The organism is Streptomyces sp. NPDC019937, assembly GCF_040631655.1.
Taxonomy (GTDB): domain Bacteria; phylum Actinomycetota; class Actinomycetes; order Streptomycetales; family Streptomycetaceae; genus Streptomyces.
Map to the genome: position 1 here is coordinate 1 of NZ_JBEYAL010000045.1, position 57,212 is coordinate 57,212.

The following is a 57,212-nucleotide window of genomic DNA, read 5'->3' on the forward strand; positions in this document are numbered from 1 at the left end:
GCCCGCTCCCCCCGGGGGGAGCGGGCCGCCGTCGTAGGTCCGGGCCGTGTCAGCCGGTGTTGCGCAGACCCGCCGCCACGCCGTTGACGGTGAGCAGCAGGGCCCGGGCCAGCACCGGGTCGGGCTCTTCGCCGCGCTCGCGTGCGGTGCGCTGCCGGTGGAGCAGGCTCACCTGGAGGTAGGAGATCGGGTCGAGGTAGGCGTCGCGGACGTGGAAGGTCTGCTTCAGCACGGGGTCGTGGTCCAGGAGTTCGGTCTCGCCGGTGATCCGCAGCACCTCCCGCACGGTCAGCTCGTGCTCGGCCCGGATGACGTCGAAGACGTGCTTCAGCTCGTCCGGGACCAGGGTGTCGACGTAGTGGCGGGCGATCCGCAGGTCCGTCTTGGCGAGGGTCATCTCGACGTTGGACAGGAAGTTGCGGAAGAAGTGCCAGTGCTGGTGCATCTCGTCCAGCACGCCGTCGAGCCCGGCCTCGCGGGCGGCCTTGAGGCCGGAGCCGACGCCGAACCAGCCGGGGACGATCTGCCGGGACTGGGTCCAGCCGAAGACCCACGGGATGGCCCGCAGCCCGTCGAGGCCCGCGCCGGAGTCGGGGCGGCGGGACGGACGGGAGCCGAGGTGGAGCTCGGCGAGCTGGTCGACGGGGGTGGAGGCGAAGAAGTAGGCGGGCAGGTCAGGGTCGTCCACCAGGGCGCGGTAGGCGCCGTGCGCGGCGTCGGAGACCGTGTCCATCGCCGCGTCCCAGCGGGCGAGCGCTTCGTCCGACTGGCGCGGGGCGGTGTGCAGGGCCGACGCCTGGAGGGTGGCGGCCACCGTCAGCTCCAGGTTCTCGCGGGCGAGCGAGGGGACGAGGTACTTGTCGGAGATGACCTCGCCCTGCTCGGTGACCTTGATCTCGCCTTCGAGGGTGCCCCACGGCTGGGCGAGGATCGCGTCGTGGGTGGGGCCGCCGCCGCGGCCGACGGTGCCGCCGCGGCCGTGGAAGAGGCGCAGCCGTACGCCGTGCCGGTGGGCGACGTCGCGCAGCAGCCGCTGGGCGCGGTGGATCTCCCACTGGGAGGTGGTGATGCCGCCGAACTTGGAGGAGTCGGAGTAGCCGAGCATGACCTCCTGGACGTCGCCGCGCAGCGAGACCAGGCGCCGGTAGGAGGGGTCGGAGAGCATCTCGTCGAGGAGCTGGTCGGCGATCTTCAGCTCGTCGGTGGTCTCCAGCAGCGGCACGATGCCGATCTTGGCCCAGCCTGCGTGCAGGTCGATGAGCCCGGCCTCGCGCGCCAGGACGGCGGCGGCGAAGACGTCGTCGGAGCCGGCGCACATGGAGATGATGTAGGACTCGACGATCTCGGGCCCGAACCGCTCGAAGGACTCGCGGATGGTCTGGAAGACGCCGAGGGTCTTGGCCCCGGCGGCGTCGAGCGGCGCCGGGGAGGGCGCGAGCGGGCGGCGGGAGCGCAGTTCCTTGGCGAGGAGCTTGCGCCGGTAGTCGCGCGGCATGTCCGCGTACCGCCAGGATTCCTCGCCGAGGCGGTCGAAGAGCTGGCCGAGGGCGTGGTGGTGGGCGTCGGCGTGCTCGCGTACGTCCATGGTGGCGAGCTGGAGGCCGAAGGCGGCGAGGGTGCGGATGGCGCGTTCGAGACGGCCGTCGGCGATCAGGGCGCCGCGGTGGGCGCGCAGCGAGTCCTGGATGAGCTTCAGGTCGGCCAGCATCTCGGTGGTGCCGAGGTAGTCGCGGCCGGGGGTGTGCGGGGCGTCCTTGGCGAGCCGCTCGCGGGTGTTGACCAGCTTCTGCCGCATGCAGGTGGCCTTGAGCCGGTAGGGCTCCTCGGCGTTCAGCCGCTTGTAGCGCGGGCTGATCTCGGGCAGCAGCTCCAGGTCGCGCTGGAGGGAGGTGAGCAGTTCCTCGGAGGCGTCGGAGTTGCGGATGGAGCTGGAGAGGGCGGCCCGCAGGTCGTCGATGATCTCCAGGGCGTCGGTGATGCCGTGCTCATGCTGGAGGATCAGCACCTCCCAGGTCACCTGGGGGGTGACGTTGGGGTTGCCGTCGCGGTCGCCGCCGATCCAGGTGCCGAAGGTGAGCGGGCGGGTGGTGGCGGGCAGCTCGATGCCGACGCGCTCCAGCTCGGCGGTCAGGTCCTCCAGGACGTCGCCGACGGCGTGGGCGTGCAGTTCGTCGAGGTAGTAGATGGCGTTGCGGGCCTCGTCGGCGGGCTCGGGGCGGGCGACCCGCAGCTCGTCGGTCTGCCACAGCAGGTCGATGTTCTCGGCGAGCCGCAGGTCCGCGCGGCGGCTCTCGCCGCCGGCGGCGAGGGTGTCCAGCAGCTCGGCGATGCGGCGCAGCTTGTTGAGGACCGTGCGGCGGGCGGCCTCGGTGGGGTGGGCGGTGAAGACGGGGCGGACGCCCAGGTTCTCCACGGTCTGCCGCAGATGGCCGGGGTCGGCGTCCTTGAGCTGGCCGACGGTGCGGGCGAGGATGCCGCCCTCCGCGGCGCGCCGGGTGCTCAGCTCGCGGCTGCGGTGGACCTGCTCGGTGACGTTGGCCAGGTGGAAGTAGGTGGAGAAGGCGCGCACCAGCTTGGCGGCGGTGGGCAGGTCGGTGGCACCGAGGAGCTCGGCGGCGGCCTCGCCGTCACTGCGGGTGAGGGCGCGGACGCGCTCGACGAGATCGAGGAGGTCCGGGCCCTCCTGCCGGACCAGGGTCTCGCCGAGGAGGTCGCCCAGACGGCGGATATCGGCGCGCAGGGCGGCGTTGGTGTGGTCGGCACTGCTCACAGGTGCGGGCTCCTTGCAGTGAACGGGGGTTCCTAGCGGGGTGGAGCCCCGCGCGGCTGGCGCCGCAGGGCCCGCACCCGGTGCTTTCGGCCATGTGCGGACCGCGCTGTCCGACGCCCCCAGGATAGGCGGCGCCCCCTCGGGGGATGCCAGAGCCCTCTTGCCCCGGTTCGCGGTCCTGCCATACTTACGTCGCCGTAGGTTACGGATCCGTAGCCCAGCCCCCGAGCCCCACGAGGGATCCCATGACTGCAAGCCCCGACGTGGCCCACGACGCGCCGAAGGCCCAGGAGACCCCGCCTCCCTCCGCCACGCTGGGCGGGGACAGCAAGCGTTCCGTCGAACAGATCACCCTGCTGCTGTTCATCACCGTCCCGTTCGTCGCGCTGCTCGCGGCGATCCCCCTGGCCTGGGGCTGGGGGGTGAGCTGGCTGGACCTGGGGCTGATGGTGGTCATGTACTACATCGGCTGCCACGGCATCACGATCGGCTTCCACCGCTATTTCACCCATGGCTCGTTCAAGGCGAAGCGGCCGCTGCGGATCGCGCTGGCGATCGCGGGTTCGCTGGCGGTCGAGGGGCCGCTGGTGCGCTGGGTGGCCGATCACCGCAAGCACCACAAGTTCTCCGACGCGGAGGGGGACCCGCATTCGCCGTGGCGGTACGGGGAGACGGTCCCGGCCCTGATGAAGGGGTTGTGGTGGGCACATATCGCCTGGATGTTCGATGAGGAGCAGACGCCGCAGCAGAAGTACGCGCCGGACCTGATCAAGGACGGCGCGGTCCGCACCATCTCCCGCCAGTTCGTGGTGTGGACGGTCGTCTCGCTGCTGCTGCCCGCGGTGATCGGCGGTCTGGTGACCTGGTCCTGGCAGGGGGCCGCGACCGCGTTCTTCTGGGCGTCCCTCGTCCGGGTGGCGCTGCTCCACCATGTGACCTGGTCGATCAACTCGATCTGCCACGCGGTGGGCAAGCGGCCGTTCAAGTCGCGGGACCGGTCCGGGAACGTGTGGTGGCTCGCGGTGCTCTCGTGCGGCGAGTCCTGGCACAACCTGCACCACGCCGATCCGACCTGCGCCCGGCACGGGGTGATGAAGGGCCAGCTGGACTCCAGCGCCCGCATCATCCGCTGGTTCGAGAAGCTGGGCTGGGCATACGACGTCCGGTGGCCGAGCCCGGACCGTATCGACTCCCGCCGTAAAGAGGCCCCCGCCGAAGCGGCATGATAGAGGGCGTGGAGACCGACAGTAATACCAGCGGCAGCAAGGACCGGACGGCCCGGGCCGTCCGGTCCTCCGGATCCGGCCCCCGGCGGCCCCGCAGGGTGCGGATGACCGGCAAGGAGCGCCGGGAGCAGCTGCTGGACATCGGTCGGGCGCTCTTCGCCGAACGGGGCTTCGAGGGCACCTCGGTGGAGGAGATCGCGGCGAAGGCCGGGGTGTCCAAGCCGGTGGTGTACGAGCACTTCGGCGGCAAGGAGGGGCTGTACGCGGTCGTGGTCGACCGGGAGATGCGGCGGATGCTGGACATGGTGACCACGTCGCTGACCGCGGGGCATCCGCGCGAGCTGTGCGAGCAGGCCACGTTCGCCCTCCTGGACTACATCGAGGAGTACACGGACGGCTTCCGGATCCTGGTCCGCGACTCCCCCGTCGCCCAGTCGACGGGCACCTTCGCCTCGCTGATCAGCGATATCGCCACCCAGGTGGAGGACATCCTGGGCCTGGAGTTCAAGGCCCGCGGCTTCGACGCCAAGCTCGCCCCGCTGTACGCCCAGGCCCTGGTGGGGATGGTGGCGCTGACCGGCCAGTGGTGGCTGGACGTCCGCAAGCCGAAGAAGTCCGAGGTGGCGGCGCATCTGGTGAACCTGGCCTGGCACGGTCTGGACGGTCTGGAGCAGAAGCCGCGGCTGATAGGCCACCGCAAGGCGTGAGCGCGCTTCACGCCTTCTTCGTCGCCACGGCGAAGACGCGGCGGAACGGGAAGGCCGTGCCGTACGGGGCCGCCGGGTAGGCCTCACGGAGCAGGGCGGCGTATTCGCCGAGGAAGCGGTCGCGGGCGTCCGGGTCGTCGGCGAGGGCGGTGAGGACCGGGCGCAGGGCGGTGCCCTTGGTCCAGTCGAGGACGGGGTCGGGGCCGGTGAGGATCTGCAGGTAGGTGGTCTCCCAGGCGTCGACCTCGCAGCCCAGGGCGGTGAGCCGGTCGAGGTAGTCGAGGGGTTCGAGGGCGGAGGCGGGGCTGCGCGGGGTGTCGGCGAGGCGGTCGCGCCAGTGCGGGGCGGCGCACAGGTCGCGCAGCAGGGTGTGGCTGGGGGCGCCGAAGTTGCCGGGGAGCTGGAAGGCGAGGGTGCCGCCGGAACGCAGGGCGGAGAGCCAGGCGGGGAAGGCGTCGGCGTGGCCCGGCATCCACTGGAGCGCGGCGTTGGACACGATCAGGTCGTACGGCTCGTCCGGCTCCCAGCGCAGCGCGTCGAGGGTGCGGAAGTCCAGGCGGCCGCCGTCGGCGGTGGGCCCGGCGAGGGGCTGGGCCTGGCCGAGCATCTCGGCGGAGCTGTCGAGGCCGGTGATGTGGGCGTCGGGCCAGCGGTCGAAGAGCAGGACGGTGACGTTGCCGGGGCCGCAGCCGAGGTCGGCGATGCGGGGCGGGCGGCCGGGTTCGGCGGGGAGCGCCGGGATCCGGGCGATGAGATCGCGGAACGGGCGGGCGCGGTGGCCCGAGTGGCGGAGGTACTGGTCCGGGTCCCAGTTGGGTGACGTACGCATGGCGGAGTCCCTTGAGCGGGTACGGTCGGTGCGAGCAGGCCTTACCGTCCTCCAGAGCGTCTCTTGATGTCAAGAGACTTCATGTCGACAGACCTACTACACTGATCGCCATGGAGGACGAGGTCGATCGGCTGGTGGCGGCGTGGCGTCGAGAACGCCCCGACCTCGATGTGGAACCACTCGAAGTGCTCAGCCGGGTCAGCAGGCTCGCGCGCCATCTGGACCGGGCGCGGCGGATCGCCTTCAGCGAGCACCAGCTGGAGTCCTGGGAGTTCGACGTGCTGACCTCGCTGCGGCGGGCCGGGACCCCGTACCAGCTCTCCCCCGGGCAGCTGCTGACCCAGACGCTGGTCACCTCGGGCACCATGACCAACCGCATCGACCGGCTGGCGAAGAAGGGCCTGGTCGAGCGGCTGCCCGACCCCAGTGACCGGCGCGGGGTGCTGGTCCGGCTCACCGCGGAGGGGCGCGACCGCGCCGACCAGGCGCTGGCCGGACTGCTGGATCACGAGCGGGCCATTCTGGCCGAGCTGTCCCAGGCGCAGCGCGCCGAACTGGCGGCGCTGCTACGCCAGCTGACCGCCCCGTTCGACAATTTCCCCGGCTAGGTCGACCGGGCCGACGCCCGCCCGCCGGGCCAGCGCCACGGCGGCCAGCGTGGAGTGCACGCCCAGCTTGCCCAGCACGTTCTGCATGTGGGTGCGGACGGTGTGCGGGGACAGGAACAGTCGCTCGGCCACCGCCTTGCGGCCCAGCCCGGCCACCATGCAGCGCAGCACCTCCCGCTCACGCGGCGTCAGCGATTCGACCAGCCGCTCGCTCTCGGTGCGGTGCTTACGGGCCGCCGTCAGCTCCCGCAGCACGCCGGTGAGCAGCGCGGGCGGCAGATGCGTCTCGTCGCGCAGCACGCCCCGGATCACGGCGAGCAGCCGGACCAGCGAACAGTCCTTGGCCACCCAGCCGGACGCCCCGGCCTGCAGGGCCGCCGCGGCCCGGCGCGGATCGTCGCGCTCGGCCAGCACCACGGTGCGCACCCCCGGCTGGGCGGTGCGCACGCCACCGACCAGGGCTATGCCGTCCGCCGACCGCCCGTTGACGGCGCGCGGCGGGCCCGCGCCCAAGGCCCCGCCATGGGTCGCCTCGACCGGCGCGGGCTGCGGGGCGTGGATCGGCTCCCCGGCCAGCGAGCCCAGATCGGCGTCGATCAGCAGAACGTCGAAGCGGCGCCCCTCGGCCACTCCGCGCTCCAGACAGCGCAGCGCCGCCTGGCCGCTTCCGGCCGCCGCCACGTCCACGTCCTGTTCCGCCGCGAGGGCGGCGGCCAGTGACTCGGCGAAGATGCGATGGTCGTCGACCACCAGAACCCGAATACGTGCCACGGAACCCCCCACGTCGCCGGATACACCCGGATACCCCGAGAACCAGTACGGGTACGGCGCCCGGGAAGGGATCACCGCAACCGCACGGCCGCCGCCGTGCTGAGATCGCTACCCCACCCCGGGCGTCGTACCTGACTGTCTCGCCCCCTGATGCACGTCGGCCCCCACCGACGCTGTGCTCAGCGTACGACCGGGCTCCGACATCCGGAGCGAATGAGCGAAACTGCCCGGCCTCGCCTGATTACGGTGGTCTTTGTGTTCGGTCTTGGGGAGTAAGTGGGCTAAGAACGGCGAAAACTGATCGGTCAACGGCCGAAGGCAGCGAGGCCCCGAGCGGGCGGGGAGGGGAGAAGCCCCCGGCCTCCTACAGCCGCCGGGCGCCCGCGCTCGGGACCGCCGGGAAGATCCGCGGGGCCCGGTGTCCGGCCGCGGCGAAGGCCTCGGTGACCGCCTTGGCCACCGCGTCCGCGTCCGCCACCTCGACCAGCACGATCGCCGAACCGCCGAAGCCACCGCCGGTCATCCGCGCACCGAGCGCGCCCGCCGTGTTCGCCGACTCCACCACGAGGTCCAGCTCGGCACAGGAGATCTCGAAGTCGTCGCGGCACGAGGCGTGGCCGGCGGTCAGGATCGGCCCGATGGCCCGGGTGTCGCCCGCGTCCAGCCGCTCGATGACCTCCCGCACCCGCTGGTTCTCGGTCACCACATGGCGCACCCGGCGGCGCACGATGTCGTCCTCGCCGAGGTCGGCGAGGGTGGTGAGGGTCGCGTCCAGGGTCTCGAACGACACCTCGCGCAGCGCGGGCACGCCGAGCGCCCGCGCGGCCGACTCGCACGCGGCGCGCCGGTTGGCGTACGCGCCGTCGCCCAGCTCGTGCTTGACCCGGGTGTCCACGACCAGCAGCCGCAGCCCCTCCGCCGCGAGGTCGAACGGCACCTGCCGCTGGGTGAGGTCGCGGGCGTCGAGGAAGAGCGCATGCCCCTCGGTGCAGCACGCGGAGGCCATCTGGTCCATGATCCCGCAGGGCACGCCGACGAACTGGTTCTCCGCGCGCTGGCACAGCTGGGCGACGCGCCGCGGGGTGAGGCCCAGCCCGTACAGCTCGCTGAGCGCGGTGGCGGTCACCACCTCCAGCGCGGCGGACGAGGACAGCCCGGCGCCGGTGGGCACCGTGGACGCGTAGTGCAGGTCCGCCCCGCCGGCCGCCGCGCCGGAGAGCAGCCCCTCCTCGCGCAGCGCCCACACCACGCCCGCCGGGTAGGCCGCCCAGCCGCCGCGGTCGCCGCCGGTGCCGCCCGCGGCGACCGGGGCCAGCTCCTCGACGCGCAGCTCGACGACCCCGCCCGGGGCGTCCCCGGAGTGGACGCGCAGCACCCCGTCGGTGCGCGGCGAGGCGGCCGCCAGGCAGGTGTGCGGCAGGGCGAGCGGCATCACGAAGCCATCGTTGTAGTCGGTGTGCTCACCGATCAGGTTGACCCTGCCCGGCGCCGCCCACACACCCATCGGATCGGCCCCGTAGACCTCCCGGAACCCCGCCGTCACGTCGCTCACTCGCTGTCCCCTGTCCTTGTGTTTCGTCCGCGGCCGGGTGGCCGCGCGTTTCCGCTCCGCCGTCCAGTGCCGCGTCAGTCAAGGTGTGCCCGGTAGCGAGGCGCCCTGGTGCGGTCAGATGCAAGGCACCGGATCGGCCTCGCGGGGGCACCTCCCGGACGGAGTCCGGGGGCGGGCCTACTCGGTCGATCCGGCAACGCCGCAGATGGCCGTGCCAGGGCGGCGGGCGGGGTGAACCTTGGCTGACGCGGCACTAGCGCGCCCGCTGCGCGAACGTCCACGCGTCCGCGACGATGCCCTTCAGGTCCGCGCGGCTCGGCCGCCAGCCCAGGCGCTCCTTGGCGCGCTCGGCCGAGGCCACCAGCACCGCCGGGTCGCCGCCCCGGCGGTCGGCGACGACCTCGGGGATCGGGTGGCCGGTGACCTGGCGCACGGTCTCGATGACCTCGCGGACGGAGAAGCCGTTGCCGTTGCCGAGGTTGCAGATCAGGTGCTCGCCCGCAGAGGCGGCCCCCAGCGCCAGCAGATGGGCGTCGGCGAGGTCCGCGACGTGGATGTAGTCGCGGACGCAGGTGCCGTCGGGGGTCGGGTAGTCGTCGCCGAAGACCGAGATCGCCTCGCGGCGGCCCTGCGCGACCTGGAGCACCAGCGGGATCAGGTGCGACTCGGGGTCGTGGCGCTCGCCGTACGCCCCGTAGGCGCCCGCGACGTTGAAGTACCGCAGGGAGACCGCGGCCAGGCCGTGCGCGGCGCACTCCCCGCTGATCATGTGGTCGACGGCGAGCTTGGTGGCGCCGTACGGATTGGTCGGCGCGGTCGCGGCGTCCTCGGTGATCGGGACCTCGTCCGGTTCGCCGTAGGTGGCGGCCGTGGAGGAGAAGACGAGGGTGCGGACTCCGGCGTCCCGCATCGCCGCGAGCAGTGCGGTGGTCCCGCCGACGTTGTTGACCCAGTACTTCTCCGGGTTGACGACGGACTCGCCGACCTGCGAGGACGCCGCGAAGTGCAGCACGCCGTCGTACGAGGCGTCGAGCCACTTGGCCGCGTCCTGAATACGGCCCTCGATGAACTCCGCGCCCTCGGGAACGCCCTCGCGGTGCCCGGTGGACAGGTCGTCCAGGACCGTCACCCGGTGCCCGGCCTCCAGCAGATGCGCGGCGACCACGCTGCCGACATAACCGGCACCGCCCGTGACCAGGTACTTCTTCTGCTGCGCATTGCTCACTTGCTCGCTACCTCTCGCAGTCGCTCGGCCGCGGCCTCCGGCGGCACATCATTGATGAACACATTCATGCCGGATTCGGAACCCGCGAGAAACTTCAGCTTGCCGGAAGTGCGGCGGATGGTGAAAAGCTCGAGGTGAAGCGCGAAGTCGTCGCGGTCGTCCGCCGTGAACGGCGCCTGGTGCCAGGCGGCGATGTACGGCGTGGGCGGCTCCCCTTCCCCGAAGATCCGGTCGAAGCGCTTCAAGAGTTCCAGATACAGCTGTGGGAACTCTGTGCGCGCGCCATCGTCCAGCGCGGTCAGGTCCGGGACCCGGCGCTTGGGGTAGAGGTGCACCTCATACGGCCAGTGCGCGGCGTACGGGACGAAGGCGGTCCAGTGCTCGCCGTCGAGAACGATGCGCCGTCCGTCGGACCGCTCATCGGCGACCACATCATCGAACAGATTCCGACCGGTGCGCTCACGGTGCTCGGCGAGGGAGCGGAGCATCAGCCGGGTACGCGGCGTCGGGAAGGGATACCCGTAGATCTGGCCGTGCGGATGGCCGAGGGTGACGCCGATCTCCCTGCCCCGGTTCTCGAAACAGAACACCTGCTCGACGGAGGGGAGTTGCGCCAGCTCGGCGGTCCGGTCGGTCCAGGCCTCGAGCACCAGGGCGGCCTGTTCGGCGGTGAGATCGGCGAAGGAGGCGTCGTGGTCGGAGGTGAAGCACACGACCTCGCACCGCCCCGCGTCACCGGCCAGCGAGGGGAAGCGGTTCTCGAAGACGGCGACGTCGTAGTCGGAGGCGGGGATCTCGCTGAGCCGCCCGTCGCGCGAGGGGCACAGCGGGCATTCGTCGGCCGGCGGGAGGTAGGTGCGCCCCTGGCGGTGGGAGGCGACGGCCACGTCGTCGCCGAGGAGGCGGTCGTGACGGATCTCGGAGCGGGTCGATATGGGGTCCAGCGGCCGCTGGTCGACGGCGTCGCGCACCGCGTCGTCGCGCGCGTCGTAGTAGATCAGCTCGCGTCCGTCCGCGAGCCGCGTCGCCGTCTTCTTCACGTCCGCCAGCTCCTGTCCACTCCACCCAACACAACTAAACATAATGAATCACAAGTCAACAGTGACGTCAATGCGCCAGGAAGGCGTCCGAATAGAGCAGGATTGTGATTTATGCACCTTCTGGCAGCAGGTCTACGGCTCCCCACCAACGCGCTCGACTACACGATCCTGATCCTGTATTTCGCCGTCGTGCTCGGCGTCGGATTCGCCGCCAGACGCAGCGTGAAGACCAGTCTGGACTTCTTCCTCTCCGGCCGGTCACTGCCCGCGTGGGTCACCGGTCTCGCCTTCGTCGCCGCCAATCTGGGCGCCCTGGAGATCCTGGGAATGGCGGCCAACGGCGCCCAGTACGGCGTCTACACCGTGCACTGGTACTGGGTCGGCGCCATTCCGGCCATGGTCTTCCTCGGCCTGGTGATGATGCCGTTCTACTACGGCTCCAAGGTCAGGTCGGTGCCGGAATTCCTGCTGCACCGCTACGGGCCGTCCTCGCACCTGCTCAGCTCGATCATCTTCTCCGTGGCGTCCGTGCTGATCGCGGGCGTCAACCTCTACGCGATGGCCATCGTCGTCGAGGCGCTGCTCGGCTGGCCGCAGTGGGTGGCCATCGTCGTCGCCGGGCTGTTCGTGCTCGCGTACATCACCCTCGGCGGGCTCTCCTCGGCGATCTACAACGAGGTGCTGCAGTTCTTCGTCATCCTCGCCGCGCTCATCCCGCTCACCGTCGTCGGCCTCAGGCGGGTCGGCGGCTTCGGCGGGCTCAAGGACTCCCTCGAAGCGTCCCACGGCCCGAACTTCACCTCCGCCTGGGGCGGCACCGGCATCGGCTCGGACAACCCGCTGGGCGCCAACTGGCTGACCATCGTGCTCGGCCTCGGCTTCTGCCTGAGCTTCGGCTACTGGACGACCAACTTCGCCGAGGTGCAGCGCGCGCTGTCCGCCAAGAACCTCTCGGCCGCCCAGCGCACCCCGCTGATCGCCGCCTTCCCCAAGATGTTCATCCCGCTGATCGTGGTGGTCCCGGGGCTGATCGCCCTGGTCATCGCGCCGAAGATCGGCTCCACCAAGAGCGGTCTGCAGTACAACGACGCGATCCCGCTGCTGATGAGCGAACTGCTGCCCAACGGCGTGCTGGGCGTGGCGGTGACCGGGCTGCTCGCCGCCTTCATGGCGGGCATGGCGGCCAACGTCTCGTCCTTCAACACCGTCTTCACCAACGACATCTGGCGGGCGTACGTCAGGAAGGGCCGCGCGGACGAGTACTACCTGCTGACGGGGCGGGTGGTGACCGCGATCGGCGTCCTTGCGGGCATGGGGACGGCGTTCATCGCGTCCTCGTTCAGCAACATCATGAACTATCTGCAGACCCTGTTCTCGTTCTTCAACGTGCCGCTGTTCTGCGTCTTCATCATCGGCATGTTCTGGCGGCGGGCCACCGCCCCGGCCGGGTTCTGGGGACTGCTCTCCGGCACCGTCGCCGCGATGATCAACTACTTCTGGTTCTACAAGCAGGGCGTCATCTCCATCCCCAGCGACCAGGGCGCCAACTTCGTCTCCGCCATCGTGGCGTTCGTGGTCGGCGGGGTGGTGATGGTCGCGATCACCCCGTTCACCAAGCCCAAGCCGGAGCAGGCGCTGGCCGGTCTGGTCTACGGAACCACCGCCCCCGGCCTGGCCGAACCCGCGGCGCCGGGCGACGAGGCCTGGTACCGGCGGCCCGCGCTGCTGGGCTGGAGCGCGATCGTCCTCGCGGCCCTGTGCTACATCCCGTTCTCCCTGTGACCCTCCTGCGGATAAGGAACCCGCGCCATGAGTGACGACTACGAGTACCAGCACGAGGTCGAGGAACTGGAGGGGAAGTCGGCGACCGCGGCCCGGCTCTTCGACGTGCGGCGCATCATCGGCGGGCTGTTCGTGATCTACGGGATCATCGTCACGATCGCCGGTGTCACCGCCTCCGACGCGGACCTGAAGAAGGCCGAGAACATCAACATCAACCTGTGGACGGGCGTGTGCATGCTCGTCCTCGGCCTGCTCTTCCTGCTCTGGATGAAACTCAGGCCGCTGCCCGCCCCGCACCCCGCCCCCGAGCAGGGCCCCGCCCGGCCCGGGGGCGGGGAGGAGTGATCTAGGGGGTGCGGCGCGTCGCCGCCCGGTCCAGCAGGCCGGTGCGCGCCGCCAGCGCCGCCGCCTCCAGCCGCGACCCCACCCCCAGCTTCATCAGCACCCGCTGCACATGGGTGCGCGCCGTGCTGGGCGCGATCCCCATCCCCGCGGCGATCAGCCGGGTGTCCTCGCCCTCCGCGACCCGCATGAGGACCTCGACCTCGCGCGGGGTCAGCATGCGCAGCAGCCGGGCCCCCTCGTCGTCCGGCTGGGCCGCGGGGTTCAGCAGCTCCGCGAACGCCCCCTGCAACAGCTGCGGGGCCACCGCCGCCTCGCCCGCGCGCGCCTTCATCATGGCGCGCTCGACGCCCTCGATCCGCTCGTCGTGCCGGACGTAACCGGAGGCGCCCGCGGCGAACGCCGCGGCGATGCCGCGCGGGTTCGGCACCGGGCCGAGCACCACCACCGCGACCTGCGGCCGCTCCTTCTTGATCCGCACGACCGGTTCGAACACGCCCGGATCGGCGGGTGTCGCCGTCCCCAGCAGACACACCTCCGGTGCCCGGCTCACCACCAGCTCCGCCGCTCCCGCGCTCGGCGCGGCCGCGGCGAGCACCCGGTGCCCGCGCAGCTTCAACGCCGAGGCGAGGGCCTCCGCGAGCAAGCGGTGGTCATCGACCACCATGAGTCGCACACCCATGAGTTTCCCCCCTTTGCCCCGGGAAGCTACACGCTTGTTCGACGTCGCGCGCCCCTTACCCGTGAGAAGCCCCCCGGAATGCCGAAATCCCGCCCATCTACGCCTACTTGACATCGGATTGGCGTCCGAAACAGACCGATGTGGCCTGCCTCTGGGGCGGATTCGATCATGGAGAAAAACGGCGGCGGCCCCGCCCGTACGGTGGGTACGGGCGGGGCCGCCGGGCGTTGCGGGGTGCTGTCAGCTGCCGCCGAAGACGAGGGCCAGCGGGTCGTCCTTGTCGTACGAGCCCGAGGGCTTGTCGGCGTAGACGGTGCTCATGTACAGCCGCTGGTTTGCGTAGATGATCTCCGAGTAGGCGGGGCTGAACTTCGACTCCATCTCCCCGCTGTCGCCCGGGTTCTGGAGCAGCTTCGCCTTCTCGTACGACTTGGGGTCGATGCGCCACACGGCGCCGCCCTGGTCGTAGGTGCTCTCCTGGTAGGCCAGCACGAAGCCGTCCTCGTCGACCCCGAGCGGGGCCATCGCGGCCTTCTTGTCCCCGTCCGTCTTGCCGACCGGCTTGCCGGTCGCCAGGCTGAACGCCACGATCTCGTTGGCGGTGGTGGTGCTGTCGTAGCCCTTGCGGTCCTCCGACGCCAGGAAAAGGGCGTCGGCCGACTTGCTGATGGCGACCTGGCGGCAGCCCTCGACGCTGGTCGAGGGGCACTTGGCCTGGTACTTGCCGTTCTCGGTACTGATCTTCGCGCGCACCGTACCGGCCTTGGCGCTGTCGTCGATGGACAGGTAGTCCGAGACCCCGGAGCCGGTCGAGTCGCCCGCGTCGACCGCGATCACCAGCGGGTCGGTGGACGCGATGTGCACGTAGTCGATGCCCTGCGACACCTTGTACGCGGACTTCACCGCGCCCGTCTTCGGGTTCAGCGTCTGGACCTGGATCTGCGGGTTGTCGTACTCACCGCACTGGCGCACCGCGACCAGCTTGGCGTCACCGCCGGCGTACCCGCGGTCCTCGCAGTCGTCCTCGGACTTCGGCTTCCACAGTTCCTTGCCCGCCGTCGACCAGGCCGCGCCGCCGCTGGTGCCGCCCGCGGCGACCGTACCGCCGCCGTAGGTCACCTCGTCGAAGGAGACCTTCTCGTCCCCCTCGGTGATGTCCCGGTGCCAGCGCATCTTGCCGTTCTTCAGGTCCAGCAGCGCGACCTGGTTGCAGCTGGGGTACTTGTCCTCCTTGGAGGGCTTGGCCTCCTGGTAGAGGACCGCCGTCAGACCGTCCTTCGAAAGGTGCTCCGAGGACCAGCAGACCGCGCCGGCCAGCGGGATCGACCACTTCGCCGCACCGCCGTCCAGCGGATAGCCGTCGATCTTGTTGACGCCGGCCTTCACGAACGTGTCGTCGGTGGTCCACATGCCCTCGACCGTGACCTGGTCGTCGACCTTCGGCATGGGCAGCTTGTTGATCAGCCGGGCGTTGACCGTCTCGGGGGCGGGCTTGTTCTTGGTGCCGCCGGTGCCGCCGCTGGTGCTTCCCTGGCTGGTCTGCTTGTCCTTGGCCTGGTCGTCGGTGTCGTCGCCGCCGCTGGTGGCGAACCATATGCCGCCGCCGATGACCAGCGCGACCGCGACCACCGCGCTGACGATGACCGTCATCCGCTGCTTGGACCGGCCGCCGCCGGGGCCGCCGCCCTGGCCCGGGCCGCCCGGGTACTGCGGCTGGGGCGGGTAGCCGTAGCCCTGCTGGCCGTACTGCTGCTGACCGTAGGGCTGCTGGCCGAATTGCTGCCCGTACTGCTGCTGGCTGTACTGCTGCTGGTACGGGTTCGGGGTGCCCACCTGCGTGGGCTCCGCGTGCACCGACTGCCCCGGGTAGCCGTAACCGCCCGCGCCCTGCGGGGGCGTCTGCGGCGGCGGGCCGGGGGGCGGCGGAGGGGCGACGGGCGGCTGCTGCGGATAGCCGTAACTCGGCTCCTGCGGCGCGCCGAAGCCGCCCTGCGGCGGCTGATTCGGCGGCGGAGGCGGCTGTGACATGGGTATTCCTCTGTGCGCGAGCCCATGGACCGACTCGGCCTCCCCCGCTATCCCGGCGGCGTTGGTGGCCAAGGCCCGCCAGGATGGAGTGAATCGGACATGCGACCCGCCGGTGAGCAGCAGGGCAAGGCGGGAGGTTCTTTTTATCACCCGGTCATGACAAGCCGCGGGCCGGTCGCCCACTCATCGAGCAGCTGAGACCGGCCCGTGACGCGACCGTTGCTCACGCGTCGTCGGCGAGTTCCAGCCAGCGCGTCTCCAGTTCGTCGCGCTCCCCCGCCAGTTCCCGCAGCTGGGTGTCCAGCTCGGCGACCCGGGCGAAGTCCGTGGCGTCCTCGGCGATCCGGGCGTGCAGCGTGGACTCCTGCTCGCTGATGCGGTTCAGCCGCCGCTCGATCTTCTGGAGTTCCTTGCTCGCGGCCCGCTGCTCGGCCGCCGACCGCTGTCCGCCGGACTGCGCCTCCGCGGCCTTCTGCTTGCCGGAGTTGCCGGAGCCGGTCTGGGGCGCCGCCGCGGCCAGCGCCCGCTGCCGCCGCTCCAGGTACTCGTCCACCCCGCGCGGCAGCATGCGCAGCGTGGCGTCGCCCAGCAGGGCCTGCACCCGGTCGGTGGTGCGCTCCAGGAAGTACCGGTCGTGGCTGATGACCACGAGCGAGCCCGGCCAGCTGTCGAGGACGTCCTCCAGCTGGGTCAGGGTCTCGATGTCCAGGTCGTTGGTCGGCTCGTCCAGGAACAGCACGTTGGGCTCGTCCATCAGCAGCCGCAGGATCTGCAGCCGGCGCCGCTCACCGCCGGACAGATCGCCGACCGGCGTCCACTGCTTCTCCTTGGTGAAGCCGAACTTCTCGCACAGCTGCGAGGCGGTCATCTCCCGGCCCTTGCCCAGGTCGACGCGCTGCTTCACCTCCTCGACGGCCTCCAGGACGCGCAGGCCCTTGTCGAGTTCGGCGACCTCCTGCGACAGATACGCGAGCTTGACGGTCTTGCCGACCGTGATCCGGCCGCCCGCGGGCTGCTGTTCGCCCTCGCTGCGCGCGGCCTCGGCGAGGGCGCGCAGCAGCGATGTCTTGCCCGCGCCGTTCACGCCCACCAGGCCGATCCGGTCGCCGGGGCCCAGCTGCCAGGTCAGATGCTTGAGCAGCAGCTTCGGCCCGGCGGTGACGGTCACGTCCTCCAGCTCGAAGACGGTCTTGCCCAGGCGGGAGTTGGCGAACTTCATCAGCTCGGCGCTGTCGCGCGGCGGCGGGACGTCCGCGATCAGCGCGTTCGCCGCCTCGATGCGGAAGCGCGGCTTGCTGGTGCGGGCCGGGGCGCCGCGGCGCAGCCAGGCCAGCTCCTTGCGCATCAGGTTCTGCCGCTTGGCCTCCTCGCTGGCGGCGATGCGCTCGCGCTCGGCGCGGGCGAAGACGTAGTCGCTGTAGCCGCCCTCGTACTCGTGCACCGCGCCGCGCTGCACGTCCCACATGCGGGTGCAGACCTGGTCGAGGAACCAGCGGTCGTGGGTGACGACCACCAGCGCCGAGCGGCGGGCCCGCAGATGGCCGGCCAGCCAGGAGATGCCCTCGACGTCGAGGTGGTTGGTCGGCTCGTCCAGGACGATCAGGTCCTGCTCGGCGATCAGCAGCTTGGCGAGCGCGATGCGGCGGCGCTCGCCGCCGGACAGCGGGCCGATGACGGTGTCCAGGCCCTGTGGGAAGGCGGGCAGGTCGAGCCCGCCGAACAGCCCGGTGAGGATGTCCCGGATCTTGGCGTCGCCCGCCCACTCGTGGTCGGCGAGGTCGCCGATCACCTCGTGCCGGACGGTGGCGGCGGGGTCGAGCGAATCGTGCTGCGTCAGCACGCCGAGACGCAGGCCCCCGGCGTGGGTGACACGGCCGTCGTCGGCGGGTTCGAGCTTGGCGAGGATCCGGATGAGCGTGGTCTTCCCGTCCCCGTTCCGGCCGACGACGCCGATCCTGTCCCCCTCGTTGACCCCGAGGGACACGCCGTCCAGCAGCGCACGGGTGCCGTACACCTTGCCGACGGCTTCGACGTTGACCAAGTTGGTGACCATCACACTCCTGATACGCGGATCGACCGACGTCCCAGGGTAGTCGCGGTCAGGCAGTGGTGACCGTCGCCCCGGGCACCGGGCCGGACGCCGTCCGTACCGTGCGGCAGGTGCGGGAGGCCGCGAGCGCGGTGGCCACGTGCTGGGCGGCCTCCGCGTCCTTCGCCAGGAACGCGCAGGTCGGGCCGGAACCGGACACCAGCGAGGCGAGCGCGCCGGCGTCCGCGCCCGCGCGCAGCGTCTCCGCGAGCGCCGGGCGCAGCGAGAGCGCCGCGGGCTGCAGATCGTTGGTCACGGCGGCGGCCAGGGCGGTCGGGTCCCCGGTGCGCAGCGCCGTGAGCAGCGCCTCCGACGGCTCGGGGTCGGGGATCGCCGCGACCGTCGCGCCCGTCCCGGTCTCCTCCCGGAGGCGGTCGCACTCCCGGTAGACGGCCGGGGTGGACAGCCCGCCGTCCGCCACCGCGAACACCCAGTGGAACGTGCCGCCGGTCTCCAGCGGCGTCAGCAGCTCCCCCCGCCCCCGGCCGAGGGCCGCCCCGCCGACCAGGCTGAACGGGACGTCGCTGCCCAGGTCGGCGCAGAGCGCGAGGAGTTCGGTGCGGCTCGTCCGGGTCCCCCACAGCGCGTCGCACGCCAGCAGGGCCCCGGCGGCGTCCGCGCTGCCGCCCGCCATGCCGCCGGCGACGGGGATGCTCTTGGTGATGTGCAGGTGCGCGTCCGGCGCCCGGCCGTGGCGGGCGGCGAGCGCGATCGCCGCGCGGGCGGCGAGGTTGGTGTGGTCGGTGGGGACGTGCGCGGCGTCGGCGCCCTCGACGGTGACGCGGAGGGTGTCGGCGGGGGTGGCCGTGACCTCGTCGTGGAGCCCGACGGCGAGGAAGACGTTGGCCAGGTCGTGGAAGCCGTCGGGGCGCAGGCCGCCGACCGCGAGCTGAACGTTGACCTTCGCGGGGACGCGGACGGTCACGGGGCGGGTCACGGGGCTCCTCGGTGGGGGAAGGGCGTGTGGTCAGGGGGTGGGGCGGTGTTCGGCGATCGCGGCGAAGTCCTCCACCGTCAGCGACTCCCCGCGGGCCTGGGGGGAGATGCCCGCCGCCGTCAGGGCGGCTTCGGCGGCGGGGGCCGAGCCCGCCCAGCCGGACAGGGCGGCGCGCAGGGTCTTGCGGCGCTGGGCGAAGGCGGCGTCGACGACGGCGAAGACCTCGTCGCGGGAGGCGGTCGTCGCGAGAGGTTCGGTGCGGCGGGTCAGGGAGACGAGGCCGGAGTCGACGTTGGGGGCGGGCCAGAAGACGCTGCGGCCGATGGCGCCCGCGCGCTTGACATGCGCGTACCAGGCGGCCTTCACCGAGGGCACGCCGTAGACCTTGGAGCCGGGCGGCGCGGCGAGGCGGTCGGCGACCTCGGACTGCACCATCACCAGGGTGCGCTCGATGCTGGGGAAGCGGGCGAGCATATGGAGCAGGACGGGGACCGCCACGTTGTAGGGGAGGTTCGCGACCAGGGCGGTCGGGGCGGGTCCCGGGAGGTCGGTGATGTGCAGCGCGTCGGAGTGGACGAGCGCGAAGCGGTCGGCCCGCTCGGGCAGCCGGGCGGCCACGGTGGCCGGGAGGGCGGCGGCCAGTACGTCGTCGATCTCGACCGCGGTGACCCGGTCGGCGGCCTCCAGCAGGGCCAGGGTCAGGGAGCCCAGACCGGGGCCGACCTCGACGACGACGTCGTCGGGCCGCACCTCGGCGGTGCGCACGATGCGGCGCACCGTGTTGGCGTCGATGACGAAGTTCTGGCCGCGCTGCTTGGTGGGGCGTACGCCGAGGCGGGCCGCGAGGTCGCGGATGTCGGCGGGGCCCAGCAGGGCGTCGGTGGTGCCGGGGTCGGTGGAGCTCACCGGGAAAGCTTACGGCCCGGCCGCCGCGCCGTTCACTGCCGCGGCCTTCACTGGCGCAGCTTCTGGCCGCAGTGCGGCCAGGGGGCGGAGCCGCGCTGGACGTACAGCTTCTTGGCCCGGTAGGTCTGCTCGGCGGGCGGCGCGTCCTGCGGGCTGCCGTGGCCGCCGAGGGCGTGCCAGGTCTGGCGGTCGAGCTGGTAGAGCCCGCCGTAGCGGCCGGAGCTGTCGACCGCGCCGGGGCGGCCGCCGGATTCGCAGTGGGCCATGGCCTGCCAGTTGAGCCGGTCGGCTCCGGCGACGGCGGTGGGCGCGGTCATGGTGCCGACCCGGACGATGCGGGCCACGGGCGCCCGGACGATCTCGGAGCGCAGCTTCCGGGGCGGCTGCCGTACGCCGTTGACGGTGCGCACCCGGTAGACGGTGCGCAGGGTGCCGGGGTGGCCCTCGCGGGCGACGAGTCGGGTGCCCTTGAAGAGGGTGGGGTCGGCGCGCTGGAGGGTGGGGAAGGGGACCGGCGCCAGGCGGGTCTCCCTGCCGCCGGTGATGCGCATGACCTTCACCGTCTGGCCGTCCCGCGGGAAGCTGTCCAGCGGCACCGACGTGGTGTCGTGGCCGTGCAGGGTGAGCCGGGCCTCGGTGAGCGCTTCGCCGATGGTGGCGGCGTTGGTGCGGACCGGGTGGGCGCGTCCGTCGGCGCGGAAGGTGACGGTGCGCTCGGTGCGGACGTCGAGGTCCAGCCCCTGCCGGGTGATGGCGGCGGAGCGGGAGGCGGACAGATGGGCGCCGTCGGCGCGGACGCCGAGCTGGCGCAGCGCGCCGTCGACGGTGTCGGCGGTGGTCCAGACCCGGCGGCGCTCGCCGTCGACGGTGAGGGTGACGGGGCGGCCGTAGCGGACGGCGATCTCGTCGCCGCTGGTGAGGGGTTGGCCGGGGGCGGGGGCGACGATGTCGTGCGGGCTGACGTCGACGTCCTCGTCGGCGAGGAGTTCGGCGACGTCGTCGGCGTAGGTGTGCAGGGTGCGCTCGTGGCCGTCGACGCTGAGCCGCACCGCCTTGTCCTGGGCGACGAAGGCGGAGGTGCCCCCGGCCAGGGCGGCGACCACGAGTGCCTGGGGCAGCAGCCGCCGCACCGGGCCGGTGCGGGCCGGGGGGCGGCCGCGCCGGGCGGCTCGGCGGGCGGCGGCACGGCCGCCCGGGTCGCGGTGGCTGCCCTGCGTACGGCTCACGACAACAACACTCCACGGGTCCACGGTCAGGGGCGCCGCGGACTGTAGCGGAGTGTTCCGTCACTCTCCAAAGCGAGTTGACTACCCTGCGTCGCCGATGGCGGAGGGGGCCGGATAGCCGAAGACGCGCGCGGTGTTGGCCGCCACGGCGGTCGCCAGGGTGTCTTCGGGCACGCCCTTGACGTCGGCCATGGCCCGCAGGGTGAACGGAATCAGATACGGAGCGTTAGGCCGTCCGCGGTAGGGCGCGGGGGTGAGGAAGGGCGCGTCGGTCTCCACGAGGAGGAGGTCGAGGGGGGCGACGGCGAGGGCGTCGCGCAGCGGCTGAGCGTTCTTGAAGGTGACGTTTCCGGCGAACGACATGTAGTAGCCGTGCTCCGCGCACACCTTGGCCATGGCGGCGTCGCCGGAATAGCAGTGGAAGACGACGGTGTCGGGGGCGCCCTCCTCGGCGAGCACCCGCAGGACGTCGTCGTGGGCCTCCCGGTCGTGGATGACCAGGGCCTTGCCGTGCCGCTTGGCGATGTCGATGTGACGGCGGAAGGAACGCTCCTGGGCGGCCATGCCGTCGGGGCCGGTGCGGAAGTGGTCGAGGCCGGTTTCGCCGACGCCGCGCACCTGGGGCAGGGCGGCCAGGGTGTCGATCTCGGCGAGGGCCGCGTCGAGGGCCCGGTCGCCGCCGGGCTCCCGGGCCCCCTGCCGGGACCAGCCGGCGCGGGGGGCCTGGGGGGCTTGCCCCCCAGAAGGAGGTGTACCCAGGACGATGCGGGGTGCCTCGTTGGGGTGCAGGGCGACGGTGGCCCAGACGGCGTCGTGGGCGGCCGCGGCCTCGGCCGCCCACCGGGACCCGGCGAGGTCGCATCCCACCTGGACGACGGTCGTCACGCCGACCGAGGCGGCCTTGGCGAGGGCGTCCTCGACGGTTCCCGCCTGCATGTCCAGATGGGTGTGCGAGTCGGCCACCGGGACCCGCAGGGGGTCCGGGAGCGGGGGCGGAGCGTCCTTTTGCTTTTGCCTGCCGATTTGTCCGCCGTTGTTCTTCCCGCTTCCCGTTCCGCCGCTGCCGCCGTGGGTCGATGCTGATTGCGCCATGGGCGTGATTCTATAAATGCCGATGAATGTCGGGTGAATCACACCTGGCCGCTCAGCTGACCCTGACCCGGCTCATTTGCGATGGTGCGAAAAAGGGTGCAGGAGATCCGACAGGTGCCAGTGGTGCCCACGCCGCCGCGTGGGGCTCGCGGTGTCCGCCTCGCCGTCCGGCCTCGTCTCCGGTACGGGGCGCGCGCGCCGCGCGCTCTCCAGGACCGACGAGACCTGGCCCGAGCGCATGATGCGCACCAGATGCGCACCGCAGTTGACGCAGTCGGGGCTCGTCAGCGGAGACGGGACGCGACTTCCGCCGGTGAAGTACACGACGAAGGACCGGCCCTCGCCGTCCACGTGGTGTTCGATGTCGTACGACCGTTCCCAGCCGTGCCCGCACTTCATGCAGGCGAAGGCGTAGGCCTCGTGGGCCACCTCGCCGCCGTCCGGGCCCTCGGTGGGACGGGTTATCGGGTGCACGCCGTTCGAGGCTCCCGCTATATCGCTCATGGCAGCTCCTCTTGTCCGCAGGACAAGTCTTCCGGGATTGGTTCGTCCCCGCGCTTCTCCTCCAGTGGACGCTTTTCCCGGCTGGATCGCAGCAGGTCTTCCCTCTCTTTGGCGCAGATTTAGCTGTGCACTATCGAAACCGCCCGATCGGCAGGTCTGCCCTTTGCCTTTCAGTGGTGCGCTTTACCTTCGCGTGGCCCGTCCGCGCCCGCGTTCTTTGCCGCCACGACCGCGTCGAACACCACTCGTTTGGGTATGCCGGCGGCCTGCGCGACCGCCGCGATGGCATCCTTGCGGCGCTCACCGGCCGCCTCGCGCACCGCGACCCGGCGGGCCAGCTCGGCGGGTCCGGCCTCGTCGGGGCCCGGTTCGGCGGCGCCTTCGACGACGATGGTGATCTCACCCCGTACGCCCTCCGCCGCCCAGGCCGCCAGCTCCTCCAGCGGGCCGCGCCGGACCTCTTCGTAGGTCTTGGTCAGCTCCCGGCACACCGCGGCCCGCCGGTCCGCGCCGAACACCTCCGCCATGGCGGCCAGGGTGTCGGCCAGCCGGTGCGGGGCCTCGAAGTAGACCAGGGTGCGGCGCTCGCCCGCGGCCTCGCGCAGCCGTCCCAGCCGCTCCCCCGCCTTGCGCGGCGGGAAGCCCTCGAAGCAGAAGCGGTCCACCGGCAGCCCGGAGACGGCCAGCGCGGTGAGCACGGCGGACGGGCCGGGCACCGCGGTGACCGCGATGCCGCGCTCCACGGCGGCGGCGACCAGCCGGTAGCCGGGGTCGGAGACCGACGGCATGCCCGCGTCGGTGACCAGCAGCACCCGGGCACCGCCCGCCAGCGCGTCGACCAGCTCGGGGGTGCGCGCCGACTCGTTGCCCTCGAAGTACGACACCACCCGGCCGCCCGGCTGGACGTCCAGCGCCTGGGTGAGCCGGCGCAGCCGCCGGGTGTCCTCGGCGGCGATCACATCGGCCGCCACCAGCTCGGCGGCCAGCCGCGGGGGCGCGTCCGCGGTGTCGCCGATGGGGGTCCCTGCGAGTACGAGCGTTCCAGTCACCCGGCCATCCTCGCAGCCCCCCGTTTCCGCCGCGTCGGCCGCCGCTTCCGCGAGACACCACCTGATCCACGCCACACGCACAGGCCGCTTCCCTACGATGGCCCGGTGAGCAGTGACACCGCGACCCACGCCCAGCCGGGGCGAGCCGCCGGCCAGCACCCGCCGGCCTGGCAGCGTCGGCTGCGCCGTTTCGGATACGCGGGCCACTCCCGGCCCGGCGTACGGGAACGGCTCGTCCCGCCCTACCAGGAGCCGGGCACCCGGCTGTGGGAGACGCTCGGGGCGACCCCCGCGGTGGCGGCCAGAATCGCCCGCTGGAGCGGCTGGGGCGGGCCTCTGCTGGTCGCGCTCGTCGCCGGGCTGACCCGCTTCTGGCGCCTCGGCAGCCCGGACAACGTCATATTCGACGAGACGTACTACGCCAAGGACGCCTGGTCGATCTGGCGGTTCGGGTACGAAGGCACCTGGCCCAAGACCGCCAACGACAAGATCCTCGACACACCGCAGCACATCCCACTCAGCGACGCCGCGTCCTATGTGGTCCACCCGCCGGTCGGCAAGTGGGTCATCGGCCTCGGCGAGCAGTTCTTCGGGCTGCACCCCTTCGGCTGGCGGTTCATGGTCGCCCTGCTCGGCACCCTGTCGGTGCTCATGCTGTGCCGGATCGGGCGGCGGCTGTTCCGCTCGACGTTCCTCGGCTGCCTGGCGGGCGCGCTGATGGCGGTGGACGGCCTGCACTATGTGATGAGCCGCACAGCCCTGCTCGACCTGGTGCTGATGTTCTTCGTGCTGGCCGCCTTCGGCGCCCTGCTCATCGACCGGGACAAGGCCCGGGCCCGGCTCGCGGCCGCGCTTCCGGCCGGCGAGGACGGCTCCGCCCGGCCCGACGCGACGGTCGGCTGGGGCCTGAAGCTGGGCGCGCGGCCGTGGCGGATCGCGGCCGGGGTGCTGCTGGGCCTGGCCATCGGCACCAAGTGGAACGGGCTGTACGTGCTCGCGGTCTTCGGCCTCATGGCCGTCCTGTGGGACGTCGGCGCGCGCCGCACCGCTGGCGCCCCGCGCCCCTACCGGACGGTGCTGCGCCGGGATCTGCCGTGGGCGTTCCTGTCGACGGTGCCTGTGGCGATCGTCACCTACATCGTCTCCTGGACGGGCTGGTTCACCGCGAGCGGCAGCTTCAGCCGGGCGCACGGCTGGCAGCACAGCGGCTACTTCCGCCACTGGTCCGAGTCGCCGAAGCCGGACGGCGGCGGCTACGGCACCGGCGGCGCCTTCGACTGGCTGCTCAACCCGCTGCGCAGCCTGTGGCACTACGAGACCGAGGTCTACAAGTTCCATGTGGGCCTGGATTCGCCGCACGTCTACCAGTCCAACCCGTGGAGCTGGCTGGTCCAGTCCCGGCCGGTCTCGTACTTCTACGAGTCGCCGCGGGCCGGACAGGAGGGCTGCCCCAAGGACGCCGCCGAGAAGTGCGCGCGCGAGGTGCTGGCCCTGGGCACCCCGCTGCTGTGGTGGGCGGCCTGCTTCGCCGTGCTCTACCTGCTGTTCCGGTGGGCGCTGCGGCGCGACTGGCGGGCGGGAGCCGTCCTGGGCGGGATCGCGGCCGGGTATCTGCCGTGGTTCCTCTACCAGGAACGCACGATCTTCTCCTTCTACGCCGTGGTGTTCGTGCCGTTCCTGTGCCTGGCGGTGGCCATGATGGTCGGCGCGATGCTGGGTCCGCCGGGGGCCACCGAGACCCGGCGGGTGGTGGGCGCGGTCGGCGCGGGCGCGCTCGTCCTGCTCATCATCTGGAACTTCATCTACTTCTTCCCGCTGTACACGGGCCAGACGATGCCGATGGACGCCTGGCGGGCCCGCATGTGGCTGGACACCTGGATCTGACCCCGGCCCCGGCCCCCGGCCCCGGCCCCCGGAGGGAGCGCTTCCGCCAGCGGTCGCGGCGGGTTCACACGATGCCGGTAGAGTGCGTCGGACCGCGGCCCCCACCGCACCGGTGGGGGGACTCGAAGAACACAGTGGGGGTTCTGCATGCGGAGTGGCGCGAGAGCCGCGATCGTCAGTGCGGTGTTCGCCGCCATGGTCGTCAGTGTTGCCGGCTGCGGCAGCGGCCAGGATGACTCGTCGGGTTCCAAGGACGGCGCGAACGCCGGGGCGTCGGGCGACGAAAAGAACGACGTGAAGAAGGTGAAGACCGGTCCGCCCAGCGCGACCGAGGTCAAGACCACCGCCCGCGAGTTCCTGGCGGCCTGGTCGGCGGGCGAGACGGCGAAGGCCGCCGCCCTGACGGACGACAGCGACGCGGCCACCGCGGCGCTGAGCGGCTACCGCAAGAAGGCCCATATCGACAAGGTGGAGCTGAATCCGGGACAGGCCAGCGGCGCCAAGGTGCCGTTCTCGGTCAACGCCCGGATCGCGTACAGCGGTGAGAGCAGCGTCCCCTGGACGTATGAATCCTCGCTGTCCGTGACCCGCGACACCAAGACGGGCAAGCCGGTCGTCGACTGGCAGCCCTCGGTCGTCCACCCCAAGCTGGGCAAGGGCGACACCCTGAAGACCGGCGAGTCCGAGGCCCCGCCGATCAAGGCCGTCGACCGGGACGGCACGGAGCTGACCGCCTCCGACCACCCCACCCTCAAGGGGGTGCTGTCCGGGCTGCGCGAGCGGTACGGCAAGAAGGCCGGCGGCAAGGCGGGCGTGGAGACCTTCATCTCCCGCGCCAAGGGCTCCAAGTCCCCCGACGAGACGCTGAAGGTGCTCTCCAAGGGCACTCCGGGCACGCTGAAGACGACGATCGACGCGAAGCTCCAGCGCACCGCCGAACAGCAGGTGAGCAAGAAGAGCAAGGCGTCGGTCGTGGCCGTCAAGCCGAGCACCGGTGAGATCCTGGCGGTGGCCAACTCCCCCGCGAGCGGCTTCAACCCGGCACTCCAGGGCTCGTACGCACCGGGCTCGACCATGAAGGTCATCACCTCGGCGACGCTGATCGACAAGGGTCTGGCCGCGTACGGCAAGGCGCATCCGTGCCCGAAGTACTTCAGTTACGGCGGCTGGAAGTTCCAGAACGACAAGAAGTTCGAGATCAAGAACGGCACGTTCGAGCAGAGCTTCGCCCGTTCCTGCAACACCGCCTTCATCAGCCAGGCGCCGAAGCTGAAGGACGACGATCTGACGAAGGAGGCCCGTGACGTCTTCGGCATCGGCCTCAACTGGCAGACCGGCGTGCCCACCTTCGACGGTGCCGTGCCGGTCCAGTCCGCCGCCTCCAAGGCCGCGTCGCTGATCGGGCAGGGCGGGGTGCGGATGAACCCGCTCAACATGGCGTCGGTCTCGGCCACGGCCTCCACCGGCACCTTCCGGCAGCCGTACCTGGTCGCGCCGTCGGTGGACAACCGGACGCTGGCCAAGGCGAGCAAGACGATGAAGTCGAGCACCAAGGACCAGCTGCGCAAGCTGATGCACCTGACCGCCACTTCGGGCACGGCCGCCGAGGCGATGTCCGGGATGAGCGGCGACTTCGGCGCCAAGACCGGTTCGGCCGAGGTCGACAACCAGGAGAAGCCGAACGGCTGGTTCACCGCCTACAACGGCGACCTCGCGGCCGCCGGTGTGGTCCCCGAGGGAGGCCACGGCGGCGACACGGCGGGCCCGATCGTGGCCGCGCTGCTGCGGGCGGGCGGCTGACGCCCGTACGGCCGCACACGGCTTGAGGAGCCGGGCGGGCGCGGTGATTCCGCGCCCGCCCGGTGCACGGCGGAACGCGCGCCACGCTGGCCGCGACGCGAATGCACAGCGGCCAGCGCGACAGACCTACCAACGATCACTTACCGCAGAGGGAAGAGTCTTCCTTACGCCCCGACGTGGTGGGAACCAGCTCGGCAGATTTGTCCCTCAGCCGGGAAGCGACTGTCCGGGACACCGCCTCCGCCTGACTGCCGAGGTAAAAATGATCGCCAGAGAAGCGCACGATCTCCGTATTCGCTGCGGAACTCAGCCGCCAAGCATCCAACTGGTCATCGGTGAAGATGTCCTGCGTCCCGCAGCACACCACCAGCTGACTCTCCGTCTTCGTACCCCGGAGCGTGCGCACGAAGGAGTCACATATGGCGAAGTCCGCCCGCAGCAACTGCGCCGCGCGTTGCCGTAACTGCTCGTGCTCCAGGATCTGCGGGTCCATCCCTCCGAAACGAGCCGCGACGCGCAGGACCTCTTCGTCGTCAGCCCGCAGAGGATCGCCGTCGAACAGCGGCTGGGCGTGGAGCGGGCCGGCGTTCGCGGAGGCGAACAGCGTCGAGCACTGTACCTGTCCGGGTTCGTGCTCCAGCCTCGCGGCCAGCGCCAGGCCGAGGTAGGCCCCCATGCTGTGGCCGAAGATCGCGAACTCACCCGTCACACCAGTCTTCGCCAAACACTCGGCGAGGTCGCTCACCGCGTCCGCGGCAGTGTGGATCGGGGCCTCCCGCCAGCGACGGCCTCGGCCGGGCAGTTCCAGGCGGATGGGCTCGACCGACGCCGGGAGCGCGCGGACGAGTTCGTCGAAGACCTGAGCGGTACCGCCCGAATGGTGGAGCAGGACCAGCGGTAGCCGACTCACTCCATGACCTCCGGTGCCGATGGGGACTGGGGCCGCCGGGCATCCACCCAGCGTCCCAGATAGGCCGACAACAACACGACCCCTCCTCCGATCAGTTGGATCGCGCTGAGGTGTTCGCTGAGCAGTACGACCGCGAAAACCGCGGCGAAGAACGGCTCGGTGGACAGCACCAGGCCCACCCGAGTCGGGCTCGACACCCGTGCGGCGTGCAGTTGCGTAAGAAACGCGAACGCGGTGCCGGCCACGCCGAGGTACCCGATGACCAGCCACGCGTTACCTGGCAGGTGCGTCACCTCGTGCCAGGACTGTCTCGGCTGCGCGAGCGACAGCAGCAGCCCGCCGAACGCGACTACCCAGAGCTCGATACCTGTCACTCGAAGGAGTGACACCTCGCGGCCCTTCGCCCGTGACCCGAAGAGCACGATCTGCGAGGCTCGGATGACCGCGGCAGCTAGGATGATCAGGTCGCCGCTCCGCACCGAGAGCCCGCGGTCGAGTGTGAGCAGCGCGCAGCCCGCGAGAGACAGCAGCGCCAGCGGGTAGATGCTCCGGGCGACCCGCGCCCGGAGGAAGATCCGCTCGATCAGCGGGACCAGCATCACCGACAAAGAGATCAGGAAACCGGCGTTGGACGCCAGGGTGTAACGGACCCCAAGTGTCTCCAGGAAGAGGATGCCGAAGAGCAGGCACCCGAACAAAACGCCCAGTGACACCTCCTCACGGGTGACTCCGCGCCACACGCGAAGTGACAGGAGCATGATGGCCAGGGCGCCGATCGCGAAGCGTAAGAAGAGGAAGGCCGGGACGGAGATGAACCGCCCCGACCACTGCATCGCTACGTAGGTGGAGCCCCATACAACCGCCACACCCAGCACGCCGACATCGGTGAGCCAGTTCCTGGCCGGGCGGGTGCCGGGGGTGGGCGCCCCTGCGGCCCGGGCACCGGGGCCAACCTCGTCGATGACATCCGCCCGTGCGGCAGCCAGGCTCGCTTTGGCGCGGTCAGGCGTGCTCAACGACGTACCCCACCTTCAGAACGCCGCCCTTGACCTTGACCGAACGCAATGAGAAGCCCGTGAGCTGCCCCAACGAGCCGACGTGGGTGCCGCCGCACGGGTCCTCGTGCAAGCCGTCGATACCGATGATGCGCAGGTCACCGCGATCGCACGCATAAACCTTGCGATCGGCCTCGATGGCCTGCTGGGTGCGCTCCTCCACAGTTGCCGCCAGTTGCTGCAGGTCGGGCTTGTCCTGGCCGGCGTCGAACTCGATGCGGGCCTGCCCAGGGAAGTGGTTGCTCACCCGGTGGCGGAAGCCGAGTTCCCGTACGAACCCGTCCACGACATGGCCGCAGGTGTGGAGGGCCGCGTGAAGGCGGCGCGCTTCGGGGTCGACAGCGCTCGTCACCTCGTCGCCCACGGCGAAGGGCCTATCGCACGAGAGTCGTACGACGTGTTCCTCCGACGCGGGTGCCTTGAAGGGACGCACCGGCGCCTCATCGACCGTTCCCACGTCGCTCGGCTGTCCGCCGCCTTGAGGGTGGAAGATGTTGTCCTGCAGCGTGAGCCAGTTGCCGAGCTCACTGCTTCCGGCGTCGACCACCTTCGTGAGAACGGTGAAGTGGTACGTGTCTTCGAGGTAGATGTGGCGCTGCTGCAACGGAGTTCCCTGGAAAGTAGGTTTACTGGCTTGTCAGTTGGGGAGGCCCGCGCCGGCGGGCCGCCCCAACTATCACAGACTCTCAGAAGCGCCGCGGGGTGAAGGCATAACCCGTCCGACTCTCCTTGGCGATGCGGTTGATGCCGTAGGTGTCCTCTCCGCTGACGACGACAGCGCCGTAGTTGTCCAGCGGGATGCCGCCGCCGTACTCCGCCACGGTCTCCGTCCCCGGGTACACGTGCACCTGAGTAGGCACGTAGCGGGCAGCGAAGCCCATGCGGTAGTCCTTGCCGCTACCGGTGTGCGGCAGCGAGGCGTGCATCAGGGTCGACCAGAAGATGACGCACTCGCCCTTCTTCATGACCAGTGGGAACGCCTGGGACTCGTCGGGCTTCCAGTTCGGGTCTTTCTGCAGTTGGCGGTAGTCGTAGCCGAAGAAGCCGCGCTTGACGCCTTCCTTCTCACGGCTGTTGATGGCATTGGGGTCGTAGGCCATGGGCTGCGACTCGTCGTAGTTCATGTGCCGGTGAGTACCGGGCATCAGCTGGAGGCAGCCGTTCTCCAGCGTCGAGTCGGTGAACGCCGTCCACACGGTGATGGTGCCGCCGAAAGCGGGCTGCCCGTCCTTCGACGGCCACATGATCTGCGGCTTCTTGCTGGCGTTGGCGAAGGTGGCCGCCTGGTGCCAGTCGGTCCCCTCGTCCCCCGGGTACTTGGGGAAGAACTCCGTGCGCCAGCACAGGACGTCGGGGCCGAGGATTGAGGCCACTCGGTCAACGATCCGCTGGTTCATGATGTGCTCGGAGAGCAGGTCGACGTCGAGGTGGCGGTCGTAGTTGGAGATGTTCGTGACGGCCCCGAGCGCATCATCGGGATAGATGGCGCGGGACCGGTCCGGCAACAGGCGCCGGATGCTGTTCCACCGCTCCTCCATTTCCTCCGGCTCATATATCTTGATGGGACCGATGAAGCCGTCGCGCTCAAATTTTTCAAGCTCTTCGGTTCCGAGCCGGAAGTCCGTCTGCTGACTTGTACTCATGCGTCCCCGTCCCTCGCTTCGGCTGGTGTGCTGCTCATAGGGCTGTCTCGGGCGTGAGGAGGACTTGCTTTAGCCTTGTGCCACGCGTGCGGCCAGATCGGCCGCAGCCTCGGCGACACTCCCCTCGAAGAGCACCTTGATGTCGTATTCGGCGCCAAAGTGTTTCTTCGCCCGCTGGCTCAGTTGCAGGGCGAGCATGGAGTGCCCGCCCAGGTCCAGGAAGTTGTCCTCGGGGCGTGCCTGTGGCTCCTCAAGCAACTCGGCGACCCATTCCAGAGTCAGCTGCTGTACCTCCTCGGCGCTCCCCCTCTTTGGGGCCTCGCTCAGGGTTTCCCGCATTCCGTCATCTCCCTTCCTCGAATGCCCGGGCTACGGCGGCCCGGTCGGCCTTTCCATTGATGGTGCGAGGCAGCTCCGGCAGCGCGAAGTAAAGCGCGGGCTGCATGTACGACGGCAGCAAAGCCTTCACGTGGCTGCGCAGTGCACGGGCGTCAGGCACCACCCCGTCCTGAGCGGCACGTGTCGTGTAGGCGCACACCAGTCGGCTATCACCCGGTGAGAACTCCCGCGTCCACACCACCGAGTCGGCCACATCGGGGTGGGCACGCACCGCGGCCTCCACGTCGCTGAGTTCGATGCGATGACCGCGGAGCTTCACCTGCAGGTCGGCCCGGCCCAGGTAGACAAGGTCACCCCCGATCCGCCGGCTCACCAGATCACCGGATCGGTAGTAGCGCGGGGACGGCTGCCCACCATCCGGTGCGGGGGCGGTGGTGAAGCGTTCGGCATTGAGCTCCGGCCGGTTGAGGTAGCCCTCGCTGACCTGGGGGCCGGCCAACCACAGCTCGCCCTCGTCGCCCGGTCCGGCGTTCTGCCCGTCTTCGGTGACGACCCGGGAGGTGAAGCCGGGCAGCGGCTGACCGATGACCGACTCCTCCGCCGCTACGTCGCTCTCGGTCAGTTGGCGGAACGTGGAGTGCACCGTGGTCTCGGTGATGCCGTACATGTTGACCAAGCGCGGCCGTTCCAGGCCGAAGCGCTTCACCCAGGGCCGCACCAACGCTGGTGTGAGCTTTTCCCCGCCGAAGACGATGTACCGCAGGTCGGTCAGGTCGATGCCGTCCTCCAGTACGGCGGTGGAGAGCGCGCTGAAGGCGGTTGGCGTCTGGTTCAGCACGGTAATGCCCCGTTCCCGTATGACCCGGACGGTCTCGGCCGGGGTGCGGGCCGTCCAGTACGGCAGGACCACCAGTTCTGCACCGGTCGACAATGCGCCCCATATCTCCCAGACCGAGAAGTCGAAGGCCATGGAGTGGAAGAGCAGCCAGCGGTCGTCAGCGGAGAAGGAGAACAGATCGGAGGTGGCCGCGAAAAGACTGGTGACGTTACTGTGCCGGATGGGGACGCCCTTGGGACGGCCTGTCGTGCCAGAGGTGTAGATGATGTACGCGACATCTTGAGGACCGGGTGGATCCGGCCGGGGCTCCTTCATCGCGCGCCGCCCCCGCAGCGCAGCCACACTCTCCTCAGCGATCACCGGCCGTGCAGGCACCGACGCGCCCCCGGGATCTCCGACCAAGGCGACCACCTGGCTATCGGAGACGATGAACTCGTTGCGTGAGGGTGGATTGCGGATATCCAGGGGAACGTAGGCCGCTCCGACTCTGAGGATTCCCATCATTGCCGCGATAGCGTTCGCACCTGGCGGAATGCGCAGTGCGACCCGGTCCCCCCTCCTCACCCCAGAGGCATGCAGAACATCTGCGATACTCTCCGCCCAGGAATGAAGAAGGCCATATGGAATGTTTTCCTCGCCAACGCGCAGCGCGATAGCGGCGGGTGCGCTCGAAGCAACTTGGGAGAATAACTCGACGAGTGTTGCGCAGGGTTCTGCATCCTCAGCCGGGTGGCGCGAATCTCGATCTTTGGACACAACGCTCCATTAGGGGACGGCGTGCAAATTCATTAGACCGGACTGGCTCGTTGGCGACATGGACACTACACGACCGGCAGGGATATTGAACCTCGACCGAGAGAGAGTGTGATCTTCATCTCGCTCCAATGTCAAGCCGTTATTCGATGCGATGTACTGCCCCATGCGCCGCGGCATCACGCCTCGACGGGCTCCAAAATTAGCCACCTTGGCTAATTCCACACCCTCGACGAATCATTCGGAATCAATTGTTCCGTATCACACCGCTGGTGGGAGTTGGCGAGAATGGAACCCTTGACATCCAAGAGAACTTCCAAGAAATGGAGTTCACGGACAGCGCTCGCCTCAGTTGTGATCGGGCCGCTCGCCCTGATCGGGTTCGTCAGTGCCCACGTCGGCCTCGGGAGCGCACAGACAGCCTATGGAACACCGCCGCACGGGCTGGGCACTACCGGCCACTTCTTTGTCAGTGTCGCCGTGGTCCTGGCCGTCGCGCACCTGGGCGGCATCGCCGCCCGCCATCTCGGACAACCGCCGGTAATCGGTGAGATCTGCGCGGGGCTGGCCACGGGCCCGTCTCTTCTCGGGCGTGCCGCCCCAGCCGCCGCCGACTGGCTCTTCCCCGAACCGGTACTGCCGATGCTGAGCGGACTCGCTCAACTGGGGCTGGTGCTCTTCATGTTCGGAGTTGGCCGAGAACTGGCCGGAGTCCGCCTCCATGGCGCGGCCAAGCAGGCCCTCCTGGTAAGCCAGGCATCCTTGCTGGTGCCGTTCGCTGCCGGCACCGCCGCCGCCCTTCCCCTGCTGGACACCTACACCCCCGCCGGAGGACAGCCCCTCGCCTTCGTGCTCTTCCTCGGATGCGCTCTGAGTATCACGGCGTTCCCCGTACTCGCCCGCATCCTGATGGACCTCCGCCTCACTTACACGCGCCCCGGCCAACTGAGCCTGTTCGCTGCCGCGGTGGGTGACGGCGGCAGCTGGCTGTTACTGGCCGCGATCCTGACCCTGGCACATGGCTCGAATCCCACTCAGCTGGTCGTAAACGTCCTCGTGCTCGCTGCGGTTGCCACCCTCTTCCTCGGCCCGCTGCGCGTGGTCCTGTCGAGGTGGACGGAAAACGAGGGTGGTGAGCGCTTCCACTCCACGGCCGCGGTATTTCTCGCCGTCGGTGTCGCGGCGGCCTCTGCCTTGACCGCGGCCATAGGTGTCCATCAACTCATCGGTGCTCTGCTCGTCGGTCTCGCATGGCCAACTGGGAATCATGGCGCCGTCGTTGTCGCAGACCGCATGGCCAGCATCGTCAAGACCCTGTTGCTGCCGTTCTTCTTCTTCACCTTCGGCCTCACCATCGACCTCGGCACGCTGCACTGGAACGGAACCACGCTCATCACGCTCGCGATCCTCCTCACCACTGCTGTCACTGCCAAGATCGCTGGCCCCACCCTGTGCGCTGTGCTGACTGGTATGAACTGGCGGCCGGCCCTCGCCCTCGGTGTCCTGCTCAACTCCCGGGGTCTCACCGAGCTCGTCGTCCTGCAGATCGGTTATCAAGCCAAGATCATTGATCAGTCCCTCCTGGGTGTCCTTACCATCATCGCGCTGGCGACGACCATCATGACCAGCCCGTTGCTGCGGTGCCTCGGTCTCGGTCCCCCTCAGGCCCCGTCTGCCAAGGCCGAATGGGCAATCGGCGACACCAAGTCCGGGACCGTCGCCACGGGAGAATCAAGCACGACCAGATAGGTCACAGGAGAGAGGCAGTACATCTGGACGTCTGCGCGGGAGTCAGAGGCGCGGGCCGGGTTACAACGCCGAGTTCGCCGACAAACCCACCGGCGCGAACATGGACCGCGAGGGCCTGACCGCGCTGCTCGCCTTCGCGCGACCAGGCAACCGGATCAACGCGCTCACCCTGAACCTTGTGCACGACCTCACCAAGCACCGGGCTGAGTGGTCGGCCGGTTCGCCGACCCGGCCGAGGGGGCAGGCGCCGGCGGCGCGGCGCAGCGCGTCCTCCCAGCCGTCCCATCCGGGGGTGCGGATGGTGCCGGGGACGACGAGGCCGAAGGGGACGCCGCGGGCCGACGCCGTGGTCGGCGAGGGTGCGGGTGACACTTCCCGGGCCGCATTGGCGGCGCTGTGCCCTCAAGCCCCGGAGGGCCCGCCTATGTCTCCCGGGCCGTCAGCGCCGTCCGTAGGGCGCGTACCAGGGCCTGCGCCCGCGGGTCGGCGGTGACGCCGCGCTGCATGCCGTTGGTGACGTACGCGAAGCCGATCCGCGCCTCGGGGTCGGCGAAGGCGAGCGAGCCGCCCCGCCCCGGGTGGCCGAAGGAGCCCGGGCCCAGCAGCGGGCAGGCCGGGCCGTGCAGCATGTAGCCGAGCCCGAAGCGGGTGCCGACCACCAGCACCCGGTCCGGCCCGGTGGACTCCTCCGTACGGGCCAGGGTCAGCGTCGCCGGGGCGAAGAGGCGGCCGCCCGCGCGGGCCGTGCGCGCCGACGGCAGCGGGCCGATCAGCGCGGCGTAGAAGCGGGCCAGCGCGTCGGCGGTGGCGACCCCGCCGGAGGCGGGCAGCCCGGCGGCGAGGTAGGCCGGGTCGTTCTCGTCGGGCACCGGGCTGATCGCGCCGAACGCGCGCCGGGTCAGCGACTCCGGGTCGGCGTACGCCTCGGCCACCGACCGCTTGGGCCGCAGCCGCAGCCCCTGCGCGGCGGGCGCGGCCGGCGCCTCCACCGAGCCGATCCGGCCGACCCGGTCCAGCTGCTCCTCGGGGAGCCCGAGCCACAGGTCCAGGGCGAGCGGCCGGGCGATCTCCTCCGCGATCCAGCGGCCGATGGTGCGCCCGGTGACCCGTCGCACCAGCTCGCTCAGCAGCCAGCTGTAGGTCTGTGCGTGGTAGCCGTGGGCCGTGCCGGGCTCCCAGTCGGGGCGCTGGGCGGCGACGGCCCGCGGCCCGGATATGCCGTCGATGGCCTCGTCCGGGGTCAGCGGGGTGTCGAGGGCGGGGATCCCGGCGCGGTGGGCGAGCAGATGCCGCACCAGCACCCGTTCCTTGCCGTTCTCCTTGAACTCCGGCCAGTACGTGCCGACCCGGCCGTCCAGGTCGAGCTGGCCGCGCTGGTGGAGCAGCAGCGGTACGGCGGAGGCGACGCCCTTGGTGACGGAGCGGACGACCTGCGCGGTGTCCTGGGCCCACGGCTCGCCGTCACCGTCCTCGGCCGGGTCCTTCGTACCGCCCCACAGGTCGACGGCCTTCTCCCCGTCCCGGTAGAGGACGATGGCCGCGCCGCGCTCGCCGCGCTTCGCGAAGTTGTCCGCGAAGGCGTCCCGGACCGGTTCGAATCCGTCGGCCACCGTGCCCTGGACGTCCACCACTGATCCGACTCCCACCCTGCCGATCCGACCGTGCTGCCGTCCTTATGGTGCAACGAGCCCGGCCGGGACGTCAGACCGGGGCCGTCACCGAGCGGGGGTCGAAGCCGAAGGGCAGCTCCAGCCGGTGCTCCCGCATCAGCTCCTGGTCGCACAGCAGGTCCTGGGTACCCCCGTCGGCCGCGATCACTCCCCCGCTGAGCACCACGGACCGCGGGCACAGCTCCAGCGCGTACGGCAGGTCGTGGGTGACCATCAGCACGGTGACGTCCAGGGAGCGCAGGATGTCGGCCAGTTCGCGGCGCGAGGCCGGGTCCAGGTTGGAGGAGGGCTCGTCCAGGACGAGGATCTCCGGCTCCATGGCCAGCACGGTCGCGACCGCCACCCGCCGGCGCTGCCCGAAGGACAGATGGTGCGGCGGCCGGTCCGCGAACTCGGCCATCCCCACCCGGTCCAGGGCCCGGTGGACCCGCTCCGCCAGCTCCGCGCCGCGCATCCCGGCGGCGGCCGGGCCGAACGCCACGTCCTCGCGCACGGTCGGCATGAACAGCTGGTCGTCCGGGTCCTGGAAGACGATGCCCACCCGGCGGCGGATCTCGGCCACGTTCGGCTTGGTCACCGGCAGCCCGGCGACCGTGACCGATCCGGCGCCCGCCTCCAGGATGCCGTTCAGATGCAGCACGAGGGTGGTCTTGCCCGCCCCGTTGGGGCCGAGCAGCGCCACCCGCTCACCGCGCGCCACGGTCAGCTCGACGCCGAAGAGCGCCTGGTGGCCGTCGGGGTAGGCGTAGGCGAGGCCGGACACCTGGAGGGACGGCGGGGCGGAGGTCATGTGAGCATCCATCCGGTCAGGCAGACCGCCAGCGCGGTCAGCGGAAGTGCGGCGGCGTAACTCCACTGTGCCCGGGACGCGGTCACCTCGTCGATCACCGGCATCGTGCCCGTGTAGCCACGGCTGAGCATCGCCAGGTGGACCCGTTCGCCCCGCTCGTAGGAGCGGATGAACAGCGCTCCGGCCGACTTCGCGAGCACGCCCCACTGCCGCACCCCGCGCGCCTCGAAGCCGCGCGAGCGGCGGGCGATCCGCATCCGGCGCATCTCGTCGGTGATGACGTCCCCGTAGCGGATCATGAACGACGCGATCTGCACCAGCAGCGGCGGCATCCGCAGCCGCTGGAGCCCCAGCAGCAGGGCGCGCAGCTCGGTCGTGGTCGCCAGGATGACGGACGCGGCGACCCCGAGCGTGCCCTTGGCCAGGATGTTCCAGGCGCCCCACAGCCCGGACTCGCTGAGCGACAGCCCGAGTACGTCCACCCGCGCGCCCTCCGCGACGAACGGCATCAGCACGGCGAAGGCCACGAACGGGATCTCGATCAGCAGACGCCTCAGCAGGAACCCGGCCGGGATGCGGGCCGTCGCCGCCACCGCCGCCAGCAGCACGGCGTACAGGCCGAACGCCCACAGCGCCTCGCGGGGCGTCGCGACGACGACGAGGACGAAGCAGAAGACGGCGGCGATCTTGCAGTGCGGGGGGAGGGTGTGGACCGGCGAGCGGCCCGCCCGGTAGAGCGTGTGCGCGTGTCCCGCCCCCATCTCAGCGCGCCTCGGCGTCGGTCTCGGCCCGACGCCGCCGTACGACGACGAAGACCCCGGTCCCCACGGCGAGCGTCGCGCCGACCCCGATCACCCCGGCGAGGCCGCCGGAGAGGCGGGGGTTGGAGATGTCCTTGACGCCGTAGTCGGCGAGCGGGGAGTCCTTGGCGGCGTGGTCCTCGGTCTTCTGGTCGATGCCCTTGTCGTGGGCGACCTTCTCCAGCCCGTCGGGGCTGGCGGAGGCGTAGAAGCTGACGACGCCCGCGCACAGCAGCGCGGCCCCGAGCCCGGCCGCCCACACCCGGCGCGCGGAGCGCCGCGGTGCGGCGGCCGCGGGGGCTTCCGCGTCCGTGCCCGCGGGTGCCGCCGTGACCGTACGGGCGGCGGCGGGCGCGGCGGCTCCGGCGGGCGCGGTCGGCGAGGCCGGGGCCGGGGTGCGGCCCGGGGTCACGGGCGTGCTGGTACGGAGTTCCAGGCGGCGCGCGGTCACGCCGCGTGCGCCGTGGACGAGATCCGGTCGTACGGCCATCACGGCGCCGACCGTCAGGGCCGTGATGGCCGCCTCGCCGATACCGATCAGCACATGCACGCCGACCATCGCGGTGAAGACTTTGCCGATCGCGACATCGGTCGTCCCGCCCAGCGCGTAGATCGCGGTGAAGGCGACGGCGGCGGCCGGGACGGAGACCAGGGCGGCGGCGAAGGACGCGACGGTGACCGTGCGGCTCCGGTTCGGGGCGAGCTTCAGCACGGCGCGGAAGATTCCGTAGGCGACGACCGTGGTGACGACCGCCATGTCCGTGATGTTGACGCCGAGCGCGGTGAGGCCGCCGTCCGCGAAGAGGACGCCCTGCATGAGCAGCACCACGGAGACGCACAGCACGCCCGTACAGGGGCCGACGAGGATCGCGGCCAGCGCACCGCCGAGCAGATGCCCGCTGGTGCCCGCGGCGACGGGGAAGTTCAGCATCTGGACGGCGAAGATGAACGCCGCGACCAGCCCGGCCAGCGGCGCCGCCTGCTCGTCGAGTTCGCGCCGCGCGCCGCGCAGGCTGACGGCGACCGCGGCGGCGGCGACGGCACCGGTCGCCACCGACACGGGGGCGTCGATGAATCCATCGGGGACATGCATGGCGGGGCTCCGCTCCTGAGCTGCGGGTATCCGCTCGATGGTGACCTACCTGCACATCGTTCGCAAGAGCGCCCACCCCGCGAAAGCGCCGGCGGCGGCCCTCCCGTCTGGGAAGAGCCGCCGCCGGGGCGTGTGTTGGGCGTCTGCGTCCGCCGGTTACACCCGGCTCAGCTCCGGGTCCTTCTCGGAACCCTCGGCGTCCGCGTCGCCTCCCGACGCGGCGTCCGCTCCGAGCTGCTTGCGCAGCCCCTCGCCCTCGACGTCCACGTTGGGCAGCGCCTTGTCGAGCCAGCGCGGCAGCCACCACGCCGACTTGCCGAGCAGCGCCAGCACCGCCGGGACGATGGTCATGCGGACCACGAAGGCGTCGAAGAGGACCGCGGTGGCCAGGCCGAAGCCGATCATCTTCACCATCGCCTCGGACGAGCCGATGAACCCGGCGAAGACGCTGATCATGATGACGGCGGCCGCGCTGACCACCCGGGCGCCATGCCGGAAGCCGGTGACGACGGCCTGACCGGGGCGCTCGCCATGGATGTACGCCTCGCGCATCCGGGTCACCAGGAAGACCTCGTAGTCCATGGCCAGCCCGAACACCACACCGATCATGAAGATTGGCATCATGCTCATGATCGGGCCGGTCTCCTCGACGCCGAACAGGTCCGCCGCCCAGCCCCACTGGAAGACCGCGACCACCGCGCCGAGCGCCGCGACGACGGACAGCAGGAAGCCGAGCGCCGCCTTGAGCGGGACCAGAATCGACCGGAAGACGATCATCAGCAGCAGGAAGGCCAGCCCGACGACCAGGGCCAGATACGGCAGCAGCGCGTCGTTCAGCTTCTGCGAGATGTCGATGTTCATCGCGGTCTGACCGGTCACCAGCACCTCGGCGCCGGTGTCGGACTTGAACGAGCCCGCGTGGTCCCGGATGTCGGAGACGACCTTCTCGGTGTCGACACTGCTCGGCTTGTACTTCGGCACGACGGTGAGCATCGCGGCGTCGCCGGGCTTGTTGAACGTCGCCGGGGTGACGGCCGCGACGCCGTCCAGACCGGCGATGGTCTTGCTCACCTTGTTCACCGCGGCCTTGGGGTCGTCGCTGCCCTTGGTGTCGGCGACCACCATCAGCGGACCGTTGAAGCCCGGGCCGAAGCCGTCGGAGATCATGTCGTACGCCTGCCGCTTCTGGCTGCTGACCGGCTGCGAACCGTCGTCCGGCAGCCCCAGCTCCAGGCTGAGCGCGGGCACCGCGGCGGCGCCGAGGCCGAGCACGCCCAGCAGCAGCACCGCCACCGGGCGGCGCAGCACGAACCGGGCCCAGCGGGTGCCCATGTTGGGCTTCTCCTCCGCCTGGCCGCCCTCCGCGGCGGCGGCCTTCGCCTCCGCCATCCGCTCGCGCGCCTTGCGCCCGTACACCCGCTTGCCCGCGAAGCCCAGCAGCGCGGGGATGAGGGTGATCGCGATGAGGACGGCGATGACCACCGTGCCGGCCGCCGCGAAGCCCATCTTGGACAGCATCGGGATGTTGACGACCGCGAGACCGACCAGCGCGATGACGACGGTGAGACCGGCGAAGACGACCGCGGAGCCCGCGGTGCCCACGGCCCGCCCGGCGGCCTCCTCGCGTGTCCGGCCCTCGGCGAGTTCGGCGCGGTAGCGGGAGACGATGAAGAGCGCGTAGTCGATGCCGACCGCGAGGCCGATCATCATCGCCAGCGTCGAGGTCGTGGTGGACAACCCGAGGGTGGTGGCGAGCGCGGTGATCCCGGAGATGCCGATGCCGACGCCGATGAGCGCGGTCAGCAGCGGAAGTCCGGCGGCCACCAGCGAGCCGAAGGTGATGGCGAGGACGATCGCGGAGATCACGATGCCGATGATCTCGGTGGAGCCGGTCTCGGGCATCTCCTGGAGCGCGTCACCGCCGATCGCCACGGTGAGATCCGACTTCTGCGCCTTCTCCCCGGCCTTCTCCAGGCCGTCCTTGGCGGTGTCCTCCAGCTCCATGGCGTTGACCTTGTAGCTGGTCAGGATGTACGCGGTGGTGCCGTCCTTGGAGACGGCCCGGGCCTTGTACGGGTCGGCGACGGAGGCCACCTGCGGGGAGCTGGCCTTGAGGTCGGCGACGGTCTTCGTGACCACGGCCTTGTTGGCCGGGTCGGTCATCTTCTCGCCGTGGGGCGCGCGGAAGACCACCCGGGCGGTGGCGCCGTCGGCGTTGCCTCCGGGGAAACGCTTCTCCAGGAGGTCGAAGGCCTTCTGGGCCTCGGTGCCAGGGATGGAGAAGCTGTCGTTGGCGGGGGGCGAGGCGGTCGCGGCGCCGACTCCGGCGACGGCCAGGAGCGCCACCCATATCAGGGCGACGAAACGGCGGCGCCGGAAGGCGAATCGGCCGAGTTGATAAAGGAACGTGGCCACGAGGAGAGATGCTCCCGTCGAGTCGGTGTCACTGCTGGCAGGTGTGCGTGACCTGACCGGCGACGAGAGCGGCGCGCCGGCTGGTCCGTATGTCCGTATGGGGTATGTGCGGGGTGGGGAGGGTCAGAGGCCGAGGGCGGGGAGGACCACGGCGTCGATGTAGGCGCTGAGATAGGCGGCATCCGGCTCTTCGCCGTCGATCAGCGACCGGGCGACGAGGGCGCCGCACATCATGTGCACGACGTAACCCAAGGCGGGTCTGTCCGGAGCCACTTCGCCCCGGTCGACGGCGCGCCGCAGCAGCGCCTGGAGAGCGTCCAACTCGGGATGGAACAGCAGCTCCCGGAGGGCCTGGTGGAGGTCCGGATTGGTGTGGACCGCCTGGGCCAGCCCCCTCATCAGGGCCGCGTCACGCTCCCGGGCGCTCTCGGTGCACCGCACGATCTCGTGCAGGTCGCCGCGCAGCGATCCGGTGTCGACGTCCTGGAGCGAAACGGGCTTGGTGTGCCGCAGCGCGGAGGCCACCAGCTGCGGTTTGCTCTTCCATTGGCGGTAGAGCGTGGCCTTGCTGGAATGCGTGCGCGCGGCGACGGCGTCCATCGTCAGCGCGTCGTACCCGACCTCCCCGAGAAGCTCGACCACGGCCTCGTACAGCTCGCCCTCCCGCTCGGGGGACAGCCGGCTGCGGCGGACCCGGGCCGTGGGCCGGTCGTCGACCGGCTGGTCGGCGGGCTGGGCCGTCGGCATGGCGCTCCCCTTTCGAACGAAACGGTTTCGTACTCTTCAAACCATACGACCACCCGGGCCACCCCGACAGCGAAACCATGTCGTTTCGCTCGTGGTGTGCGTCACAGAACCGAGTTGCTTTGCCGGACCGGGGCCGAAACCATGGATGAGGTGAGGGACACCAGCGACACCGACCGCGCGTATCTGCGATTTCCGCATCTGCACGGCGACTTGCTGTGCTTCGCCGCCGAGGACGATCTGTGGGTCGCCCCGCTGACCGCCCGCGGCGAGCCGCCCGGGCGGGCGTGGCGGCTGACCGTCGACCGGACCCGGGTGGGTCACCCCCGCTTCTCCCCCGACGGCTCCCACATCGCGTACACGAACTGGCGCAGCCTCGACCCCGAGATCCACCTCGCCCCCGTGGACGGCGGCCCCACCCGGCGGCTGACCTACTGGGGCAGCGAGGACGCCCGGGTATGCGGCTGGACGCCACCCGACCAGGACGGCGCCTCCCACATCCTCGCCGTGTCCTCGCACGGCCAGCCCTTCTCGCACTTCTCCTGGGCCTACAGCCTGCCCACCGACGGCAGCCCCGGCAGCCGGCTGCCCTGGGGGCCGGTGGCCGACATCGCCGTGGCCGACATCGCCGTGGCCAACGTCGCCGCGCCCGGCATCCCCGTCGGCGACCAGGGCCCGGACGGTGAGCGGCGCACCCTGCTGCTCACCGGCAAGCCGCCGCACGAGCCCGCCTCCTGGAAGCGCTACCGGGGCGGCGCGACCGGCCGGCTGTGGCTGGGCGGCACCCGGCTGCTGCCCGAACTCGACGGCCATCTGGACTCGGTCATGGTGGTCGGCGGGCGCATCGCCTTCCTCTCCGACCACGAGGGCGTCGGCAACCTCTACTCCTGTCTGCCCGACGGCACCGGCCTGCGCCGCCACACCGACCACGACGACTTCTACGCCCGCCACGCCTCGACCGACGGCAGCCGCGTCGTCTACCAGTGCGCCGGGGACCTGTGGCTGGTGGACGACCTCGGCCCGGACGCCGAGCCCCGGCGGCTGCGGGTTCGGCTCGGCGGGGCGCGCGCCGGGCGGCGGCCCTATCAGGTGCCGGCCGCCTCCCACGTCGACTCGCTGTCCGTGGACACCACCGGCCGGGCGAGCGCGGTGTGCGTACGCGGCAGCCTGTACTGGCTCACCCACCGCGACGGCCCCGCCCGCACGCTCGCCGACACCCCGGGCGTCCGGGTGCGGATGCCCGAGATCCTGGGCTCCAGCGGGCGCGTCGCCTATGTGACGGACGCGGAGGGCGAGGACGCGATCGAGATCGCCTATCTGCCGCGGGCGAGCGAGACGGGCGAACCACGGCGGCTGGCCGCGGGCCGGCTGGGGCGGGTGCACGAGATGGAGCCCTCACCCGACGGCGACCGGCTCGCCATCGCCGCCAACGACGGCCGGCTGCTGCTCGTGGACACCTCCGCGGACGGGGACGGCGAGGTCACCGAGCTGGTCCGGTCACTCAACGGCCCGGTCGCCGACCTCGCCTTCTCACCCGATTCGGCCTGGCTGGCCTGGTCCCATCCCGGCATCGGGCGCAGCCTGCGCTCCATCAAGATCGCACGGCTGACGGACCGGACCATAGTGGACGTGACCAGCGGGCGGTTCGAGGACGAGGAACCGGTCTTCACCAGCGACGGCCGCTATCTCGCCTTCCTGTCCTGGCGCGGCTTCGACCCCGTCTACGACGTGCACACCGGCGACCTGTCCTTCCCGCTCGGCTGCCGCCCCTATCTCGTACCGCTGTCCTCCGCCACGCCCTCGCCCTTCGCCCTGTCCCCCGAGGGCCGGCCGGCGGCGGGCGGGCTCGACCCGGACGACGGCGACGGGGGCGGGAGCGGGGACGGCGACGGCACGGTGACCGTCGAGGTGGAGGGGCTGCCCAGCCGGGTCACCGCCTTCCCGGTGGCCGCCTCCAAGTACTCCTCGCTGTGGCCGGTCAGCGGCGGCGGCCTGGTGTGGCTGCGCTGGCCGATCTCGGGCGCGCTCGGCGAGACGTTCGCCAACCCCGCCGACACCTCCGACCGCCCCACCCTCGAACACTTCGACCTGGCCAAGGCCAAGCGCACCGAACTCACCAGCGAGCTGGACTGGTTCCGGGTCAGCGGCGACGGCTCCCGGCTCGTCGTCATCGACGACGGCGATCTGCGGGCGGTGCCCGCCACCGAGTCGGGCGACAGCGACTCCACGGTCCAGATCGACATGCGCCGCATCCAGCACACGGTGGACCCGGCGGCCGAGTGGCGGCAGGCGTACCAGGAGGCGGGTCGCATCACCCGGGCCTACTTCTGGGAGCCGGGCATGTGCGGCGTCGACTGGGACGGGGTGCTCGGCCAGTACCGGCCGCTGGTCGAACGGGTCGCCTCCCCGGACGAGTTCGCCGATCTGCTGCGCGAGGTCCTGGGCGAACTGGGCACCTCGCACGCCTACGTCCAGGCCGCGCGCCGCAACGAGGGCCCGGCCCACTACCAGCGCCCCATCGGGCTGCTCGGCGCCGACTTCACACCCACCGAGGACGGGTCGTGGCAGGTCTCCCGCATCCTGCCCGGCGAGTCCTCCGACTCCCGGGCGCGCTCGCCGCTCGCGGGCTCCGGCATCCGCGAAGGCGCCCGGCTCACCCATGTCGACGGGCGCCCGGTGGATCCGGTGGCCGGCCCCTGTCCGCTGCTGACCGCCGCGGGGGGCACCACCGTCGAGCTGACCTTCGCCGCCCCGGACGGCGAGGGCCCGCCGCGCCGGGTCGCGGTCGTCCCGCTGATCGACGAGCGGCCGCTGCGCTACCAGGACTGGGTGGCCAGGCGGCGGGCGGTGGTACGGGAGTTGAGCGACGGGCGGTGCGGCTATCTGCACATCCCGGACATGGGCGGCTCCGGCTGGGCGCAGTTCAACCGGGACCTGCGCCGGGAGGTGTCGTTCCCCGCGCTGATCGTGGACGTCCGGGGGAACGCGGGCGGCAACATCAGCGAGCTGGTGGTCGAGAAGCTGACCCGCACCGTGATGGGCTGGGACCTCACGCGCAACGCCCAGCCGGTGTCGTACACCAGCAACGCGCCGCGCGGGCCGATCGTCGCGGTCGCGGACGAGGCGACCTCCTCCGACGGCGACATGATCACCGCGGCCTTCAAGATCCAGGGCATCGGCCCGGTGGTGGGGCTGCGGACCTGGGGCGGCGTGGTCGGCATGACCGGCCGCCATCCGCTCGGCGACGGTACGACGATCACGGTGCCGATGAACGCCGCCTGGTTCGACGCCTACGGGTGGGGGGTCGAGAACCATGGCGTGGAGCCGGACATCCCGGCGCCCCGTTCCCCGCTGGACTGGGCGGAGGGCCGCCATCCACAGCTGGGGGTCGCGGTGCGTACGGCGCTGGACCTGCTGGAACGGCATCCGGCCGCGGCCCCACCGGGCTATGGCCAGGTACCGGACCGGCGACGCCCGAAACTCCCCCCGCGGGGCGACGGTTGAGCGCGGAGCGACGGTTGAGCGCATGAACTGAGCTGACTCATGCGTGCCGGGGGCGCATCCCCTGACGGATGCGCCCCCTCGCGCACACTCTTCACTACCCCGTCGACGAGACGGCTTACATCTCCTCGAAGGGCTCCTGGTCCCGCATCTCGTCGCCCATGCCCTGCTGGCGGCGCTCCCGGCCCATACGCTCGGCCTGTTCACGGCTTTCGGGCCGGTCCTGGTCGCGGCGCGGCTCCTGACCCCGCTGGCCCCGCTGGGCCTGCTGGCCTCGCTGCCCCTGCTGACCCCGCTGGGCCTGCTGGCCCTGCTGGCCCTGCGCCTTGCGCTTGGCCTGCTGGGCCTTCTCGCTGAACTCGTCCTTCCCCATCTGTGTCACTCCTCATCGGGTGAAAGGGATCGGGCCCGACCAGAGTTACACGCAGGGACATACTCCGCATTTCGATCGACCTCACCCATCGAATTCCCAGGTCAGCGCGGTTGACAGACAGTTACCGGTCACGCTGCGTACGGGCGGCGCGCGCCCGCTCGTCCGCCGCGCCGCCCTCGCCCACGAGATGGCCGCGCTGACCGCGGGTGGCCGCCAGCCGGGGTTCGACCCTGCGCATCTCCCGCCGCCCCACCGCCCCGATCAGGGCGGGCAGACAACCGCGCAACGGCTGCGTCCCACGCAGCCACCACTGCGCGTACACATGGGCCGAGCGCCGCTCCATCCCGGCGACGAGCCGGTCCACGGCCGGACCCAGGGGATACGTACGCCCCGCGGGCCACGGCATGCGCGTCCGCAACTCCCGCATCAGCTCGTCCCGGTCGGCGCCGCGCATCATGTCCGTGTCGGTCCAGCTGAGATAGCCGACCCCGACGCTTACGCCCCGGTGGCCCACCTCGGCGCGCAGACAGTGCGCGAACGCCTCGACCCCCGCCTTGGACGCGCAGTACGCGGTCATCATCGGCGCGGGCGCGATCGCGGCGAGCGAGGCGATCTGCAGCAGATAGCCACGGCTGGCGATCAGCGCGGGCAGGAAGGCGCGGGCCGTGGTGGCGCTGCCCAGCAGATTGACCTCGACCACCCGCCGCCAGGCCGTCTCGTCGGTGTCCAGGAACGGACCGCCGGTGGCCACCCCGGCGTTGGCGCACACGATGTCCACCGCGCCGAAGCGCTCCACCACTTCCCGCGCGACCCGGGCCATCGCCTCCGGATCGGTGACATCGGCGTGCCAGTGGCCGGAGTCGGTGGGCAGCCGCTCCGACACCCGCTTCAGCTCCTCGGGTTCCAGGCCCACCAGCGCCACCCGGGCACCGCGCGCGGACAGTTTGCGCGCCAGCAGCTCGCCGATTCCCCGTGCCGCGCCGGTCACCACCGCGACCCGGCCCTCCAGACTCCCGCGCGCGCTCATGTCGTCTTCTCCTCAACTGCGTGGGGGTCGCCGTCGGTCATGGGGCCTCGCGAGGCTCCCCCGTGGTCCGCGGCGAGGCGGCGGACCACGCGGCTCACCGCCCCGGGGTCCTCCACGGGGGTCATGTGGCCGAGGCCGGGCAGCTCGGTGAGGCCGGTGCAGTGCGGCAGCGCGGCCGCTATGGCGTGGGCGTGCTCGGGCGGGGTCAGCCGGTCGGCGGTGCCGACGATGACGGCGGCCGGCATGGTCAGCAGCCCGACGCGGGCGTCCAGATCGAGGTCGCCCATGACATGCGCCCAGGCGGCGCGCACGGCGCGGGGGCACGCGTGCACGATCTGCGCACAGGCCTCCACCATGGCGGGGGCGGAACCCGGGCCCATCGTCCCGTACCGCAGCAGACGCTTGGCGAGGGGCGTGACCGGCCCCATGGGGACCCGCGCGCCGAGGATCGCGCGATGGATCCGCGCCCGTAGCCGATCGGAGCGCAGCGGCACCACGCGCGCCCGCTCGATCAGCCGGGAGGCGCCGGTGCTGCACAGCACCACGGCGGCGGCGCGCTCGCGCAGCGCCGGACGGCCGGCGGCGGCCATCACCGTCATCCCACCCATCGAGTGGCCCAGGACCACGGCCCGGCGGCCCGGCTCCAGGGTCTGCTCCAGCACCGCCTCCAGGTCGTCGGCCAGCGCCTCGGTGCTGTAGCCGCCGGGGCCGGGGGCGGCACTGCGGCCATGGCCGCGCTGGTCGTACAGGATCACCCGGTGGTCGGCGGCCAGTTCCCGCAGGACCGGCGCCCAGAACGCGGTCGAGCAGGTCCAGCCGTGCACCAGGACGACGGCGGGAGCGGCGGGGTCGGCGGGCCCGTGCAGCTCCGCGTGCAGCCGGGCGCCGTCGGCCGAGGTGACGGTCAGCTCATGCGCGCCGGCCGGCGGGGCATACGGCCCGGAGGGGACGTAGCGGGTGCGCCTCATCGCGAGCCCCTCCCCGCGGCGGACTCCGCGCCCCGGGCGGCTCCGGTCCGCTGCCGCAGCACGTGGTACTCCGCGAGCCGCACCCGCCGGGTGACCCGTTTGAACTCGCTGGTCGAGCCCGGCCACAGGGTCGTGTTGCGGCCGTTGTCCAGATACCAGCTGTCGCAGCCGCCCGAATTCCACACCGTGCGCTTCATCCTCTCCTGGACCATGTCGTTGTAGGCGCGGACCGCCGCCGGACGCGCGTCCAGCGCGACCTTGCCGCCGAGGGCGTCCAACTGCCGCAGATAGTCGGTCACATAGTTGAGCTGGGCCTCGATGATGAGGATCATCGAGCTGTTGCCGAGCCCGGTATTGGGCCCGATGATCGTCAGGAAGTTGGGGAAGCCCGCCGCGCTGGCGCCGCGCAGCGCCTCCATGCCGCCCTTCCACTCCTCCGCGAGCGTGGTGCCCGCCGCCCCGGTCACGCGCTGGGCGATGGGGATGTCGGTGACGTGGAAGCCGGTCCCGAAGATGATCACGTCGGCCTCGGTCTCGGTGCCGTCGGAGCCGATCAGCGTGGCGCCGCGGATCTCCTTGAGCCCGCCGGCCACCTCCACATGCGGCTGGGCGAGCGCCGGGTAGTAGTCGTTCGACAACAGGATGCGCTTGCAGCCGATGCGGTAGCGGGGGGTCAGCCTGGCCCGCAGCACCGGGTCCTTGATGGCCCGCGCCATGTGCGCCCCGGCCAGCCGCTCCACGAACCCCAGCTCGGCCGGACGCTTGGTGAAGGCCCCGACCTGCAACTCCCGGAGTCCCCACAGCAGCCCGCGGCGCAGCGCCCCGGAGACCGGCAGCCTGCTGTGCAGCCAGCGCTCGGCGCCGGTGATCCGGCGGTCCATGCGCGGCAGCACCCAGGGCGGGGTGCGCTGGAAGAGGGTGAGCCTGCGCGCCTCCTTCTGGATCTCGGGCACGATCTGGATGGCCGAGGCGCCGGTGCCGACCATCGCGACCCGCTTGCCGCGCAGGTCGTAGCCGTGGTCCCAGCGCGCGGTGTGGAAGACCTTGCCGGGGAAGCCGTCGAGCCCGGGGATGTCCGGGATCTTCGGATCGGAGAGCGGCCCGGTCGCGCTCACCACGACATCGGCGGTCAGCGGCCCCCGCGCGGTCTCGATCTCCCAGTGCAGCGCCGCCCCGTCCCAGCGCAGGGCCAGCACCTCGGCGTCGAAGCGCAGATGCGGCCGCAGCCCGAAGGTGTCGGCGACCCGCTCCAGATAGGCCCGGATGTGCCGCTGCCCGGAGAAGGCGCGTGGCCAGTGGGGGTTGGGGGCGAAGGAGAAGGAGTAGAGGTGGGAGGGGATGTCGCAGGCGCAGCCCGGATAGCTGTTGTCCCGCCAGGTCCCGCCCACCGCGTCGGCCCGCTCCAGGACCACGAAGTCGGTGATGCCGGCGCGGCGCAGTCTCACCGCCGCGCCCAGCCCCCCGAATCCGGACCCGATCACCGCCACCCGCACGTGCTCATCCGTCAGCCCAGCCGCCATGCCGCCGCCTCCCGCCGCTCGAACTGCCTTGACTGCCTGAACCGCTTGAACGGCCTGAACCGCCCGTAACCGCGCCAGCGTTCACTGGCACGATGGGAGCGTAGGACAGGGATCCGGCGAGCGGTAGGGGCTGTGGATAACCGAGTTACCGGCGGTCACACCCGACCGTCCTCGACATAGGCTGCTGCTGTGGCGATGAGCGAAGCGGACCAGGTACGCGAGTACCGGCTGACGGAACTGGCCGAGAGGGCCGGGATCACCGTGCGCACCCTGCGCTTCTACCGGGAGCGCAAGCTGATCCCGCCGCCCCGCCGGGAAGGCCGTATCGCCTGGTACAACGACCACCACCTGGCCCGGCTGCGGACCATCACCGCTCTGCTGGAGCGCGGACACACCCTGGGCGGGATCGCCGAGCTGATGGCCGCGTTCGAAAGCGGGCGGCGGGACGTCGGCGAGCTACTGGGGCTGGACGGCGGCCTTCCGGCCTGGTCCGAGGAGACCCCCGTCCGGCTCACCCCGCAGGCCCTCGCCGACTACTTCGACGACGAGGCCACCGCGGAGAACCTCACCGTCTCCCTCGACATCGGCTATCTCGCGGTCGACGGCGACGACATCGTGCACATCAGCCGCCGGCTGCTGGACACCTCGCGCGCCCTGGTCGCCCAGGGCATCCCACTGTCGGCCGTCCTCGCGGCCGGGCGCGAGGTCCGGGAGCATGTGGACGCCATCGCCGAGACCTTCGCCACACTGGTGATCAGCCATGTGCTGACCGACGCGGACAGGTGCGGCGAGGAGATCGGCGAGACCGTGGAGCGGCTGCGGCCCCTCGCGAAGAGCGTCGTGGACGCCGAGCTGTCGATGGCCATGGACCGCCGGCTGCGGGCCGGTCTGGCGGAACGGGCGGATGGGCGCGCGGAGGACCCCGGGCGCCCGCCGCCGGATCAGTGAGCGGCGCCGTAGGTGACCGTCACCGGGGCGTGGTCGCTCCACCGCTGGTCGTAAGCGGGCGCCCGTTCCACGACCGCCTTCAGCGCCCGCCCGGCGAGCCCGGGGGTGGCGACCTGGTAGTCGATGCGCCAGCCCGCGTCGTTGTCGAACGCCCTCCCCCGGTACGACCACCAGGAGTACGGACCGTCGACCTCCGGGTGCAGCGCGCGCACCACGTCCACGTAACTCCCCTCCTCGAAGACGCGCGACAGCCAGGCGCGCTCCTCCGGCAGGAACCCGGACTTCTTCCGGTTGGCCTTCCAGTTCTTCAGGTCGGGCTCCCGGTGGGCGATGTTCCAGTCGCCGCACACCAGCGCCTCGCGCCCATCGGCCGCCGCCCGCTCGCGCAGCTCCTTGAGGTACGGAAGGAACTCCGCCATGAAGCGCTCCTTCTCGTCCTGCCGCTCGGTGCCGACCTCACCGGAGGGCAGATAGAGGCTGCCGACCGTGACGCCCGGCAGATCGACCTCCACATAGCGGCCGCTGCCGTCGAACTCGGAGGACCCGAAACCGACCCGGACACCCTCCAGCTCGCGCCGCGCGTACACCGACACCCCCGCCCGGCCCTTGGCCGCCGCCGGGGCGTGCACCACATGCCAGCCGTCCGGCTCGCGCACGGCCTCGGGCAGTTCGCGCGGCTCGGCGCGCACCTCCTGGAGGCACACCACATCGGCCGCGGTACCGTCCAGCCAGGGCACGAAGCCCTTCTTGGCGGCGGCACGCAGCCCGTTCACATTCACGGTCGTCACGGAGAGCACTACGGCACGATACGACATGGAAAATCCGCTGCCGCCCCCGTCGCATGGAAGTACGATCCCCCGCGTGAAGATCCGACCGGTGCGCTTCGACCACCCCGACGCGGTACGTCTCAACGACGAGGTGCAGGCGGAGTACGCCGAGCGCTACGACGACGAGGGCGACATGACGCCCTTGGACGTGGCCCATTTCGACCCGCCCCACGGCCTCTACCTCATCGCCTACGACGAGACCGGCCGCCCGGTGGCGACCGGCGGCTGGCGCAGCCAGGACCGGAACGACGAGGGATACGAGGACGGGGACGCCGAGCTGAAGCGGATGTTCGTCGTACGGGAGGCGCGCGGACGCGGGCTGGCCCGGCTGATCCTCGCGGCGCTGGAGGACAGCGCCCGGGCGGCGGGCCGCACCCGGATGGTGCTGGAGACCGGCCTCAAACAGCCCGAGGCGATCGCGCTGTACACCTCGTCGGGCTATGTGCCGGTGACGAAGTTCGGGCTGTACCGCTTCGACGAGCTGAGCCGCTGCTTCGGCAAGCCGCTCGCTCTCCCGGAGGACGCCGCCGTTCACCAGAAGAACCAGCCGGGCGTCGCCTCGTAGATCCGCGCCGCCTCGCCACACCGCCCGGCGCCCCCGGAACCCTCATGGGCGGCGATCACGGCCGCTTCGCGTTCGCCGTATGCGTCGACCCCGTCCGCCGCCACGATCAGGGCGGCGATCACGGCGAGGAAGACCCAGGGGACCGCGCGGTGCCGCGGCGCCTTCTCCTGCACCACCCAGGCACCCAACACGGCCGGCACCGCGGCCGCCGCCACCAGGCAGAGGGCCACGGTGGTGAGGCGGCCGAGGAGGGGCGAGGCGTCGCACAGCACGTAGACGCGCCCGCCGCGCAGCCGCTCGTAGAGGGCCGCGCCGCTGAGCGTGAAGCCGAACGCGGCGATGTGATGCGGCCGCACGGTCCATACGGCGGAACCCGCCCCGTCGCCGGAGCGGGTTCCCTCCTCCGTCAGCCGCTTCATCCCTGCGCGGCGAACTTCTTGCTCATCGCGTCGAACACGCCCTTCGCCTCGGCCCCCAGATGCGGACCGGCGAGCCAGGTGTGCTCGTTCGAGCTGATCGAGCTGTTGGACACCAGCACCGTCTTGCCCCCACGGTTGACGAACCAGCCGCCGCCGGAGGTGCCGCCGGTCATCGAGCAGCCGATGCGGTACATGGTCGGCGTGGTCGGCGCGAACGACAGCCGGCCGGGCCTGCCGGTGCAATTGAACATCTTCGCGCCGTCGTACGGCGGCGCCGCCGGGTAGCCGTACGCCCCGATCGAGCTGACCTTCTTCGCCGACGGCGCCCCGAACCACACCGGCGCGGCGGCCCCGACCGTCTCCTGCAGCGACTTGCCGCCGCCGTTCTCCGGCTTCACATGCAGCACCGCGAAGTCGTACGCGGAGCCCACGTTGCCCGTCTTGCCGCCCGTGTTGATCCACTGCGACGAGGTCTGCGACCAGTTCGCCCACCACACGCCGTACGGGGTGACCTCACGCTGGGCCGCGGTCTCCGTGCGGGCGGCGGACAGCCCGTTGTCGTTGTACGACGGCACGAACACGATGTTGCGCATCCAGCCGCCCTTCTTGCCGGAGTGCACGCAGTGGCCCGCGGTCCACACCAGGTTCGACTTCCCCGGGTGCGCCGGGTCCTCGACGACCGTGCCCGAGCAGACCATCGGCCCCTCGGGGCTGTCGAAGAACACCCTCCCGACCGGCGCCATGTTCCGGTGGTACGGCCGCGAGACCTGCTTGGCCGGTACGGCGGGCGGCTCCGGATCGGTCGCGGCCCGGTCCTCGCCCGCGCTCTGCGCGGAGAGCGTGTTGGGCGAGTCCTTCGCCTTGGACATCCGGGACGGCTGCCAGAAGTTCTTGATGACGGGATTGGCGAAATCGGACGCGTCGCGCGCCCAGTTGTCCCAGTCCTTCCAGCCGCCCTGCTTCCACTTCTTCAGGTCGTCCAGACTCGTCGGAACGCCCTCCGGCAGCTTGACCCCGTCATCACCCTGCTGACCGGCAGCGGCCGGCGAGGTCGACTCGGAACCGGCCTTGTCCTCATTCGGTCCGCAGGCCGACGCGGTAGCCACGAGCAGTGCGGCCACCGCGGCGGCCGCCGCGGTGGAACGGCGTATGAATGGCATGGCGCCTTATCCCCCTGTGGTGCTGTTGTTCTGCTGTGCGGAGTTCATGCGACGGCGCTTTCGCGCCATGTCCCATCCAGGACGCACCTACTATGCCCGGGCCTCTCGCCAGGGCCATCACCTGTCTCACGGCCCGCACACAACAGGAACGGTGTCAGCACGAATCCCTGACATCGGACGCCTCGTCAGAACAACGCCATGGGCGGCCGCGTCAGGCCGTCCTGCGCCCGCCCTCCGCGAGGAGGTTCGTCGCCAAACCGAAGAACGCCACCCCGCTCACCTGCTCCATCCGGCGCCGGAACGCCGGCCGCCGGATCCGCTCGCTCAACGCGGACGCGGCACCGGAGACCACCCAGTACCAGAGCGCCAGCTCGACGATGTCGATCGCGGTGAACAGCAGGGTCGAGGTGAACACCGAGGCACCGTGCGGGGTGAACTGGGGAATCAGGCTCATATAGAAGACCCCCGCCTTCGGGTTGAGCAGATTGGTGCCCACCCCCGCGCGAAACGCCGCCCACCACCCGCTCGGCCCCGATCCACCCACCGGCCCCGGATCCACCGCCTCCGGCTCCGCCGCCGCCCGCCGCGACCGCCACAGCGCCGAGGCCCCCAGCCACACCAGATACGCCGCCCCGGCGACCCGCAGCGTGTCGTACGCCACCCGCGAAGCCGTGAGCAGCGCCGTCAACCCGACCGCCGTGGCGAACCCCCACACCAGACACCCGGCGAGAATCCCCAGCGACGCCGCCAGCCCCGCCTGCCGCCCATGGGACACCGACGTGCGCAGCACGAGCAGGGTGTCCAGCCCCGGAGTGACATTGATGAGCGCGGCAACGCCCGCGAAGGCAAGAGCTGAGGTGAACATGCCCGCAGGCTAATCCAGCACAAGCGAAACCCCCGCCGGATTTCCCCGGCGGGGGTTTCGAGCTGCGGTGGACCTGAGGGGATTTGAACCCCTGACCCCCTCGATGCGAACTACGGGCGGGGCGGCCGCTGAGGTCTGCTCGCCTGGTCGGCTGGCTGCCTGGAGGGGCTGACAGTCGGCAGCAATCGCACTAGTTGCTGTACTCCGCTGCTGTACAGCAACCTGCTAACCGCTCGGATTTGGAGGGTGCGGCGGGAGCTGCCAATGGTCTGTCGCTGTTACGGAGGAAACCACCGTGTACCTGCGGCCAACCGGGATCGGCACCGGACTCCTTCAGGAGAACCCCTGACCAGTGAAGACACGCGTACTTTGGGCCTGAGGTCAGAGATAAGAGCCCGGGGCCTCGACGATCAACGACTTGTTCACTCGGTCGATGACAACCCGCACTCACGTTGATGCCTCCCGAGGGTCCGATCGGATCCCCGGGAGGCAGCGGTGTCGCTGTTCAAACAGCAGGCCTGCCGAGCAGGCTTAGCAGGTCACGACCTTGTCGTAATCGACCCACGGCTGGGTGGACGAGAGCAACGCAGTCTTGCCGGGCTTCACGGACTCGCAGTCCGAGTCGTACCCGTACTTGAAGATGCCCTTGAGCTTCTTCGTGCTGGCACAGTTGTTCTTGACACGGAAGGTCTTGTACCCCTCGTCCTGCGTGGTTTTCGTGACCTTGACGCAGCTGGGGACGGCTCCCTGGGCATTGAAGTCCCCAGTCGTCACCACCTGCGCCTGGGGGGCGGCCACAGCCGACGTCCCCATCAATCCCAGCGAACCGCCGAGCGCCATAACCGCAACGCCCATCACAGCGAACTTACGCATAGATCTGCCTCCGCTCACGAGTGAGTGAGGAGAGCGCCACCTTGGTCATGGGTGGCGCAGCCCCCGATGACGTGAACATTCCTAACACATGCGATCATGCGCGTAGTACACCCCCTGACCAGATTTCAGCCAATCCGTGGCGCCTCAAGGACGCGAGCGGGCACCCTCAGCTGTAGGTCCTGTCGGCGGATCACCCGTAGCTGCCCAGCCGGGTTTACGGCGGGTAAGCCGTGCCGGGGCGCCGCGTTCCACCTGGGCGCGGCTGTCCAGCTGGGCTTCACCGCGCTGTCCCAGTGGTTCGGCACCGAGGTCAGCAGCTCACCGCCGCGGACTGCCTCCTTCTCGCCTTTCTCGTTGAGGTTCACGTCCACCGCCCGGCGCACGGACGAGCATCGCGATACGGCGATGTGCACCCCCGTTGCCGTCAACGACTGCCGTCAGGACAGCAGCTCAGCGGCGACAGCTCCGGCTTCGGACCTCTTGATCCGTAGGTTCGGGCAGGTTGCAGGCAGGGCCCCGTGTGATCTCCCCGACAGCGGGTCACGGCGAGCGGCTGACCGGTTGTGTGTGCCCTCGTTGATGTCAGCATTGATGTCAACTGTGGCTACCAGTGGGCCGGACTGCATGTAGTCCTCACGCTCAAAGGTTGGCGTACACCCCAGCCCGAGCCCGCCAGCCCTCTCTGCCACTTCAAGGCGCGCGCACGGCACGGGCGCGCGCCTCTGCGGCGACGAACACCGCCACAATGGCGCAATGGATCAGGGACTCGCAGCCGTCCTCGGCGGTGCTGTCGGCGTCTTGGGTACGGGGCTCACGGCGAGCCTCGCATTCTGGCAGGCCCGCTGGGTGACCAGGCAGCAGATATCGGGCACGAATGCCCAATGGCGGAGGCAGGTGCAGCGAGAGGCGTACGGAGTTTTCCTCGAACGCTATATGAAGCTGACTCGCTTCCTGGGCGAGACGGAGAAGAAGATCAGGGTCCGGGAGTACACCGAGGCTGACGCGGCGCGGGTCGCTTCCTCGACCGGCAGCCAACTCGATGACCTGTTGACGTCCATCATCACGGTGCAACTGGAAGGTCCCGCAGAACTGGGGACCAGTGCCTACCGGGGGTACGACGCGATGGGGAACTGGTGGACTGCCCTTGCGAGGCTGGCCAACTCTCTGGACAGCGGCGATCCAGCAACTGACCAGTTGCAGGCCGTGGCGGAAGCCCAGCGCGAGGCGGGCGAGCAGATCGGAGCATTTGCAGGGTTAGCGCAACAGCACTTGAACGAGATCCGCTAAAACCGTGGCGGGTGCAGCGGCCCCATGCTTGCCGGGCGGGTCTCCGAGCCCTGGAGCGCCTGACACCACAAGTGACCTCCCTGACGGCCGGCGCCCCTCACACTTGCCTTCTCGGTCATTGAGCCTCCGCCAACCTGTAGGCACAGCTAAGCTTCCCGGTTGGTGACTGACACGTCGTTGGGGGAGGTTCGGGACTGATGACGCAAGAAGGCCCGTACGAGAAGATCCGAGAAATCGCGAATTCAGTTCCAGCCGATCTAGAGATTTGGAAATCCGGGCGATCAGCTCTCCCCATTGCTTTGTTCGAGGTCTCCAGAAGGCGACTCACCAACAAAATAGAGCGGATCGGAACTGGCGGTCCCGTAAACGACGATGGCGAGATCGGAGGCAAGTGGGCATCCGTAGTGGCCCACTTGACGGAATGGGCTTTTCGTTACGGAGATCAGACTAAAGAAGGAAGGGAGCCGACTGAGCAAGATGCGGCGGCGGCTGTCGATCTAGCCGAAAAATGGAAGGCGCTCGATATCGCCTTCAACGCAGGAAGGGCTGGTCGCGCCAAAATCTCGCAGACGAAGCGAGGGTTCTGGATCGATCCCTTAAGTGATCCACGATTGGAAGTCCTAGACATGATCTTAGAGGGGGTCGACACTTTCGCAGCGCCAGCCCCTGAGATGGGCCCCGATCTCAGCCCTGCGATTTCTTACCTAAATTCGATGCACACTTCGACACCTGGGGGATCGGCGACAGTCCCCAGGGGAGTGATGGGCCTATTTGTGCAGCACGCCAAGAACAATCTACGCGCACAACACTGGGAGGTGCCGAGATCTACCAATATCGGAGGAATGACCCTCGATGAGGCAATTCCCCTGCTCGGGACCTTGCAGGGAATCGCAGCCACAGGTATGGAAGTGTTCGCTCGGTACCCAAGCCTGACCATGGCGAATCCGGCTTTCAAGCGAAACGACCTCGCGAAGATGATCGCCCGCTACAACCCGAGCAGCGATAAAGTTGAACGTTTCTTGGATTTGTTC

At 70.7% G+C, this 57,212-nt stretch carries 49 protein-coding genes (1 of these 49 running past the window's edge); 13 read left to right on the forward strand and 36 right to left on the reverse strand.

The window, feature by feature from the left end; genetic code table 11:
• Nucleotides 1–49: 49 nt before the first annotated feature.
• Entirely contained in the window at nt 50–2,770 is a 2,721-nt protein-coding gene (gene ppc / locus ABZ562_RS33925; protein ID WP_361487219.1) for a phosphoenolpyruvate carboxylase, read from the reverse strand.
• A gap of 245 nt (nt 2,771–3,015) precedes the next feature.
• Between ppc and ABZ562_RS33930 the strand changes: the two genes are divergently transcribed.
• Nucleotides 3,016–3,996, forward strand: coding sequence for a fatty acid desaturase (locus ABZ562_RS33930; RefSeq protein WP_361487221.1), 981 nt, complete (start codon nt 3,016–3,018; stop codon nt 3,994–3,996).
• Nucleotides 3,993–4,703 (forward strand): TetR/AcrR family transcriptional regulator, encoded by a 711-nt coding sequence (locus tag ABZ562_RS33935; protein WP_361487222.1) that lies wholly within the window; start codon nt 3,993–3,995, stop codon nt 4,701–4,703. The genes ABZ562_RS33930 and ABZ562_RS33935 overlap by 4 nt, the downstream gene beginning before the upstream one ends.
• Nucleotides 4,704–4,710: 7 nt before the next feature.
• On the opposite strand, the gene ABZ562_RS33940 is transcribed toward ABZ562_RS33935, so the two are convergent.
• Nucleotides 4,711–5,532, reverse strand: a complete 822-nt coding sequence (locus ABZ562_RS33940; RefSeq protein WP_361487225.1) for a trans-aconitate 2-methyltransferase — start codon at nt 5,530–5,532, stop codon at nt 4,711–4,713.
• A gap of 110 nt (nt 5,533–5,642) precedes the next feature.
• On the opposite strand from ABZ562_RS33940, the gene ABZ562_RS33945 reads away from it, so the two are divergent.
• Nucleotides 5,643–6,140, forward strand: coding sequence for a MarR family transcriptional regulator (locus ABZ562_RS33945; RefSeq protein ID WP_055548471.1), 498 nt, complete (start codon nt 5,643–5,645; stop codon nt 6,138–6,140).
• Here the strand turns inward: ABZ562_RS33945 and ABZ562_RS33950 are convergent.
• The 4 genes from ABZ562_RS33950 to galT form a co-directional block, all read right to left on the reverse strand.
• Nucleotides 6,099–6,911, reverse strand: a complete 813-nt coding sequence (locus ABZ562_RS33950; RefSeq protein ID WP_361487227.1) for a response regulator transcription factor — start codon at nt 6,909–6,911, stop codon at nt 6,099–6,101. The genes ABZ562_RS33945 and ABZ562_RS33950 overlap by 42 nt on opposite strands.
• A 364-nt stretch (nt 6,912–7,275) precedes the next feature.
• Nucleotides 7,276–8,463 carry a galactokinase gene (galK, locus tag ABZ562_RS33955; protein ID WP_361487229.1) on the reverse strand — a complete coding sequence of 396 codons (1,188 nt, stop codon included), beginning with the start codon at nt 8,461–8,463 and terminating at the stop codon, nt 7,276–7,278.
• Between the two features lie 253 nt (nt 8,464–8,716).
• Nucleotides 8,717–9,688 carry a UDP-glucose 4-epimerase GalE gene (gene galE / locus ABZ562_RS33960; RefSeq protein ID WP_361487231.1) on the reverse strand — a complete coding sequence of 324 codons (972 nt, stop codon included), beginning with the start codon at nt 9,686–9,688 and terminating at the stop codon, nt 8,717–8,719.
• Nucleotides 9,685–10,728, reverse strand: a complete 1,044-nt coding sequence (gene galT / locus ABZ562_RS33965) for a galactose-1-phosphate uridylyltransferase (protein WP_361487233.1) — start codon at nt 10,726–10,728, stop codon at nt 9,685–9,687. Before galT ends, galE begins: the two co-directional genes overlap by 4 nt.
• A gap of 111 nt (nt 10,729–10,839) precedes the next feature.
• On the opposite strand from galT, the gene ABZ562_RS33970 reads away from it, so the two are divergent.
• A complete protein-coding gene (locus ABZ562_RS33970) occupies nt 10,840–12,510 on the forward strand; it encodes a sodium:solute symporter family protein (protein WP_361487236.1) in 1,671 nt (556 codons plus the stop codon).
• A 27-nt stretch (nt 12,511–12,537) separates the two neighbouring features.
• Nucleotides 12,538–12,855, forward strand: a complete 318-nt coding sequence (locus ABZ562_RS33975; RefSeq protein ID WP_361487237.1) for a hypothetical protein — start codon at nt 12,538–12,540, stop codon at nt 12,853–12,855.
• 1 nt (nt 12,856) lies between these two features.
• Here the strand turns inward: ABZ562_RS33975 and ABZ562_RS33980 are convergent, their stop codons facing one another.
• From ABZ562_RS33980 to rsmI, 9 genes are all read right to left on the reverse strand, one after another.
• On the reverse strand, nt 12,857–13,534 hold the full coding sequence (locus ABZ562_RS33980; protein WP_361487239.1) for a LuxR C-terminal-related transcriptional regulator: 678 nt from the start codon (nt 13,532–13,534) through the stop codon (nt 12,857–12,859).
• A gap of 240 nt (nt 13,535–13,774) precedes the next feature.
• Entirely contained in the window at nt 13,775–15,562 is a 1,788-nt protein-coding gene (locus tag ABZ562_RS33985) for a hypothetical protein (RefSeq protein WP_361487241.1), read from the reverse strand.
• A gap of 223 nt (nt 15,563–15,785) precedes the next feature.
• Nucleotides 15,786–17,615, reverse strand: a complete 1,830-nt coding sequence (locus ABZ562_RS33990; protein ID WP_361487244.1) for an ABC-F family ATP-binding cassette domain-containing protein — start codon at nt 17,613–17,615, stop codon at nt 15,786–15,788.
• 46 nt (nt 17,616–17,661) lie between these two features.
• Nucleotides 17,662–18,588, reverse strand: coding sequence for a 4-(cytidine 5'-diphospho)-2-C-methyl-D-erythritol kinase (locus tag ABZ562_RS33995; RefSeq protein WP_361487246.1), 927 nt, complete (start codon nt 18,586–18,588; stop codon nt 17,662–17,664).
• 30 nt (nt 18,589–18,618) lie between these two features.
• Nucleotides 18,619–19,494, reverse strand: coding sequence for a 16S rRNA (adenine(1518)-N(6)/adenine(1519)-N(6))-dimethyltransferase RsmA (gene rsmA, locus ABZ562_RS34000; RefSeq protein WP_361487248.1), 876 nt, complete (start codon nt 19,492–19,494; stop codon nt 18,619–18,621).
• A 47-nt stretch (nt 19,495–19,541) separates the two neighbouring features.
• Nucleotides 19,542–20,720 (reverse strand): ubiquitin-like domain-containing protein, encoded by a 1,179-nt coding sequence (locus ABZ562_RS34005; protein WP_361487251.1) that lies wholly within the window; start codon nt 20,718–20,720, stop codon nt 19,542–19,544.
• An 81-nt stretch (nt 20,721–20,801) separates the two neighbouring features.
• Nucleotides 20,802–21,812, reverse strand: a complete 1,011-nt coding sequence (locus ABZ562_RS34010) for a TatD family hydrolase (RefSeq protein WP_361487254.1) — start codon at nt 21,810–21,812, stop codon at nt 20,802–20,804.
• Between the two features lie 72 nt (nt 21,813–21,884).
• On the reverse strand, nt 21,885–22,316 hold the full coding sequence (locus ABZ562_RS34015; protein WP_361487257.1) for a hypothetical protein: 432 nt from the start codon (nt 22,314–22,316) through the stop codon (nt 21,885–21,887).
• A gap of 170 nt (nt 22,317–22,486) precedes the next feature.
• Nucleotides 22,487–23,365 carry a 16S rRNA (cytidine(1402)-2'-O)-methyltransferase gene (gene rsmI / locus ABZ562_RS34020; RefSeq protein WP_361487260.1) on the reverse strand — a complete coding sequence of 293 codons (879 nt, stop codon included), beginning with the start codon at nt 23,363–23,365 and terminating at the stop codon, nt 22,487–22,489.
• 105 nt (nt 23,366–23,470) lie between these two features.
• Here rsmI and ABZ562_RS34025 point away from each other — a divergent pair, with 105 nt between their 5' ends.
• A complete protein-coding gene (locus ABZ562_RS34025; RefSeq protein WP_361487263.1) occupies nt 23,471–25,249 on the forward strand; it encodes a phospholipid carrier-dependent glycosyltransferase in 1,779 nt (592 codons plus the stop codon).
• A gap of 147 nt (nt 25,250–25,396) precedes the next feature.
• Nucleotides 25,397–27,049 carry a penicillin-binding transpeptidase domain-containing protein gene (locus tag ABZ562_RS34030; protein ID WP_361487266.1) on the forward strand — a complete coding sequence of 551 codons (1,653 nt, stop codon included), beginning with the start codon at nt 25,397–25,399 and terminating at the stop codon, nt 27,047–27,049.
• Between the two features lie 136 nt (nt 27,050–27,185).
• On the opposite strand, the gene ABZ562_RS34035 is transcribed toward ABZ562_RS34030, so the two are convergent.
• The 6 genes from ABZ562_RS34035 to ABZ562_RS34060 form a co-directional block, all read right to left on the reverse strand.
• Nucleotides 27,186–27,959, reverse strand: a complete 774-nt coding sequence (locus ABZ562_RS34035; protein WP_361487268.1) for an alpha/beta fold hydrolase — start codon at nt 27,957–27,959, stop codon at nt 27,186–27,188.
• On the reverse strand, nt 27,956–28,975 hold the full coding sequence (locus ABZ562_RS34040; RefSeq protein ID WP_361487271.1) for a DMT family transporter: 1,020 nt from the start codon (nt 28,973–28,975) through the stop codon (nt 27,956–27,958). Before ABZ562_RS34040 ends, ABZ562_RS34035 begins: the two co-directional genes overlap by 4 nt.
• Nucleotides 28,962–29,618, reverse strand: coding sequence for an alanyl-tRNA synthetase (locus tag ABZ562_RS34045; protein ID WP_361487272.1), 657 nt, complete (start codon nt 29,616–29,618; stop codon nt 28,962–28,964). Before ABZ562_RS34045 ends, ABZ562_RS34040 begins: the two co-directional genes overlap by 14 nt.
• Nucleotides 29,619–29,700: 82 nt before the next feature.
• Nucleotides 29,701–30,657 carry a chlorinating enzyme gene (locus ABZ562_RS34050; RefSeq protein WP_361487274.1) on the reverse strand — a complete coding sequence of 319 codons (957 nt, stop codon included), beginning with the start codon at nt 30,655–30,657 and terminating at the stop codon, nt 29,701–29,703.
• Nucleotides 30,658–30,726: 69 nt separating this feature from the next.
• Nucleotides 30,727–30,996, reverse strand: a complete 270-nt coding sequence (locus tag ABZ562_RS34055; protein WP_361487277.1) for an acyl carrier protein — start codon at nt 30,994–30,996, stop codon at nt 30,727–30,729.
• A gap of 4 nt (nt 30,997–31,000) precedes the next feature.
• On the reverse strand, nt 31,001–32,590 hold the full coding sequence (locus tag ABZ562_RS34060) for an amino acid adenylation domain-containing protein (RefSeq protein ID WP_361487280.1): 1,590 nt from the start codon (nt 32,588–32,590) through the stop codon (nt 31,001–31,003).
• A gap of 294 nt (nt 32,591–32,884) precedes the next feature.
• Here ABZ562_RS34060 and ABZ562_RS34065 point away from each other — a divergent pair, with 294 nt between their 5' ends.
• A complete protein-coding gene (locus ABZ562_RS34065; protein ID WP_361487283.1) occupies nt 32,885–34,336 on the forward strand; it encodes a cation:proton antiporter in 1,452 nt (483 codons plus the stop codon).
• 422 nt (nt 34,337–34,758) lie between these two features.
• Here ABZ562_RS34065 and ABZ562_RS34070 read toward each other — a convergent pair whose 3' ends face one another.
• The 6 genes from ABZ562_RS34070 to ABZ562_RS34095 all read right to left on the reverse strand — a co-directional run bounded on the left by ABZ562_RS34070 (nt 34,759) and on the right by ABZ562_RS34095 (nt 41,851).
• Nucleotides 34,759–35,964 (reverse strand): serine hydrolase domain-containing protein, encoded by a 1,206-nt coding sequence (locus ABZ562_RS34070; protein WP_361487370.1) that lies wholly within the window; start codon nt 35,962–35,964, stop codon nt 34,759–34,761.
• Between the two features lie 73 nt (nt 35,965–36,037).
• The gene (locus ABZ562_RS34075) at nt 36,038–36,796 is read right to left on the reverse strand and encodes an ABC transporter ATP-binding protein (protein WP_361487286.1); all 759 of its coding nucleotides are present in this window, start codon (nt 36,794–36,796) and stop codon (nt 36,038–36,040) included.
• Nucleotides 36,793–37,557, reverse strand: coding sequence for a cobalt ECF transporter T component CbiQ (gene cbiQ / locus ABZ562_RS34080; RefSeq protein ID WP_361487289.1), 765 nt, complete (start codon nt 37,555–37,557; stop codon nt 36,793–36,795). The genes ABZ562_RS34075 and cbiQ overlap by 4 nt, the downstream gene beginning before the upstream one ends.
• A 1-nt stretch (nt 37,558) precedes the next feature.
• Complete coding sequence (locus ABZ562_RS34085; protein ID WP_361487291.1) at nt 37,559–38,689, reverse strand: energy-coupling factor ABC transporter permease; 1,131 nt, start codon at nt 38,687–38,689, stop codon at nt 37,559–37,561.
• 156 nt (nt 38,690–38,845) lie between these two features.
• A complete protein-coding gene (locus ABZ562_RS34090) occupies nt 38,846–41,104 on the reverse strand; it encodes an MMPL family transporter (RefSeq protein ID WP_361487294.1) in 2,259 nt (752 codons plus the stop codon).
• 123 nt (nt 41,105–41,227) lie between these two features.
• Nucleotides 41,228–41,851: a TetR/AcrR family transcriptional regulator gene (locus ABZ562_RS34095; protein ID WP_361487297.1), complete on the reverse strand. Its 624-nt coding sequence runs from the start codon at nt 41,849–41,851 to the stop codon at nt 41,228–41,230.
• Nucleotides 41,852–41,992: 141 nt separating this feature from the next.
• Here ABZ562_RS34095 and ABZ562_RS34100 point away from each other — a divergent pair, with 141 nt between their 5' ends.
• Nucleotides 41,993–45,352, forward strand: coding sequence for a S41 family peptidase (locus tag ABZ562_RS34100; protein WP_361487299.1), 3,360 nt, complete (start codon nt 41,993–41,995; stop codon nt 45,350–45,352).
• Nucleotides 45,353–45,467: 115 nt separating this feature from the next.
• Here ABZ562_RS34100 and ABZ562_RS34105 read toward each other — a convergent pair whose 3' ends face one another.
• The 4 genes from ABZ562_RS34105 to ABZ562_RS34120 form a co-directional block, all read right to left on the reverse strand.
• Nucleotides 45,468–45,722: a hypothetical protein gene (locus ABZ562_RS34105; RefSeq protein ID WP_361487301.1), complete on the reverse strand. Its 255-nt coding sequence runs from the start codon at nt 45,720–45,722 to the stop codon at nt 45,468–45,470.
• Nucleotides 45,723–45,843: 121 nt separating this feature from the next.
• Nucleotides 45,844–46,749 carry an SDR family oxidoreductase gene (locus tag ABZ562_RS34110; protein WP_361487303.1) on the reverse strand — a complete coding sequence of 302 codons (906 nt, stop codon included), beginning with the start codon at nt 46,747–46,749 and terminating at the stop codon, nt 45,844–45,846.
• Nucleotides 46,746–47,717: an alpha/beta fold hydrolase gene (locus ABZ562_RS34115; protein ID WP_361487305.1), complete on the reverse strand. Its 972-nt coding sequence runs from the start codon at nt 47,715–47,717 to the stop codon at nt 46,746–46,748. Before ABZ562_RS34115 ends, ABZ562_RS34110 begins: the two co-directional genes overlap by 4 nt.
• Nucleotides 47,714–49,237 (reverse strand): NAD(P)/FAD-dependent oxidoreductase, encoded by a 1,524-nt coding sequence (locus ABZ562_RS34120; protein ID WP_361487308.1) that lies wholly within the window; start codon nt 49,235–49,237, stop codon nt 47,714–47,716. Before ABZ562_RS34120 ends, ABZ562_RS34115 begins: the two co-directional genes overlap by 4 nt.
• Before the next feature lie 195 nt (nt 49,238–49,432).
• Here ABZ562_RS34120 and ABZ562_RS34125 point away from each other — a divergent pair, with 195 nt between their 5' ends.
• Entirely contained in the window at nt 49,433–50,185 is a 753-nt protein-coding gene (locus ABZ562_RS34125) for a MerR family transcriptional regulator (protein WP_361487373.1), read from the forward strand.
• Here ABZ562_RS34125 and ABZ562_RS34130 read toward each other — a convergent pair.
• Complete coding sequence (locus ABZ562_RS34130) at nt 50,179–50,982, reverse strand: exodeoxyribonuclease III (protein ID WP_361487310.1); 804 nt, start codon at nt 50,980–50,982, stop codon at nt 50,179–50,181. The two genes, ABZ562_RS34125 and ABZ562_RS34130, sit on opposite strands and share 7 nt — an antisense overlap.
• 64 nt (nt 50,983–51,046) lie before the next feature.
• On the opposite strand from ABZ562_RS34130, the gene ABZ562_RS34135 reads away from it, so the two are divergent.
• The gene (locus ABZ562_RS34135; protein ID WP_361487313.1) at nt 51,047–51,577 is read left to right on the forward strand and encodes a GNAT family N-acetyltransferase; all 531 of its coding nucleotides are present in this window, start codon (nt 51,047–51,049) and stop codon (nt 51,575–51,577) included.
• Here the strand turns inward: ABZ562_RS34135 and ABZ562_RS34140 are convergent.
• The 4 genes from ABZ562_RS34140 to ABZ562_RS34155 form a co-directional block, all read right to left on the reverse strand.
• A complete protein-coding gene (locus ABZ562_RS34140) occupies nt 51,544–51,996 on the reverse strand; it encodes a hypothetical protein (protein ID WP_361487315.1) in 453 nt (150 codons plus the stop codon). The genes ABZ562_RS34135 and ABZ562_RS34140 overlap by 34 nt on opposite strands.
• Nucleotides 51,993–53,156: a hypothetical protein gene (locus ABZ562_RS34145; protein ID WP_361487318.1), complete on the reverse strand. Its 1,164-nt coding sequence runs from the start codon at nt 53,154–53,156 to the stop codon at nt 51,993–51,995. The genes ABZ562_RS34140 and ABZ562_RS34145 overlap by 4 nt, the downstream gene beginning before the upstream one ends.
• A gap of 211 nt (nt 53,157–53,367) precedes the next feature.
• Complete coding sequence (locus tag ABZ562_RS34150) at nt 53,368–54,021, reverse strand: LysE family translocator (protein WP_361487321.1); 654 nt, start codon at nt 54,019–54,021, stop codon at nt 53,368–53,370.
• A gap of 531 nt (nt 54,022–54,552) precedes the next feature.
• Nucleotides 54,553–54,894, reverse strand: a complete 342-nt coding sequence (locus tag ABZ562_RS34155; RefSeq protein WP_361487323.1) for a hypothetical protein — start codon at nt 54,892–54,894, stop codon at nt 54,553–54,555.
• A gap of 753 nt (nt 54,895–55,647) precedes the next feature.
• On the opposite strand from ABZ562_RS34155, the gene ABZ562_RS34160 reads away from it, so the two are divergent.
• Complete coding sequence (locus ABZ562_RS34160; RefSeq protein ID WP_361487326.1) at nt 55,648–56,181, forward strand: hypothetical protein; 534 nt, start codon at nt 55,648–55,650, stop codon at nt 56,179–56,181.
• Between the two features lie 197 nt (nt 56,182–56,378).
• Nucleotides 56,379–57,212, forward strand: the 5' portion of a protein-coding gene (locus ABZ562_RS34165) for a hypothetical protein (protein ID WP_361487329.1). 774 nt of this gene lie beyond the right edge of the window; only the first 834 of its 1,608 coding nucleotides appear in the window; the start codon lies at nt 56,379–56,381; the stop codon falls past the right edge of the window.

What these genes read in the sequence shown, in the direction of transcription:
- ABZ562_RS34095 (WP_361487297.1), bottom strand. Translation starts at nt 41,851, where the DNA reads ATGCCGACGGCCCAGCCCGCCGACCAGCCGGTCGACGACCGGCCCACG.
- ABZ562_RS34125 (WP_361487373.1), top strand. Translation starts at nt 49,433, where the DNA reads ATGAGCGAAGCGGACCAGGTACGCGAGTACCGGCTGACGGAACTGGCC.
- ABZ562_RS34100 (WP_361487299.1), top strand. Translation starts at nt 41,993, where the DNA reads ATGGATGAGGTGAGGGACACCAGCGACACCGACCGCGCGTATCTGCGA.
- ABZ562_RS34115 (WP_361487305.1), bottom strand. Translation starts at nt 47,717, where the DNA reads ATGAGGCGCACCCGCTACGTCCCCTCCGGGCCGTATGCCCCGCCGGCC.
- ABZ562_RS34050 (WP_361487274.1), bottom strand. Translation starts at nt 30,657, where the DNA reads ATGAGTACAAGTCAGCAGACGGACTTCCGGCTCGGAACCGAAGAGCTT.
- cbiQ (WP_361487289.1), bottom strand. Translation starts at nt 37,557, where the DNA reads ATGGGGGCGGGACACGCGCACACGCTCTACCGGGCGGGCCGCTCGCCG.
- ABZ562_RS34105 (WP_361487301.1), bottom strand. Translation starts at nt 45,722, where the DNA reads ATGGGGAAGGACGAGTTCAGCGAGAAGGCCCAGCAGGCCAAGCGCAAG.
- ABZ562_RS33940 (WP_361487225.1), bottom strand. Translation starts at nt 5,532, where the DNA reads ATGCGTACGTCACCCAACTGGGACCCGGACCAGTACCTCCGCCACTCG.
- ABZ562_RS33945 (WP_055548471.1), top strand. Translation starts at nt 5,643, where the DNA reads ATGGAGGACGAGGTCGATCGGCTGGTGGCGGCGTGGCGTCGAGAACGC.
- ABZ562_RS33935 (WP_361487222.1), top strand. Translation starts at nt 3,993, where the DNA reads ATGATAGAGGGCGTGGAGACCGACAGTAATACCAGCGGCAGCAAGGAC.
- ABZ562_RS34110 (WP_361487303.1), bottom strand. Translation starts at nt 46,749, where the DNA reads ATGAGCGCGCGCGGGAGTCTGGAGGGCCGGGTCGCGGTGGTGACCGGC.
- ABZ562_RS34075 (WP_361487286.1), bottom strand. Translation starts at nt 36,796, where the DNA reads ATGACCTCCGCCCCGCCGTCCCTCCAGGTGTCCGGCCTCGCCTACGCC.
- ABZ562_RS34150 (WP_361487321.1), bottom strand. Translation starts at nt 54,021, where the DNA reads ATGTTCACCTCAGCTCTTGCCTTCGCGGGCGTTGCCGCGCTCATCAAT.
- ABZ562_RS33990 (WP_361487244.1), bottom strand. Translation starts at nt 17,615, where the DNA reads ATGGTCACCAACTTGGTCAACGTCGAAGCCGTCGGCAAGGTGTACGGC.
- ABZ562_RS33980 (WP_361487239.1), bottom strand. Translation starts at nt 13,534, where the DNA reads ATGGGTGTGCGACTCATGGTGGTCGATGACCACCGCTTGCTCGCGGAG.
- ABZ562_RS34055 (WP_361487277.1), bottom strand. Translation starts at nt 30,996, where the DNA reads ATGCGGGAAACCCTGAGCGAGGCCCCAAAGAGGGGGAGCGCCGAGGAG.
- ABZ562_RS34120 (WP_361487308.1), bottom strand. Translation starts at nt 49,237, where the DNA reads ATGGCGGCTGGGCTGACGGATGAGCACGTGCGGGTGGCGGTGATCGGG.
- ABZ562_RS34145 (WP_361487318.1), bottom strand. Translation starts at nt 53,156, where the DNA reads ATGCCATTCATACGCCGTTCCACCGCGGCGGCCGCCGCGGTGGCCGCA.
- ABZ562_RS34155 (WP_361487323.1), bottom strand. Translation starts at nt 54,894, where the DNA reads ATGCGTAAGTTCGCTGTGATGGGCGTTGCGGTTATGGCGCTCGGCGGT.
- ABZ562_RS34160 (WP_361487326.1), top strand. Translation starts at nt 55,648, where the DNA reads ATGGATCAGGGACTCGCAGCCGTCCTCGGCGGTGCTGTCGGCGTCTTG.
- ABZ562_RS34085 (WP_361487291.1), bottom strand. Translation starts at nt 38,689, where the DNA reads ATGCATGTCCCCGATGGATTCATCGACGCCCCCGTGTCGGTGGCGACC.
- ABZ562_RS34140 (WP_361487315.1), bottom strand. Translation starts at nt 51,996, where the DNA reads ATGAAGCGGCTGACGGAGGAGGGAACCCGCTCCGGCGACGGGGCGGGT.
- ABZ562_RS33930 (WP_361487221.1), top strand. Translation starts at nt 3,016, where the DNA reads ATGACTGCAAGCCCCGACGTGGCCCACGACGCGCCGAAGGCCCAGGAG.
- ABZ562_RS34015 (WP_361487257.1), bottom strand. Translation starts at nt 22,316, where the DNA reads ATGAGCGATATAGCGGGAGCCTCGAACGGCGTGCACCCGATAACCCGT.
- ABZ562_RS33985 (WP_361487241.1), bottom strand. Translation starts at nt 15,562, where the DNA reads ATGTCACAGCCGCCTCCGCCGCCGAATCAGCCGCCGCAGGGCGGCTTC.
- ABZ562_RS33975 (WP_361487237.1), top strand. Translation starts at nt 12,538, where the DNA reads ATGAGTGACGACTACGAGTACCAGCACGAGGTCGAGGAACTGGAGGGG.
- ABZ562_RS34010 (WP_361487254.1), bottom strand. Translation starts at nt 21,812, where the DNA reads ATGGCGCAATCAGCATCGACCCACGGCGGCAGCGGCGGAACGGGAAGC.
- ABZ562_RS33970 (WP_361487236.1), top strand. Translation starts at nt 10,840, where the DNA reads ATGCACCTTCTGGCAGCAGGTCTACGGCTCCCCACCAACGCGCTCGAC.
- ABZ562_RS34030 (WP_361487266.1), top strand. Translation starts at nt 25,397, where the DNA reads ATGCGGAGTGGCGCGAGAGCCGCGATCGTCAGTGCGGTGTTCGCCGCC.